This window comes from Kitasatospora sp. NPDC059160, from assembly GCF_042755465.1.
GTDB lineage: Bacteria > Actinomycetota > Actinomycetes > Streptomycetales > Streptomycetaceae > Kitasatospora.
In genome coordinates this window covers 23,580-64,958 of record NZ_JBHZCN010000052.1, presented here as the reverse complement: position 1 = coordinate 64,958, position 41,379 = coordinate 23,580, and the positions used below count along the sequence as shown (strand labels likewise).

General features: G+C 72.4%; 42 protein-coding genes and 1 rRNA gene. 30 read left to right on the top strand and 13 right to left on the bottom strand.

Annotation, left to right across the window (positions count from 1 at the left end; translation table 11 throughout):
* The 9 genes from rrf to pstB form a co-directional block, all read left to right on the top strand.
* Positions 1-84: ribosomal RNA gene (gene rrf, locus ACFXOZ_RS22850) — 5S ribosomal RNA — on the top strand; the annotation flags it as partial.
* A 72-nt stretch (positions 85-156) separates the two neighbouring features.
* Positions 157-1,185, top strand: coding sequence for a mycothiol synthase (mshD, locus tag ACFXOZ_RS22845; RefSeq protein ID WP_380592327.1), 1,029 nt, complete (start codon positions 157-159; stop codon positions 1,183-1,185).
* A gap of 330 nt (positions 1,186-1,515) precedes the next feature.
* On the top strand, positions 1,516-3,693 hold the full coding sequence (locus ACFXOZ_RS22840; RefSeq protein ID WP_380525379.1) for an RNA degradosome polyphosphate kinase: 2,178 nt from the start codon (positions 1,516-1,518) through the stop codon (positions 3,691-3,693).
* A gap of 121 nt (positions 3,694-3,814) precedes the next feature.
* On the top strand, positions 3,815-4,903 hold the full coding sequence (locus ACFXOZ_RS22835; RefSeq protein WP_380407387.1) for a CHAD domain-containing protein: 1,089 nt from the start codon (positions 3,815-3,817) through the stop codon (positions 4,901-4,903).
* A gap of 43 nt (positions 4,904-4,946) precedes the next feature.
* On the top strand, positions 4,947-5,477 hold the full coding sequence (locus ACFXOZ_RS22830; RefSeq protein WP_375888838.1) for an NUDIX hydrolase: 531 nt from the start codon (positions 4,947-4,949) through the stop codon (positions 5,475-5,477).
* 227 nt (positions 5,478-5,704) lie between these two features.
* A complete protein-coding gene (pstS, locus tag ACFXOZ_RS22825; protein ID WP_375888835.1) occupies positions 5,705-6,838 on the top strand; it encodes a phosphate ABC transporter substrate-binding protein PstS in 1,134 nt (377 codons plus the stop codon).
* 150 nt (positions 6,839-6,988) lie between these two features.
* A complete protein-coding gene (gene pstC / locus ACFXOZ_RS22820) occupies positions 6,989-7,966 on the top strand; it encodes a phosphate ABC transporter permease subunit PstC (protein WP_375888832.1) in 978 nt (325 codons plus the stop codon).
* Positions 7,963-9,036, top strand: coding sequence for a phosphate ABC transporter permease PstA (pstA, locus tag ACFXOZ_RS22815; RefSeq protein ID WP_380525378.1), 1,074 nt, complete (start codon positions 7,963-7,965; stop codon positions 9,034-9,036). Before pstC ends, pstA begins: the two co-directional genes overlap by 4 nt.
* A gap of 68 nt (positions 9,037-9,104) precedes the next feature.
* Positions 9,105-9,881, top strand: coding sequence for a phosphate ABC transporter ATP-binding protein PstB (gene pstB, locus ACFXOZ_RS22810; protein WP_375888826.1), 777 nt, complete (start codon positions 9,105-9,107; stop codon positions 9,879-9,881).
* Between the two features lie 121 nt (positions 9,882-10,002).
* Here the strand turns inward: pstB and ACFXOZ_RS22805 are convergent, their stop codons facing one another.
* Both ACFXOZ_RS22805 and ACFXOZ_RS22800 read right to left on the bottom strand, forming a co-directional pair.
* Positions 10,003-10,998: an anion permease gene (locus ACFXOZ_RS22805; RefSeq protein ID WP_375888824.1), complete on the bottom strand. Its 996-nt coding sequence runs from the start codon at positions 10,996-10,998 to the stop codon at positions 10,003-10,005.
* A gap of 5 nt (positions 10,999-11,003) precedes the next feature.
* Complete coding sequence (locus ACFXOZ_RS22800; RefSeq protein ID WP_359914173.1) at positions 11,004-11,624, bottom strand: DUF47 family protein; 621 nt, start codon at positions 11,622-11,624, stop codon at positions 11,004-11,006.
* A 358-nt stretch (positions 11,625-11,982) separates the two neighbouring features.
* On the opposite strand from ACFXOZ_RS22800, the gene ACFXOZ_RS22795 reads away from it, so the two are divergent.
* Positions 11,983-12,384, top strand: coding sequence for a metal-sensitive transcriptional regulator (locus ACFXOZ_RS22795; RefSeq protein ID WP_380592325.1), 402 nt, complete (start codon positions 11,983-11,985; stop codon positions 12,382-12,384).
* Positions 12,385-12,397: 13 nt separating this feature from the next.
* On the opposite strand, the gene ACFXOZ_RS22790 is transcribed toward ACFXOZ_RS22795, so the two are convergent.
* Complete coding sequence (locus tag ACFXOZ_RS22790) at positions 12,398-12,586, bottom strand: hypothetical protein (protein ID WP_375888817.1); 189 nt, start codon at positions 12,584-12,586, stop codon at positions 12,398-12,400.
* Positions 12,587-12,769: 183 nt separating this feature from the next.
* Positions 12,770-13,669, bottom strand: a complete 900-nt coding sequence (locus ACFXOZ_RS22785) for a hypothetical protein (RefSeq protein WP_380592323.1) — start codon at positions 13,667-13,669, stop codon at positions 12,770-12,772.
* 177 nt (positions 13,670-13,846) lie between these two features.
* On the opposite strand from ACFXOZ_RS22785, the gene ACFXOZ_RS22780 reads away from it, so the two are divergent.
* Positions 13,847-14,038 carry a hypothetical protein gene (locus tag ACFXOZ_RS22780; protein ID WP_375888811.1) on the top strand — a complete coding sequence of 64 codons (192 nt, stop codon included), beginning with the start codon at positions 13,847-13,849 and terminating at the stop codon, positions 14,036-14,038.
* A gap of 60 nt (positions 14,039-14,098) precedes the next feature.
* On the opposite strand, the gene ACFXOZ_RS22775 is transcribed toward ACFXOZ_RS22780, so the two are convergent.
* A complete protein-coding gene (locus tag ACFXOZ_RS22775) occupies positions 14,099-14,821 on the bottom strand; it encodes a phosphatase PAP2 family protein (RefSeq protein ID WP_375888808.1) in 723 nt (240 codons plus the stop codon).
* A gap of 179 nt (positions 14,822-15,000) precedes the next feature.
* A complete protein-coding gene (locus ACFXOZ_RS22770; RefSeq protein WP_380592333.1) occupies positions 15,001-16,158 on the bottom strand; it encodes an NlpC/P60 family protein in 1,158 nt (385 codons plus the stop codon).
* Positions 16,159-16,406: 248 nt separating this feature from the next.
* Between ACFXOZ_RS22770 and ACFXOZ_RS22765 the strand changes: the two genes are divergently transcribed.
* From ACFXOZ_RS22765 to ACFXOZ_RS22740, 6 genes are all read left to right on the top strand, one after another.
* Positions 16,407-16,757, top strand: coding sequence for a hypothetical protein (locus ACFXOZ_RS22765; protein WP_375888806.1), 351 nt, complete (start codon positions 16,407-16,409; stop codon positions 16,755-16,757).
* A 167-nt stretch (positions 16,758-16,924) separates the two neighbouring features.
* Positions 16,925-17,740 (top strand): hypothetical protein, encoded by an 816-nt coding sequence (locus tag ACFXOZ_RS22760; protein ID WP_380592321.1) that lies wholly within the window; start codon positions 16,925-16,927, stop codon positions 17,738-17,740.
* Positions 17,730-19,007: a hypothetical protein gene (locus ACFXOZ_RS22755; RefSeq protein ID WP_380592319.1), complete on the top strand. Its 1,278-nt coding sequence runs from the start codon at positions 17,730-17,732 to the stop codon at positions 19,005-19,007. Before ACFXOZ_RS22760 ends, ACFXOZ_RS22755 begins: the two co-directional genes overlap by 11 nt.
* A 7-nt stretch (positions 19,008-19,014) precedes the next feature.
* Positions 19,015-20,589 carry an SCO6880 family protein gene (locus ACFXOZ_RS22750; protein ID WP_375888799.1) on the top strand — a complete coding sequence of 525 codons (1,575 nt, stop codon included), beginning with the start codon at positions 19,015-19,017 and terminating at the stop codon, positions 20,587-20,589.
* Positions 20,590-20,706: 117 nt separating this feature from the next.
* A complete protein-coding gene (locus ACFXOZ_RS22745) occupies positions 20,707-22,056 on the top strand; it encodes an ATP-binding protein (protein ID WP_375888796.1) in 1,350 nt (449 codons plus the stop codon).
* 245 nt (positions 22,057-22,301) lie between these two features.
* Positions 22,302-24,101 (top strand): bifunctional metallophosphatase/5'-nucleotidase, encoded by a 1,800-nt coding sequence (locus tag ACFXOZ_RS22740; RefSeq protein WP_375888793.1) that lies wholly within the window; start codon positions 22,302-22,304, stop codon positions 24,099-24,101.
* 88 nt (positions 24,102-24,189) lie between these two features.
* Here the strand turns inward: ACFXOZ_RS22740 and ACFXOZ_RS22735 are convergent, their stop codons facing one another.
* From ACFXOZ_RS22735 to ACFXOZ_RS22715, 5 genes are all read right to left on the bottom strand, one after another.
* Positions 24,190-25,611 (bottom strand): ATP-binding protein, encoded by a 1,422-nt coding sequence (locus tag ACFXOZ_RS22735; RefSeq protein ID WP_375888791.1) that lies wholly within the window; start codon positions 25,609-25,611, stop codon positions 24,190-24,192.
* Positions 25,612-25,670: 59 nt separating this feature from the next.
* Positions 25,671-26,441, bottom strand: coding sequence for a response regulator transcription factor (locus ACFXOZ_RS22730; protein WP_375888789.1), 771 nt, complete (start codon positions 26,439-26,441; stop codon positions 25,671-25,673).
* 112 nt (positions 26,442-26,553) lie between these two features.
* Positions 26,554-27,759, bottom strand: a complete 1,206-nt coding sequence (locus ACFXOZ_RS22725; RefSeq protein WP_380592317.1) for a S1C family serine protease — start codon at positions 27,757-27,759, stop codon at positions 26,554-26,556.
* Positions 27,760-27,888: 129 nt separating this feature from the next.
* Complete coding sequence (locus ACFXOZ_RS22720) at positions 27,889-28,947, bottom strand: LacI family DNA-binding transcriptional regulator (protein ID WP_360241551.1); 1,059 nt, start codon at positions 28,945-28,947, stop codon at positions 27,889-27,891.
* Between the two features lie 137 nt (positions 28,948-29,084).
* The gene (locus tag ACFXOZ_RS22715; protein WP_375888784.1) at positions 29,085-29,816 is read right to left on the bottom strand and encodes a winged-helix domain-containing protein; all 732 of its coding nucleotides are present in this window, start codon (positions 29,814-29,816) and stop codon (positions 29,085-29,087) included.
* Positions 29,817-30,471: 655 nt separating this feature from the next.
* Here ACFXOZ_RS22715 and ACFXOZ_RS22710 point away from each other — a divergent pair.
* The 7 genes from ACFXOZ_RS22710 (at position 30,472) to ACFXOZ_RS22680 (ending at position 35,196) form a co-directional block, all read left to right on the top strand.
* Positions 30,472-30,765 (top strand): MoaD/ThiS family protein, encoded by a 294-nt coding sequence (locus ACFXOZ_RS22710; RefSeq protein WP_375888782.1) that lies wholly within the window; start codon positions 30,472-30,474, stop codon positions 30,763-30,765.
* Positions 30,766-30,770: 5 nt separating this feature from the next.
* A complete protein-coding gene (locus ACFXOZ_RS22705) occupies positions 30,771-32,231 on the top strand; it encodes a hypothetical protein (RefSeq protein WP_380592315.1) in 1,461 nt (486 codons plus the stop codon).
* 132 nt (positions 32,232-32,363) lie between these two features.
* Entirely contained in the window at positions 32,364-33,086 is a 723-nt protein-coding gene (locus ACFXOZ_RS22700) for a DUF2993 domain-containing protein (RefSeq protein ID WP_375888778.1), read from the top strand.
* Positions 33,087-33,343: 257 nt separating this feature from the next.
* Positions 33,344-33,424, top strand: a complete 81-nt coding sequence (locus ACFXOZ_RS22695; RefSeq protein WP_350517234.1) for an Ms5788A family Cys-rich leader peptide — start codon at positions 33,344-33,346, stop codon at positions 33,422-33,424.
* A gap of 253 nt (positions 33,425-33,677) precedes the next feature.
* On the top strand, positions 33,678-34,514 hold the full coding sequence (locus ACFXOZ_RS22690) for a sulfurtransferase (protein ID WP_375888776.1): 837 nt from the start codon (positions 33,678-33,680) through the stop codon (positions 34,512-34,514).
* Positions 34,515-34,552: 38 nt separating this feature from the next.
* Positions 34,553-34,843, top strand: coding sequence for a DUF1416 domain-containing protein (locus ACFXOZ_RS22685; protein WP_030288989.1), 291 nt, complete (start codon positions 34,553-34,555; stop codon positions 34,841-34,843).
* 101 nt (positions 34,844-34,944) lie between these two features.
* Positions 34,945-35,196, top strand: a complete 252-nt coding sequence (locus tag ACFXOZ_RS22680; RefSeq protein ID WP_380592331.1) for a hypothetical protein — start codon at positions 34,945-34,947, stop codon at positions 35,194-35,196.
* A gap of 4 nt (positions 35,197-35,200) precedes the next feature.
* Here the strand turns inward: ACFXOZ_RS22680 and ACFXOZ_RS22675 are convergent, their stop codons facing one another.
* Entirely contained in the window at positions 35,201-35,563 is a 363-nt protein-coding gene (locus tag ACFXOZ_RS22675) for a DsrE family protein (RefSeq protein WP_375888771.1), read from the bottom strand.
* 370 nt (positions 35,564-35,933) lie between these two features.
* Here ACFXOZ_RS22675 and ACFXOZ_RS22670 point away from each other — a divergent pair, with 370 nt between their 5' ends.
* The 3 genes from ACFXOZ_RS22670 (at position 35,934) to ACFXOZ_RS22660 (ending at position 38,062) form a co-directional block, all read left to right on the top strand.
* Positions 35,934-36,518: an FABP family protein gene (locus tag ACFXOZ_RS22670; protein ID WP_380525370.1), complete on the top strand. Its 585-nt coding sequence runs from the start codon at positions 35,934-35,936 to the stop codon at positions 36,516-36,518.
* A 79-nt stretch (positions 36,519-36,597) separates the two neighbouring features.
* On the top strand, positions 36,598-37,080 hold the full coding sequence (locus ACFXOZ_RS22665; RefSeq protein ID WP_375888768.1) for a Fur family transcriptional regulator: 483 nt from the start codon (positions 36,598-36,600) through the stop codon (positions 37,078-37,080).
* A 19-nt stretch (positions 37,081-37,099) separates the two neighbouring features.
* Entirely contained in the window at positions 37,100-38,062 is a 963-nt protein-coding gene (locus ACFXOZ_RS22660) for a YgfZ/GcvT domain-containing protein (protein ID WP_380592329.1), read from the top strand.
* 87 nt (positions 38,063-38,149) lie between these two features.
* On the opposite strand, the gene dtd is transcribed toward ACFXOZ_RS22660, so the two are convergent.
* On the bottom strand, positions 38,150-38,590 hold the full coding sequence (dtd, locus tag ACFXOZ_RS22655; protein WP_375888765.1) for a D-aminoacyl-tRNA deacylase: 441 nt from the start codon (positions 38,588-38,590) through the stop codon (positions 38,150-38,152).
* A gap of 482 nt (positions 38,591-39,072) precedes the next feature.
* Between dtd and ACFXOZ_RS22650 the strand changes: the two genes are divergently transcribed.
* The 3 genes from ACFXOZ_RS22650 to ACFXOZ_RS22640 all read left to right on the top strand — a co-directional run bounded on the left by ACFXOZ_RS22650 (position 39,073) and on the right by ACFXOZ_RS22640 (position 41,226).
* On the top strand, positions 39,073-39,690 hold the full coding sequence (locus ACFXOZ_RS22650) for an ABC transporter substrate-binding protein (protein WP_375888762.1): 618 nt from the start codon (positions 39,073-39,075) through the stop codon (positions 39,688-39,690).
* 74 nt (positions 39,691-39,764) lie between these two features.
* Positions 39,765-40,724 (top strand): asparaginase, encoded by a 960-nt coding sequence (locus tag ACFXOZ_RS22645; RefSeq protein WP_375888760.1) that lies wholly within the window; start codon positions 39,765-39,767, stop codon positions 40,722-40,724.
* Positions 40,725-41,016: 292 nt separating this feature from the next.
* On the top strand, positions 41,017-41,226 hold the full coding sequence (locus tag ACFXOZ_RS22640) for a dodecin (RefSeq protein WP_375888757.1): 210 nt from the start codon (positions 41,017-41,019) through the stop codon (positions 41,224-41,226).
* The last annotated feature ends 153 nt before the right edge of the window (positions 41,227-41,379 follow it).

The window sequence follows — 41,379 nt, the reverse complement described above, 5'->3', positions numbered from 1 at the left end:
TACATTCCGAACCCGGAAGCTAAGCCTCACAGCGCCGATGGTACTGCAGGGGGGACCCTGTGGGAGAGTAGGACGCCGCCGAACAATCATTCAGAAAAGCCCCTGATCCCTTCGGATCAGGGGCTTTTCGCATTTCCGTTGACGTATCGTCAGGGCATGGACGATCAGACAGCGGTCATTGCGAGCAACGTGCTCCGCCCCGAGCAGCGCGACGGCGCCCTGCGTGTTCTGGCGGAGGCCCAGGCGGTCGACGGCCGAGCCGCGGTCTCCGAGCAGGGCCGGCTGCGGCTGCGGAACGCCGAGACTCCCCGGCCGGGCGTCACCCACCTCATCGTGACCGAGGCCGAGACCACGAGTGCGAGTGCGAGCGCCACCGTGGTCGGCTACGGCCAGGTGGAGGTGCCGGAGGCCGTGACGGCGAACCCGGCGGCCGAGCTGCTGGTCGACCCGGCCGCCCGCGGCCGCGGCCTGGCCCGCCCGCTGGTGGACGCCGTCCTGGAGCAGGCCCACCTGGTCGGCCGGGACGCGGTGGACTTCTGGGTGCACGGCGGTCACCCGGCGGCCCGGCACCTGGCCGGGGCCTACGGCGCCGAGCTGGTCCGGGAGCTGCGGCAGATGCGCCGCACCGGTCCGCAGACCGAGGCCGTGGCCGTCCCCGAGGGGATCGAGCTCCGCACCTTCCGTCCGGGTGAGGACGACGCCGAGTGGCTGCGGCTGAACGCCCTGGCCTTCTCCCACCACCCGGAGCAAGGCTCCTGGACGCAGCAGGACCTGGCGGAGCGGATCGCCGAGCCCTGGTTCGACCCGGCCGGCTTCTTCCTCGCGACCCGGGGCGGCAAGGTCGTCGGTTTCCACTGGACCAAGGTGCACCCGGCCACCGCCACCGAGCCGGAGCTCGGCGAGGTGTACGTCGTCGGGGTGGACCCGGCCGAGCAGGGCAGCGGCCTCGGCCGCGCGCTGACCGCCGCCGGCCTACGTCACCTGACCGGGTCAGGGGCCGGTGAGCGTGGACTGGAGACGGTCCTCCTCTACGTCGACGCCGACAACCCGGCGGCCGTCCGGGTCTACGAGCGACTGGGATTCACCGTCCACGAGGTGGATCTGATGTACCGCGCCCGGTACCAGGCGGACCGAGCAGCAGACCGTGCAGCAGACCGGGCGACGGACCGAGCAGCAGACCACTAGACCCACGCCCGGTCCCGCGCCGCAGGCGGCCCGACGGTAACGGAGCGGTCGCGGGCAGGGGGCGGCGAGGCCCGCCACCCCTTGCTCCGACCGACTCAGCTTTCCTCCTGGCCATGCGGTGTTTACCGTGGATTCAATTGCTGCCGCGAAGATCACAGGATGAAGTCCGTAGTGTCTCGCTCGTGCAGAGTCGACCGCCATTCCCCGGCCGGTCCTGTACGGACCGCGCCCGGTGGGTGGGTGCTGTCCCCGGGGGCGACCCGGGGCGAGGACGACGGCCCGCAGAGCCATTCGTGTCCGGACGCCGTCCTGCTGGAGGAGCTGGAACCCATGAGCATCCCCCGCCCCGTCCCTGCCCCGCTGCCGCCCACGGCGCGGATGTCCAGTGCGCTGGGCGTCCCGCCGGAGCTGCCAGCCACGGACGAGCAGGAGTTCGAAGCACTGCCGCAGGGCCGCTTCCTGGACCGTGAGCGGAGTTGGCTCGCGTTCAACGAACGCGTCCTGGAGCTGGCCGAGGACCCGGGGATCCCGCTGCTGGAGCGGGCGAAGTTCCTGGCGATCTTCGCGAGCAACCTGGACGAGTTCTTCATGGTCCGGGTCGCCGGCCTCAAGCGCCGGATCGCCACCGGGGTGGCCCAGCGCAGCGCGTCCGGCCTCCAGCCGCGCGAGGTGCTGGACCTGATCTGGACCCGCTCCCGTGAGCTGATGGCCCGTCATGCCGCGGCCTTCCAGCAGGAGGTGCTGCCGGACCTCGCCGCCGAGGGCATCGAGGTGGTCCGCTGGCCGGAGCTGGCCGAGAAGGAGCAGGCCCGGCTGCACACCCTGTTCCGGCAGAGGATCTTCCCGGTGCTGACCCCGCTGGCGGTCGACCCGGCGCACCCCTTCCCCTACATATCGGGGCTGTCGCTCAACCTCGCCGTGGTGGTCCGCAACCCGGTGTCCGGCCACAAGCACTTCGCCCGGGTGAAGGTGCCGCAGTCGCTGGCCCGCTTCCTGGAGGCCTCGCCCCAGCGGTACGTCCCGCTGGAGGACGTCATGGGCGCGCACCTGGAGGAGCTCTTCCCGGGGATGGAGGTGCTGGCCCACCACGCCTTCCGGGTCACTCGCAACGAGGACCTGGAGGTGGAGGAGGACGACACCGAGAACATCCTCAAGGCCCTGGAGAAGGAGCTGATGCGGCGGCGCTTCGGCCCGCCGGTCCGGCTGGAGGTCGAGGAGTCGATCGACCCCTACATCCTGGACCTGCTGGTGCGGGAGCTGAACATCACCGAGGCGGAGGTCTTCCCGCTGCCCGGTCCGCTGGACCTGACCGGTCTGTTCGGCATCGCCGAGCTGGACCGGCCGGAGCTCAAGTACCCGAAGTTCGTGGCCGGTACGGCCCGCGGGCTGACCGACGTCGAGTCCGCCTCGCAGCCGGACATCTTCGTCGCGATGCGCGAGCGCGACGTGCTGCTGCACCACCCGTACGACAGCTTCTCCACCTCGGTGCAGGCCTTCCTGGAGCAGGCCGCCGCCGACCCGGACGTGCTGGCGATCAAGCAGACCCTGTACCGCACCTCCGGCGACTCGCCGATCGTGGACGCGCTGATCGACGCCGCCGAGTCCGGCAAGCAGGTGCTGGTGCTGGTCGAGATCAAGGCGCGCTTCGACGAGCAGGCCAACATCAAGTGGGCGCGCAAGCTGGAGGAGGCCGGCTGCCACGTGGTCTACGGCCTGGTCGGGCTCAAGACCCACTGCAAGCTGTCGCTGGTGGTCCGCGAGGAGGGCGACACCCTGCGCCGCTACTCGCACGTCGGTACCGGCAACTACCACCCGAAGACCGCCCGGCTGTACGAGGACCTCGGCCTGCTCACCTCCGACCCGCAGGTCGGCGCGGACCTCTCGGACCTCTTCAACCGGCTGTCCGGCTACTCGCGCCGGGAGTCCTACCGCCGGCTGCTGACCGCCCCGCGCGGCCTGCGCGACGGGCTGGTCTCCCGGATCCACAACGAGATCGCCCACCACCGGGCCGGCCGGCCCGCGTACGTGAAGATCAAGGTCAACTCGATCGTCGACGAGGCCCTGATCGACGCGCTCTACCGGGCCTCGCAGGCCGGGGTGCCGGTGGACGTCTGGGTCCGCGGCATCTGCGCGATCCGGCCGGGGGTGCCGGGGCTGAGCGAGAACATCCGGGTGCGCAGCATCCTGGGGCGCTTCCTGGAGCACTCCCGGGTCTTCGTGTTCGGCAACAACGGCGATCCCGAAGTGTGGATCGGCAGCGCCGACATGATGCACCGCAACCTGGACCGCCGGATCGAGGCGCTGCTCAGGATCACCGATCCGGCGCACCGTGCCGAGCTGTCCGGGCTGATCGACCTCGGGGTGTCGGACGAGACCGAGTCCTGGCACCTGGGCCCGGACGGTGCCTGGGAGCGCCGTTCGCAGGACGCCGAGGGCAAGCCGTTGCGGCACGTCCAGGACCTGCTCATCGATTCGCGCCAGCGCCGCCGGGCCGCCACCTCGCGCTGACGCGTCCACTGATGCGAGCCGCCGGAGCAGTCGGGGCCCCCGGGGCCCCGGGGGGAGCTGCTCCGGCGGTCGGCCACCAGCCCCGGGGAAGGGCCCCGGGGGAACGGGGATCTACCACGCCATGACCGAAGCGCCGATGACGGCCCAGGCGGCCTCCACAGCGACCGCCGGGGACATCCTTTCCCGCCAACTCACCGCCCAGGCGGGCGCGTTCCTGCGCGCCCTGCCGCTCGCGGTGGGCGAGGTCGGCGCCAGACCGGGGTCGGCCGCGGCCGTTCCGGCGAGCGGCACCGCCGACCTGCTGCGGGCCGTGCGGCGGGTCGGCGGGCTGCTGCACACCTTCGGGGCCGTGTTCGAGCAGTCCTGGGCGCAGGAGTCGCGCACCGAACTGCGCTGGCTGCTGAACCTGTTGGCGCTGGAGCCCGGTTACGTCCGCCGCTCGGCCCGGCTGCTGGGCGCGGTGGACTCGCTGAGCGGCACCGACCCCGAGGGGACGGGCATGCTGGCCGGGCACGCGGGCGCCCCCAAGGCGCGGGCGCTGCTGGACCGGCAGCTGACCCTGGCCCGGACCAGGGCGCACTCCACGGTGCTCCAGGAGCTCCGCTCGGCCCGGCTGCACGCGCTGGCGGACCGGATGACCCTGCTGGTCGGCGAGGCGCCGCTGCTGGAGGCGGCCGGCGGCCGGGCGTCGGCGGTGCTGCGGCCGCAGGCGGCGGCCGCGTTCACCGCGCTGTCGGTGAGCGCCCAGCAGCTGCCGCTCCACCGGGCCGCGACCCCGTACGGCGGGGACGGGCTGCGCCGGCTGGGCGCGGTGCCGGCGGCGCGCGGGGCGGCGGACGCGGACTCCGCGCTGGCGGCCGACGACGCGCCCTGGTCGCGGCTGCGGATCCTGGTGAAGCGGGCCCGGTACGCGCTGGAGGTGTGCGCCCGGCCGTCCGCCGAGCTGGACGAGCTGGACGCGGTGCTGGCCCGGCACCAGGAGGCCGCGGACGCCGCGGTGACCGCCGCGACGGCGGCGCGCACCCCGCGGATCACCCCCGCGACCGCCTACGTGCTGGGCGTGGTGCATGCTGATCAACGACTGGAGGTCGAGGCGGCGCGGTACGCCTTCGGCCGCCGGTGGCCCGAGCTCCCGCCGTCCCCGGACGGCTGGCTGGAGCTCCCCCCTGCCGAGGGCCGGGGGCATTCCCCCGCACCACGGACGGCTTGAATTGCACGATCGCCTGCGCACCGGGCGGGCAGCGGACCCGACGGTGGGACCGGCCGTGAACCCGGCGGCGGCCCGGGCCGCGGGCCCGGCGGCCGCACCGGCCCGCGGCCCGGTGGTCCTGGCGGCGGGCGCGGTGCTCTGGCTGCCCGGCCGGCCGAAGCCCAGCGGTCGGCTGGGGCGGCCGCGGATCGCGGTGATCCACCGCCCGAAGTACGACGACTGGAGCCTGCCGAAGGGCAAGCTCGACCCGGGGGAGGGCGTGGTCGAGGCGGCGCTGCGCGAGGTGCGGGAGGAGACCGGCTTCGACTGCCTGCTCGGTCCGGAGCTGCCCGTCCAGCACTACCTGGCCCAGGGCCGTCCGAAGGAGGTCCGGTACTGGGCCGCGGTGCCGACCGTCGGGGCCTTCCGGCCCAACCGTGAGGTCGACCGCCTGGACTGGCTGCCCGCGGGCAAGGCCCGGGCGCGGCTGACCCATGACCGCGACCGGTTGCTGATCGATGCGCTGCTGGTGATCCTGGGTGCGAAGCCCGTACGGACGGGCGGGTCGGGGCCGGTGGAGGAACGGCGGAAGTGATCTCCCCGCGCCCGCGCCGTGACGCAACCGTTACTACGTGACGTAGTTTCCTGTCATCCGTTCGAGGTTCACTTTCCGTTCACTTGCGACCGGCTGTCGTGTCACTTACCCGGCCTAACTTCGGGACTACCGGCGGGCCGAACGGGCCCCGGACCACAGCAAAACCCATGCTCAGCCGTACTCCTGCGGCCTGCGCAGCGGGCAATGCCACAGAAAGGGACACCCCTGTGAAGCTCCAGCGGAACGGCCGCTCCAAGGCCCTCGCCATCGGTGCCATGGCGCTCGTCAGCTCGCTGTCGCTCGCTGCCTGCGGGTCGGACGACAACAACAAGACGGCGTCCAGCGGTTCCAGCGGCTCCTCCGCGGCCGGTGCCGCGGTCAACTGTGGCAAGGCCGGCACGCTCCTGGGCGCCGGTTCGACCGCGCAGGCCCCGGCGATCGACGTGTGGAAGACCAACTTCGGCGCCGCCTGCTCCGGCACCACGGTGAACTACAGCGGCGGCGGCTCCGGTGCCGGTGTCCAGCAGTTCACCCAGGGCAAGGTCGCCTTCGCCGGCACCGACTTCGCCCTCAAGCCGGCCGACGTCGACGCCTCCAAGGCCGTCTGCACCGGCGGCAAGGCGATCGACCTGCCGATGGTGGCCGGCCTGGTCTCGCTGGTCTACAACGTCGAGAACGTCGACAACCTGGTCCTGGACGGCCCGACCGCCGCCAAGATCTTCGACTCGCAGATCACCAAGTGGAACGACCCGGCCATCGCCGCCCTGAACCCGGGCGCCAAGCTGCCGGACGCCGAGATCCAGAGCTTCCACCGCTCCGACGACTCCGGCACCACCTTCAACCTGACCTCCTACTTCGCCAAGACCGGTGGCGGCGCCTGGAGCGCCGAGCCGAACAAGGCGTGGAAGGGCAAGGGCGGCCAGTCCGCGAACGGCAGCGCCGGTGTGTCGGCCCAGATCAAGCAGGTCAAGAACTCGATCGGCTACGCCGAGCTGTCCTACGCCCAGACCAACAACCTGAAGAGCGCCCAGATCGCCACCGGTGCCGCCAAGCCGGTCGAGGCGACCGCCGCCAACGCCGCGCTCACCATCGCCTCCTCCACCGTCACGGGCACCGACGGCGACCTCGCCCTCTCCCTGGACTACGGCACCAAGGCCGACAACGCCTACCCGATCGTCCTGGTGACCTACGAGATCGCCTGCGACAAGGGCAACAAGGCCGAGACGCTGGACACCCTCAAGTCCTTCCTGAACTACACCATCAGCGACGCCGCCCAGAAGTCGATCGGCGACAAGGGCTACGTCCCGATGCCGGCCGCGATCGGCGACAAGGTGAAGGCCGCGGTCGGCACCCTCGCCTGACCCGACAGGACCCCCGGTGGGACGGCCCCGTGAGCGAGGGGGGCCGGGGCCGTCCCGCCGGAACGCACCAACCCAGCACCAACGTCCGGGGCACCGCCGCCATGGTGCCGACCCCCTACCGGGGCGGCACCACCAGACCGGAGTAGACCAATGACTTCATCCTCCCCTGCCGCCCCGCGAGGCAGGGAACGCCGACAGCGCGACAGCCGCGTCGGCGACAAGATCTTCATGAACCTCGCCCGCGGTGCGGGCATCCTGCTGCTGGTCATCATGGCCGCGATCGCCGGCTTCCTGGCCTGGCGCTCGGTCGTGGCCCTCGGCAACAACGACGGCAACTTCCTCACCACCTTCGAGTGGACGCCGGACGCCCCGAAGCCGGTCTTCGGCATCGCCGTCCTGGCCTTCGGCACGATCGTCAGCGCCGTGATCGCGATGGCGATCGCCGTCCCGGTGGCCATCGGGATCGCGCTGTTCATCTCGCACTACGCGCCGCGCCGGATCGCCCAGCCGTTCGCCTACCTGGTCGACCTGCTCGCCGCCGTCCCCAGCATCGTCTACGGCCTCTGGGGCGCGCTGTTCCTCGTCCCGCACATGGACGGGCTGACCAGCTGGCTCAACCAGTACCTGGGCTGGACGTACATCTTCGACCAGACCAGGACCGGCACCCCGCGCAACCTGTTCACCGTCGGCATCCTGCTGGCGATCATGATCCTGCCGATCATCACCGCGGTCTCCCGCGAGGTGTTCCGCCAGGTGCCGCGGATGCACGAGGAGGCGGCGCTCGCCCTCGGCGCGACCCGCTGGGAGATGATCCGCACCGCGGTGCTGCCGTTCGGCCGCCCCGGCATCATCTCGGCCTCGATGCTCGGCCTCGGCCGGGCGCTCGGCGAGACCATCGCGGTCGCGGTGGTGCTCTCCGCCAACAGCGTCCTGTCGCTGCACATCCTGGACGCCGGCGGCGGCACCTTCGCGCAGAACATCGCGCTGAAGTTCGCCGAGGCCGGCAACAACGGCCGCGACGCCCTGATGGCCTCCGGTCTCGTCCTGTTCGTGATCACCCTGCTGGTGAACGGTGCCGCGCGACTGATCATCGCCCGCCGCAAGGAGTACTCGGGGGCCAACGCATGACCACCGTCACCGTCCCCGAGGACGCCCGGCCGCAGGTCGGCCCGAAGCTCACCGCCAACCGGCTGCCCAAGTGGACCCCGCCCGTCGTCGCCGTCGGCTCGATCGCGGTCGGCTGCGGGATCGGCGCCGCCGCGGGCCTGGAGAGCCACCTCCAGTGGGGCCTGATCTCGGCCCTGCTGTTCCTGGCCGGCAGCTACCTGATCTCGGCCCAGGTCGAGGGCCGCCGGCAGGCCAAGGACCGCTTCGCCACCTCGGTGGTCTGGGTCGCCTTCATCCTGGCCGTCGTCCCGCTGGCCTCGCTGACCGTCTACACGGTCCAGCAGGGCATCGGCGTGGTGAACGGGAACTTCCTGAGCCACTCGATGAAGGGCGTGATCCAGAGCGGCCCCGGCGGCGGCATCTACCACGCGCTGCTCGGCACCCTCCAGCAGGTCGGCCTGGCCACCGTGATGGCCGCCCCGCTCGGTCTGCTGACCGCCGTCTACCTGGTGGAGTACGGCCGCGGCCGGCTCGCCAAGGCGGTCACCTTCTTCGTCGACGTCATGACGGGCGTCCCGTCGATCGTCGCCGGTCTGTTCATCCTCTCGCTCTGGAACCTCGCCCTGGGGTTCAGCTACTCCGGCTTCTCGGGCAGCCTCGCGCTGGCGATCCTGATGATCCCGGTCGTGGTCCGGTCGACCGAGGAGATGCTCAAGCTCGTCCCGAACGAGCTGCGCGAGGCCTCGTACGCCCTCGGTGTGCCGAAGTGGAAGACCGTCCTGCGGATCGTCCTCCCCACCGCGATCGGCGGCATCACCACCGGTGTGATGCTCGCGGTCGCCCGCATCACGGGCGAGACCGCCCCGGTGATGATGCTGGTGTTCGGCGCCGACTACATCAACAGCAACCCGTTCGACGGACCGCAGCAGTCCCTGCCGATGTACATCTGGCAGCAGTACTCGGTGGTCAACAACGACTTCGGCTACGCCCGCGCCTGGGGCGCCGCGCTGGTGCTGATCGCCTTCGTGATGGGGCTCAACCTCATCGCCCGGGGCATCGCACGCTGGCGCTCGCCCAAGGCCGGACACTGAGCGACCACTGACGTACGAAACAGCATTCATTAGCGGCCCTCCGGCCGCGGGCGAGAGAAGCAACGATCATGGCCAAGCGCATCGACGTCAGCGGACTGTCGGCCTACTACGGCACCACCAAGGCCATCGAGGACATCTCGATGAGCATCGAGCCCCGCTCGGTGACCGCCTTCATCGGCCCCTCCGGCTGCGGGAAGTCCACCTTCCTGCGCACCCTCAACCGGATGCACGAGGTGATCCCCGGCGCCCGGGTCGAGGGCAAGGTCCTCCTGGACGACGAGAACCTGTACGCCTCCAACGTCGACCCGGTCGCCGTGCGCCGCTCGATCGGCATGGTCTTCCAGCGCCCGAACCCGTTCCCGACCATGTCGATCTACGACAACGTGGTCGCCGGGCTCAAGCTCGCCGGCGTGCGGAAGAAGGCCGTCCTGGACGAGGTGGTGGAGCGCTCCTTGAAGGGCGCCAACCTCTGGAAGGAGGTCCACACCCGACTGAACAAGCCGGGCGCCGGCCTCTCCGGCGGTCAGCAGCAGCGCCTGTGCATCGCCCGCGCGATCGCGGTCGAGCCGCAGGTCCTGCTGATGGACGAGCCCTGCTCCGCGCTCGACCCGATCTCCACCCTCGCCATCGAGGACCTGATCGGCGAGTTGAAGTCGCAGTTCACCATCGTCATCGTGACCCACAACATGCAGCAGGCGGCCCGCGTCAGCGACCGCACCGCCTTCTTCAACCTGGCCGGCGTCGGCCAGCCGGGCAAGCTGATCGAGCTGGACGACACCCAGCGGATCTTCTCCAACCCGTCGGTGCAGGCGACCGAGGACTACATCTCCGGCCGCTTCGGCTAGACCGACCCCAGCTGTCCCGCGGTGCTGCATGGCGGTGCCGCCGCGGGACATGAAGAAGGGCCCGCCCCCGAGATGTGGGGGCGGGCCCTGTCAGTTGTCGGCCGGGGCGGAGCGTCGGCGGTCAGCCCCAGAAGAGGTGAACGAACCAGTACATCAGCGCTGCGACGACGGCGGCCGCCGGCATCGTGATGAACCAGCCGAGCACGATGTTCTTGGCGACGCCCCAGCGCACCGCGCGGATCCGCTTGGTGGCCCCCGCGCCCATGATCGCCGCGGTGATCACGTGGGTGGTGGAGATCGGCGCCTTGAAGACGAACGAGGTGATGTACATGATCACCGAGGAGGTGGCCTCGGCCGCGAAGCCCTGCGGCGGGTCCAGCTCGATGATCTTCCGGCCGAGGGTCCGCATGATCCGCCAGCCGCCCGCGTAGGTGCCCAGCGAGAGCATGGTCGCGCAGGAGATCTTCACCCAGACCGGGATGTCACCGGTGGTCTGGTGGCCCGAGATGGTGAGCGCCATGACCACGATGCCCATGGTCTTCTGGGCGTCCTGCAGACCGTGGGCCAGCGCCATCGCGGCGGCCGAGGCGGTCTGGGCGACCCGGAAGTTGCGCTTGGCCTTGTGCGGGTTGGCCCGGCGGAAGATCCACAGGATCGCCAGCATCACGATGAAGCCGCCGACCAGGCCGACCACCGGCGAGACGATCATCGGGACGACGATCTTGTCGATCACGCCGCTCCAGATCACCTCGGTGCCGCCGGCCAGGGCCGCACCCACCAGGCCGCCGAACAGCGCGTGCGAGGAGGAGGACGGCAGACCGAAGTACCAGGTGACCAGGTTCCAGGTGATCGCCCCGACCAGGGCCGCGAAGAGGATCGCCATCCCCTGGTTGCCGGTCGGCGTCTCGATGATCCCGCTGGAGACGGTGTGCGCCACCCCGCTGCCCAGGAAGGCACCGGCCAGGTTCATCACGGCGGCCATCGCGAGCGCGGCCCTCGGGGTCAGCGCCCGGGTGGAGACCGACGTGGCGATCGCGTTCGCCGAGTCGTGGAAGCCGTTGGTGTACGTGAAGAAGAACGCAACGCCGATGACGGCGATGAGTGCAGCCATGTCCACGAGGGTCAGGACTCCTTGACGGCGATGGTCTCCACCGTGTTGGCGACGTGCTCGAACGCGTCCGCCGCCTCCTCAAGGACGTCCACGACCTGCTTGAGCTTGAGGACCTCGATGGCGTCGTACTGACCGGAGAACAGGTGGGCGAGCAGCTTGCGGTGGATCTGGTCGGCCTGGTTCTCCAGCCGGTTGACCTCGATCCAGTACTCGGTCAGGTTCGACATGCTGCGCAGGTTGGGCATCGCCTCGGCGGTGAGCTCCGCGGCGCGCGCCAGCACCTCGATCTGCTGCTCGACGCCCTTCGGCAGGGTCTGGATGTCGTAGAGGACGACCAGGTCGACGGCCTCCTCCATGAAGTCCATGATGTCGTCCAGCGACGAGGCGAGGCTGTAGATGTCCTCGCGGTCGAAGGGCGTGATGAAGGAGGAGTTCAGCTGGTGGAAGACGGCATGGGTGGTGTCGTCCCCGGCGTGCTCGGCGGCGCGCATGCGCTCGACGATCTCCGCGCGGGCCGACACGTCTGATCCCAGCAGTTCGAGCAGGAGCTTCGATCCGACGACGAGGTTCTCCGCGGCGGCGGCGAACATGTCGTAGAAACTCGTCTCCTTCGGGGTCAGGCTAAAACGCACGGAATTCTCCGATGTGCGGGGTACGGACTGAACGATGCTAGGTGCAACCGAGCGCGATCGCGCAAACGGGGTGGTGACCTGGGAGGCGGAACCTCCCCTTCCGTTCGGCTGCCGCACGGGCTGTCCCGGACCGCGCCGCCAGGGGCGGACGCAAGGACTCAGTCTGACGGAACCTCGACGCGTTTGCCCCGTCCCGCGTGCGGAAGACCGGGGCGCCGCTCAGACGGGTTAACCCCGCCGCGACCCCGACCAGGCCGTTCGGCACATGCCGGGTGGGCCGTCGGAACACCACGCGGGGCCCCGGTGTTGGACACTGGAGGCCGACGCAGCCACCAGGCACCCAGACGAAGGCGGGCCGATGACCACGACGCAAGCGCGCACCGAGCCGGACCACGCGCCCGGGACCGGCCCCGGGGCCGACACCCCCGCCGCCGAGGGCCACGGCGCCGCGGACCACGGCGGGCACAGCCCGCACGGGCCGCACGGCTACAGCGCGCAGAAGGACGCCCACCTCAAGCGGCTGCGCCGGATCGAGGGCCAGATCCGCGGCCTCCAGCGGATGGTGGACGAGGACGTCTACTGCATCGACGTGCTCACCCAGGTCTCGGCCGGCACCAAGGCCCTGCAGTCCTTCGCGCTCTCCCTGCTGGAGGAGCACCTGCGGCACTGCGTCGCCGCGGCCGCCGAACAGGGCGGCACCGAGCTGGACGCCAAGGTCGCGGAGGCCTCGGCCGCGATCGGCCGACTGCTGCGCAGCTGACCCCCGGGGGCCGTCAGCCCTCGCCCTCCCGCTCGGTCCGGGCCGGGTCCACCCGGTCCAGCAGCACCTCGTCGATCCGCTCGGTCGGCAGCCGGTCACCGGCGCTGGCCGTCGCGGCGATCATCAGCTCGCCGGCCAGCTCGATCTCGTCGAGGGCCGCGTCGTCGTGGCCGCCGCTGCGGCCGCCCGTGGACGACACCACCTGCACCACCCCTTCAGTGCCTCGCCAGCCCGGGCGGCAGCCACCCGACGTCCAGCCTAGGCACTCCGGGGCCCGTCCACATGGCACGGACGGGCCATCTCGGCGCCGCCGAAACGGGTGACCGTCGCTCCCCGGACGGCCACCCGCGCCGGCGGCGCCCCGTTCCGCCCCGGCGCCGGGGCGCTACTTCGGGCTCTCCGTCGGCTTCATCTGGTAGATGTCCGAGGCCGGCGGCTCGGCCGCCTCGACCGGCTTGCCGAAGTCCGACAGGGCGGTGGTCGACGTGACCTTCACCTGGTCCTTGGCCTCCTTCGAGCCGGCCACCCCGGCGAAGGTGAACACCTCCACCACCCTGTGCAGCCGCCCCTGGTCGTCCAGCCAGGCGTCGTACGGGACCTCCTTGACGGTGAAGGTCTGCCCGCCCATCCGCAGGCCGTCCCCGCCCCGGCCGCCGGTGGCGTCGGCCGCCTTGGCCAGGTCCAGGGTGCCGCGGTAGTGGTGCAGCGGGGTGCCGTCCACCGTCTCGGTGCCGACCAGGTCGGCCTTCTGCACCCCGCGCAGCGCCCCCGCCGCCGTGGCCGGATCGGTGGCGCCGCTGCTGACCAGGTTGCCGTCCGGCAGCTGGCGCACGTCCAGCTTCACCCACTTGCCCTCGGGCACCTTGGCACCGCTGTTCTGCAGGTAGACGGTGCCCGGCAGGACCACCTCGACGATCTTCCCGGTGGTCGCCGCCCCCGGCGGCACCTGGACCTCCAGCCGGCCGATCCGCTTCACGTAGTCGTAGCCGCCGGTGCCGGAGAAGGACGCCTTCTTGTCCGTGGACTCCGTGACCAGTTCGGTGGCCGCGTGCGCGGAGCCGGTGCGACCGGTGATGTCCGCCGCGCCGCGCACCGCCGCCACCGGGTCGGCGGCCAGCTGGTCGGGCGCGTTCGACTGCTGGTCGGAGGAGCCGCCACCGGAGTGGGCCGAGCACCCGGCCGCCCCCGCGGCCAGCGCGGCGGCGAGCACGGCGGCGCCGGCCGCCGCGCGCAGGCGCGGCCCCGGACGGCGCGCCGGCCGCCCGGTTCGCTGCTGGTCGGTCATCTTCATCCTCGCGACAACCCCCTCGGGACCGACTGCCCCGCCGACTGCGGCACCGGCTGGGGCGCCGGGAGGGCAGAGCTCTTTCCGGGCAAACGAGTTGGCTCGCGAAGGGTTACGGGTCCGGCGGGAACCGGCGGGTGTCGCGTGAGGGTCGCCCGGCGCGTTACGGTGAATCCCGTGCACAGTGAGCTGCCGGTCGCCCCCGGCACCACCCCGATGCCCGAGCACCGCGTCGCGCTCAGCGAACGCGGTTCCTTCGCCTTCGCGACCTGCAGCTGCGGCTGGTACTCCGCCGCCCGCCGCTCCCGGGACCTGGCCCGCCGCGAGGGGGCCGACCACCTCGCCGAGTACGGGGCCGACGCACCCTAGGGGCGTCCGGACCCGTCCGGACCGTTCGGACCGTTCGGTGCGGCGGGGTACTCCGGGCCCTCAGGCCGCGAGGTCGGACTCCGGCGGCTGCTCCTCCCGGCGCACCGCTCCCCGCCCGCGGCGCCGGCCGCGCCGCTCGGTGCCCCGGCCGGCGGCGGCCCCGCGCTCCGGGGCCCGGACCAGCGGGGCCACCGCCGTCCGGGTCAGCGCGTGGCAGAACGGGACCAGCACCGCCATCGCGATCGGCGCCAGCAGCAGCACCACGGCGACGGCCAGCGCGAAGCCGCCGATCACGTCCGTCGGGTAGTGGACGCCCATGAACATCCGGCAGAAGCCCTGGAGCAGGGCCAGGCCACCGGCGATCCAGCCCAGCTTCCGGTTCACCAGGAACAGCGCCACCGCCACGGCCATCGTCATGGTCGAGTGGTCGCTGACGAAGGAGTGGGTGCCGGCCTTGCCGTCCACCAGCACCAGCAGCCCCGGGTGGTCGACGAAGGGCCGCGGCCGGTCCACGATCGCGGCGATCGGCAGGTTGGCCAGCTCGGCGACGGCCACCGAGAGCGGCACCCAGAGCAGCCCGGCGATCGCCACCGGCGCGTCCGGGCGGCGTCTGGCCTGCAGCCAGCCCACCAGCCCGAGCAGCGCGAGGCCGATCAGGATGCCGTACTCGCCGATCCACGACACCGCGTGGTCCAGCCACTGCGGGGAGCGCTTGGCCAGGCCGTTGACGGCGTAGAGCAGACCGAGGTCGGGGTTGGTCGTGTCGGCAAGCGGCGTCGACACGCCGCACCTCCTTCTGGTCCGCTGCACCTGTTCGATCCCGCCGGGGCCCGCCCGGCGGGCGAAGCTGACGAGGGACCACCGGACCCAACGTCATCGCCGGGACCCAGCGTTCCACGGAAACGCGCGGTTATGGAAACTTGACTCAGCGTCCACAGGCCACACACAGATCGGTGGACGACTCAGCCGGTCCCACCGGTTGCGGTGGCTCCGTTGACCCGCCCCGCGGCCGTCGGGGCGGCCGGTGCGGCGGCCGCGGGCCGGCTGCCGGGGGCGGTCGGGGTCGGGGTCGGGGCCGTCGCGCCCGGGCGGCTCGGGGCGTTGACCGCGCCGCTGGTGTTGTTGCGCGTCGGCAGCGCCTGGGCGCCGTCCGTGGTGACCCGGGTCGCCCCGATGTACTCCTTGGTGTCGATCTTGTCGTAGCGGATCACCGCCCCGGTGTGCGGCGCGTTGATCATGTAGCCGCCGCCGACGTAGATCCCCACGTGGTGGATGCTCCGCGGATCGCTCAGGTCGGTCGCGAAGAACACCAGGTCGCCCGGCCGGAGCTGATCCCGTGACGGGTGCGGTCCGGCGTACCACTGGTCGTTGGCCACCCGGGGCAGGGCGATGCCCACGGTGGCGAACGCGGCCACGGTGAGCCCGGAGCAGTCGAACCGCCCGTTCTGCCAGGCCGCCCCGTCCCCGCCCCACAGGTACGGCGTGCCGAGCTTGGTCTGCGCGAAGTAGATCGCGGCGGCCGACTGCGCGGACACCTCCACCGGCGCGGTCGGCGCGGCGAAGCTCCGGGCCATCGCCTGGATGTTCCGCACGTACCCCTGGGTCTCCCTGTACGGCGGGACGCCCCGGTTCGACGTCACCGCGTACGGGCCGGCGTTGTAGGCGGCCAGCATGTTGGCCTGCGGATCGCCCGGCACGCCGGCCACGTCCTTGGCGAGCGCGCAGTCGTAGACCGCCGCGGTGGCGATCGCGTCGTACGGGTTCCAGACGTCCTTCTTGCCGTCCCCGTCACCGTCCGTGGCGTACATCGGCCAGGTGCCCGGCATGAACTGCGCCATTCCCTGTGCCCCGACGCCGGATTGGGCCTTGGGGTCGAAACCGCTTTCCTGGTACAGCTGCGCCGCGAGCATCGGCGGGGAGATCTCCGGGCAGAGCGAGCCCCACTTCTGGATCGCGTCCTGGTAGGCCGCCGGAACGGTGCCGGGGGAGAGGGCGGAACGATTCGCCGCCAGTTGCGGTGTCCCACCCGCCGCATACGTCCCCATCGTCACCAGACCGAGGAACCCGAACGCGACAACTCCCGCCGCAGCGGCGGCCGTACCGGCCTTCCGGAGTACCATCAGCACCATCCCGACGAATCGTCAGTCGAAGTGTCCCGGAAGGCGTTGCTCACCGCAATCATCAGAGATACAAAGAGTGAGCGCTATCCTTCGTACGGTGGACATCCTCGCGTACGTGTCCGATGCCTCACGACCAATCCGCGAGAAGTAGCCAAGTCGACATCAGATCTGGCCAAGAATAGGCACCGACCCTTCGCGCGGGCGGGGTCCGGGCCCTTGAATTTGCCTGATCGGGCGGTGAGATGGAAATGAACCTGAGCAGCGTGCACACCTATGCGGTCGGCCACCTGGCCGAGGACCCTCCCAAGAAGCCGAATATCGACACCATCATCGGCGGGATCGCCCCGGACTGGGGCCCCTTCGCCAGCCTCGGGTCGGAGGCCCGGGTGATGGTCGAGGTCATCATGGCCGTCGCCATCCTCGTCTGCCTCGGCCTCGCGGTGTGGGGTGCGGCCAAACAGCGGATCGGCGCGACCGCGATGCGGGACAGCTTCGGAGCCGAACAGGGCAAGGGGCTGATCATCGCCGGGCTGACCGGCGTGTTCATCATTGGATCACTCGGCACTCTGTTCACCATTGTCTACGGCATGGCTATCTGACGATCGGACAGCAGTGACCCGGCCCGCCTGACGACAGGTTCCCGCCCGGACCTCCCCAGAGGGCCGACCCGCCAGGAGTCCACCCCCCGTTCCCACCCCCCGTCCGCGCCCGCCCCCGGACGGAGGGCCCCCGGAGCCGCCCGGCTCCCCGCACCAGGAGGGCCGCCGTGCCGTTGTCCGACGACCAGCCGCACACCCGTACGCGGCTGCCGGTCGACGAACAGCCCTCCGCACTGCCGACCAGCCGTCAGTCCAGGCCGCTGCGCACCCTGCTGACCGTCCTCGTCGTCGTCACCCTGCTCGTCGTCGCCATCTCCGTCGCCAACCGCGGCAAACCGGACCCAGGCAGCGGCGGCAGCTCCGCCGACCGGGCGGCCCCCGGCGCCGGCTCCGGCGCCGGCCCCGCGCCCAGCGGCGACCAGCCCGTCGGCACCACCGTCAACGGCATCGCCTCCGGCTACCCGCACAGCGACCAGGGCGCCCAGTCCGCCGCCGCCAACTACGCGGTGGCGATCGGCTCCGCGGACATGTTCCGCGCCGACAGCCGCCACACCATCGTCGCCACCATCGCCGACCCGGGCTCCGCCGCGGCCCTGCAGAGCCGGCTGGACCAGGGCTTCACGCCGGAAACGGCAGCTCGGTTCGGAGTGGACGCCCAGGGCAAGCCGCCTAAGGGCCTGACCTTCGTCAGCCGGACGATCCCGGTCGGGACCAGGAGCATTGGTTACAGCTCGGACAGCGTGAAGGTCGATGTCTGGTGCACGGGCCTGTTCGGACTGGCCGGCGAGCGGTCGACCAAGCCGGTTTCCGATGAGTGGTTCACGCTCAACCTCAGTCTGCGCTGGACCGGGACCGACTGGAAGCTCACCGACTTCAGCCGAGCGTCGGGCCCGGCTCCGGTTCCGCAGGACCAGCAAGCCGCGACCGCGGAGGAGATCACTGGTGCCGTCGAGCAGTTCGGAGGCTTCCGCTATGCCCGCTGACGGCAGCTCGGGTCTTGCCCGGCGGATAGTCGGCCGGTTGGCCGGGGCAGCGCTGTTCGGAGCCTCCTCGGTCGTTCTGGCGGCCGGTCACGCGATGGCCGAGCCATCGCCCACCCCCAGTACCGGGGCGACCAACTCCGCTTGCCCCGGAGTTCCGCTCCCGGGCAACGACGTCTACTGTGCGCCACCCGGCGGCGCCCTTCCCGGCGGCGGCGTCAGCAACGTGACCGATCCGCTCGGGTCGCTCGCCAAGGGGTGTGCGCAGGCGGCGGCGTGGGTGGTGCGGAACCTGTCGGGGGCGATCGACGGGACGACGTCGGTGGACTTCACCAACCAGTCGTTCCTGCAGCAGTACGCCGTGGTGTTCGCCGTGTCGACGGTGATCACGCTGGTGCTGTGGCTGCTGGCGGTGACCAAGCGGGCGGTGCGCGGGGCGTCGTTGACGACGGCGATCTCGGAGGCGGTCGGCTTCCTGTGGCTGACAGTGGTGGCCTCGGCGTTCACGCCGTTGATCCTGTTCACCGTGGTGAGCGTGACGGACGGGCTGACGAAGGCGATCGCGGTCGGGACGAAGTCGGACACCGGGACGTACCTGGGCGGGTTCGCCGACACCCTGGAGAAGGGGAACGTCGGCGGCGGCCCGCTGATCCTGGTGCTGGTGTCGCTGGTCGCGGTGCTGGCGGCGGCGGTGCTCTGGATCGAGCTGGTGATCCGGGCGGCGATGCTGTACGTGGGGGCGCTGCTGGGGACGGCGGTGTACGCGGGGCTGGTGGACCGGCAGTTGTGGAAGCACGTGCGCCGGTGGGCCGGGATGATGCTGGCGGTGGACCTGGCGAAGCCGATCATCGTGATCATCCTGGGTCTGGCGGGCGCGGTGGCGACCGGGGCCGGGGCCAACGACGACTTCGCCCGGGTGCTGTCCGGGTTGGCGATCCTGTTCCTGTCGATCTTCGCGAGCGCCGCGGTGTACCGCTTCGTCCCGACCTTCGGCGACGAGATGCTGAACATGCGCGGGGCCCGGGCCAGTGCGGTGCAGGCCGGTTCGGCGATGATCAACGGGACCGCGAACCTGATGAAGCAGGGCATCTCCACCCACGGCGACCGCGGTCCGCAGGGGGCCGGGGGCGGCGGGGGTGCGGGCGGCGGCTCGGTCGCGCCCGGCATCGCCGCGCACGCCGGCCGGACGCCGTCCCCGCCGCCGCAGGCCGGGCCGCCGCCGCAGGCCTCGGTTCCGAACCGCGACAGCAATCCAGCGAAGGGAGGGTGACGGGTAAGTGAGCAGCGAACCGCTCGGCCAGTACGGGGCCCAGTACGCCCAGCCGTACGTGCACCAGCGCCGCACCTACCTGATCGGCAAGGCCCGCCCGAACGCGGTGATCGGCCGCAACCGGGAGTCCGGGGAGATCATCCTGATCATCTTCGGGGCGTTCCTCGGGATGCTCTGGGGCCTGCTGATGCCGGTCCTGGCGCTGCGGATCGCCGGTCTGATCGGCCTGCCGCTGCTGGCCATCGCGGCGGTCTACGTGCCGTACCGCAAGCGGACGTTCTACCGGTGGGTGGAGATCAACCGCACCTACCGCCGGACGGTCCGCAGCGGGCGCGGGCTGTGGCGTTCGGACGCGATGGACGCGGGCACCCGGATGGACGGCCGGGAGGTGGAGGTCGGTCCGCCGCCCGGGGTGGGGCGGCTGCGCTGGCTGACCGCGCCGTTCGGGCCGGACGAGGTCGGGGTGCTGATGCACCTGGAGCGGCGGACGGTGACGGCCGCGATCGAGATCGAGGGCCCGGGCGTCGGGCTGCGCGACTCGGAGGACCAGGAGGCGCTGGTCGACCGGTTCGGCACGCTGTTGAAGCACGTCGCCAACGGGGACGGCTTCGTGACCCGGCTGCAGATCCTGGCCCGCACCCTGCCGGCCGACCCGGACGCCCACGCCAAGGACGTCGAGCGCCGCGGCGACCACGACGCGCCGCGCTGGCTGCAGGACTCGTACGACCAGCTGCAGTCGATGGTGTCGACCTCCTCGGAGCAGCACCGGGCGTACCTGGTGGCGTGCATGCACTACACCCGGGACCTGGCCGCCGAGGCGCACGCGATGGGCCGCACCGCGACCGGCGGGCGGGCCCGGGACGACGACGGGCTGGCGGCCGTGATGGCCCGCGAGCTGACCGACATCTGCGCCCGGCTGGCCGAGGCGGACATCCGGGTGCGCCAGCCGCTGGGCCAGGCCCGGCTGTCCTCGCTGCTGCACTCGATGTACGACCCGGACCACCCGATCGACCACATCCAGGCGATGTCCCGGCGCAACGCCTGGCCGGCCGAGCTGGACGCGACCCACCCCCAGTACCTGACGGCGAAGACCCGGGAGTCGGTGACCCGGGAGCCGTGGTGCCACGCCACCGCCTGGGTCAAGGAGTGGCCGCTCACCCCGGTGGGCGTCAACTTCCTGGCGCCGCTGCTGGTGCACACCCCGGACGTGATCCGGACGGTGGCGGTGACGATGGACCTGGAGCCCACCGACGTCGCGATCGAGCGGATGCTGACCGAGAAGACCAACGACGAGGCGGAGGCCAGTCGCGCGGCCAAGATGAACCGCACGGTCGACCCGCGCGACCTGGCCCACACCGGCCGGGTGGACCAGCGCGGTGACGACCTGGCCTCCGGCGCGGCCGGGGTGAACCTGGTCGGCTACATCACGGTCTCCTCGCGCAACCCCGACGCGCTGGCCCGCGACAAGCGGACCATCCGGGCCTCGGCGGGCAAGAGCTACCTCAAGCTGGAGTGGTGCGACCGCGAGCACCACCGGGCCTTCGTCAACACCCTGCCGTTCGCCACCGGCATCCGCCGCTGACCCCCGCGCCGGTCCTCCGGGACCGGGCCCGTCCACCCACCGCGCCCGTCCATCCACCGCGCCACCCCGTCCACCCACCGCGCCCGTCCACCCCTCGCCGGCACCAGGAGGCCACCCATGGCGATCGGCAACCTCACCGACGCGTTCACCAGCCTGATGTTCGGCAAGGTGGAGACCACCCGGCTGCCGGTGCGTACCTCCACCGGTCAGGCGCAGGCGGTCTACCTGCCCACCGCCGCACCGGGGTTGGGCGACTCGGGCGTGATCATCGGGCGTGAGGTGTACAGCGGCAAGGGGTACGTCTACGACCCCTTCCAGCTGTACGGGCAGCAGCTGCCCGCCCCGCACTGGCTGGTGCTGGGGGAGTCCGGCAACGGCAAGTCGGCGCTGGAGAAGACGTACGTGCTGCGGCAGTTGAGGTTCCGCGACCGGCAGGTCGTGGTGCTGGACGCGCAGGGCGAGGACGGCGTCGGCGAGTGGAACCTGATCGCCAACGCGCTGGGCATAAAGTCGATCCGGCTGGACCCGATGGCGGCCAGGGACGGCGGGGTGAAGCTCAACCCGCTGGATCCGGCGATCACCCAGACCGGCCAGCTGTCGCTGCTGCGCACCATCATCGAGGTGGCGATGGGGCGCGGCCTGGAGGAGCGGGCGGGCTTCGCGTTGAAGGCCGCGCACGCCCATGTGGTCGCCTCGGTGACGGACCGCCAGCCGGTGCTGGACGACATCATCGACACCCTGCGCAGCCCCGAGCTGTCCTCGGTGGAGTCGCTGGGCGTGGCGGTGGACGAGGTGCAGTCCTGGGGCCTGGACGTGGCGCTGGTGCTGGACCGGCTGGTCGACGGCGACCTGCGCGGCATGTTCGACGGCCCGACCACGGACGGCATCGACCTGGACGCGCCGCTGATCGTCTTCGACCTCTCGCACATCGACCGCAACTCGATCGCGATGCCGATCCTGATGGCGATCGTCGGGGTGTGGCTGGAGCACACCTGGATCCGGCCGGACCGGAAGAAGCGCATCTTCCTGGTCGAGGAGGCCTGGCACATCATCAACAGCCCGTTCGTGGCCCAGCTGTTCCAGCGGCTGTTGAAGTTCGGCCGCCGGCTCGGGCTCTCCTTCGTGGCGGTGGTGCACCACCTGTCGGACGTGGTGGACGGCGCGGCGGCCAAGGAGGCGTCGGCGATCCTGAAGATGGCCTCCACCCGGACGATCTACATGCAGAAGGCCGAGGAGGCGCGGGCCACCGGCCGGGTGCTGGGCCTGCCGCGCTGGGCGGTGGAGATCATCCCGACCCTGTCGCCGGGCATCGCGGTCTGGGACGTCAACGGCAACGTGCAGGTGGTGAAGCACATCATCACCGACACCGAGCGGCCGCTGGTGTACACCGACCGCGCGATGACCGAGGACGCGGTGGCCGAACGGGTGCGGGCCGAGCGGCACTTGGCGGCCGAGCCGGGGGTCTGAGCAGGCGCCGCCGCCGGGGGCGGGCCGGGGACCGGGCCGCGGGCGTCGGGCGGGGTCGGGGGGATCGTGTGCAGGCGGTCCGTCCCGGTCTGACGGCGGTGGTTCGTCAGCAGGTAATCCTCTCGTTACGTTCGACATCCTGACAGCTACGCGCGTTGACCCTAGGCTGCACTCGCGCAACACATTGCCCACGCGCCGGCGCGCTCCGCCGCCCGCGTGCTCCTCCGAGGTGCAGGGGATCCCTCATGCTCACCGTCAGATCCCGACGGGCGGCGTTCGCCGTCGTCGCCGCCGCAGGTCTGTTCGGCACGGTGGTCGTGCCGACGGCCGCTCAGGCCGCCGACGCCAACGCCAAGCGTCACAAGACCGTCAACCTCCAGCTGCTGGCGATCAACGACTTCCACGGGAACCTGGAGCCCCCGGCGGGCTCCTCCGGCACGATCAAGGAGATCGACCCGGCCACCGGCAAGGAGGTCTCGACCCCGGCCGGCGGCATCGAGTACCTGGCCACCGAGCTGCGCAAGGCGCGGATCCCGGCCGACGACTCGATCACCGTCGCGGCCGGCGACATCGTCGGTGCCAGCCCGCTCACCTCGGCGCTGTTCCACGACGAGCCGACCATCGAGGCGATGGACAAGCTCGGACTGGACGTCACCTCGGTCGGCAACCACGAGTTCGACCAGGGCGCGACGGAGCTGCTGCGCAAGCAGGAGGGCGGCTGCCACCCGACCGACGGCTGCTACGAGCCCGGCCGGACCTTCAAGGGCGCCAATTTCAACTACCTGTCGGCCAACGTCACCGACGAGCAGTCCGGCAAGCCGCTGCTGCCGCCGTACTGGGTGACCAAGTCGCAGGGCGTCAAGATCGGCTTCATCGGCGTCACCCTGGAGGGCACGCCGAACATCGTCACCGCCGAGGGCGTCAAGGGCCTCAAGTTCGCCAACGAGGTCACCACGATCAACAAGTACGCCGCGGAGCTCAAGGCCAAGGGCGTCAACTCGATCGTCGCGCTGATCCACGAGGGCGGCTACCCGGCCAGCGGCGTCTACAACTACGACTGCGGCGCGGCCGGTCAGGGCATCTCCGGCCCGATCGTCGACATCGCGAAGAAGATCGACCCGGCGGTCGGCGCCATCGTCACCGGCCACACCCACAACGCGTACGCCTGCAGCATCCCCGACCCCAACGGCGTGCCGCGCTCGGTGACCAGTGCCGCCTCCTTCGGCAGGCTGTTCACCGAGATCGACATGAAGCTGGACAAGACCACCGGCGAGATCGTCCGCCCGTCGGTCAAGGCCGAGAACCACGTGGTGCGGCGTACGGTCGAGAAGGCCCCGGACATGACGGCGCTGATCGACCACTACTCCAAGCTGGCCGCCCCGAAGGCCAACCGGCCGATCGGCTACATCGCCTCGGACATCAACGGCCGGGGCAGCAGCGACCTGGAGAAGCCGCTCGGCGACGTGATCGCCGACGCGCAGCTGGAGGGGCTCGCCCCGGCCGACAAGGGCGGCGCCCAGGTGGCCTTCATGAACCCGGGAGGGCTGCGCTCCGACCTGGTCTACAAGGCCTCGGGCAGTGAGGGCGACGGCGTGGTGACCTACGGCGAGGCGTTCACCGTCCAGCCGTTCACCAACATGATGCAGGTCAAGACGCTGACCGGCGCTCAGCTGGTCCAGCTGCTGCAGCAGCAGGTGAGCGGTCTCAACGACGCGGCGCCGAAGATCCTCCAGGCCTCCTCGAACCTCCACTACACCCTGGACATGCGCAGGACCGGCGCGGCCCGGGTGGTCCTGGACTCGATCCGGCTGAACGGCGCACCGGTCGACCCGGCCGCCAAGTACCGGGTCGCCGCCAACGAGTTCCTGGCCGGCGGCGGCGACGGCTTCCCGGCCTTCGCGGCCGGCACCGACAAGCTCGTCGGGGCCTCCGACCTGGACGTCTTCACGGCCTACCTGACGGCCCACAGCTCGGCGGCCTCGCCGTTGAAGCCGCCGGCGCAGGACCGGGTCAAGGTCCTCGGCCCGGGCAGCGACATCGACTGACCGAGAGCCGGACACCGGCCCCGGTGACGGGGCCCGGGACGGGCGGGGCGCTGTCGGGGCGCCCCGCCCGTCCTGCCGTTCCCGGCGGCTACTCGGGGGCGGGGCCGCCGGGAAGTCGTACGGTCGCCAGCGCGCCGGGGCCGCCGTCCTGGGCCGGGCCCAGCGTGACCTCGCCGCCCGCCTCCCGGACGCTCTGCGCGACGATCGACAACCCCAGGCCGGAGCCGGGGAGTTGACGCGAGGACGGGGAGCGCCAGAACCGGTCGAAGACGTACTGGAGCTCGTCCGGTGGAATGCCGGGACCGTGGTCGCGGACGGTCAGCACGCCCTGCTGGAGCCGGACCTCGATGGTGCCGGCGGGCGGGCTGTACTTCACCGCGTTGTCCAGCAGGTTGATCACGGCCCGCTCCAGGCCCGCCGCGTCGCCGTGCGCGTACCAGGGCTCGACGGTCGTCTCGAAGACCAGCCCGGGGCCGCGGAGCTTCGCCCGCTCGACCGCGCGCCCGGCGATCTCGTGCAGGGCGACCACGGTCAGGTTCGGGCCGGCCTTCGGGGTGTCGGGGCGGGAGAGCTGGAGCAGGTCGCCGATCAGCACGGTGAGTTCCTGCATCTGGGCCTTCATGTTGCCCAGCAGCTTGGTCTTGGTCGCCGGGGGCAGCGGGCGGCCGGTGTCGTTGCTGCGGATCAGCAGGTCGACGTTGGTGCGCAGGGAGGTGAGCGGCGTGCGCAGCTCGTGGCCCGCGTCGGCGATCAGCCGGGTCTGGCGCTCGCGGGAGTTGGCGAGGGCGGTGCTCATCGAGTTGAAGGACGTGGAGAGTCGGGCGATCTCGTCGTCCCCGTTCACGGGGATGGTGCTGCCGACCTCCTCGGTGCGGGCGATGTGCTCGACGGCGTCGGTGAGTTGGTCGACCGGCTTGAGGGAGGAGTGGGCGACCAGGCGGCCCGCGACGGCGGCGAGCAGGATGCCGCCGAGGGAGACGGCGCCGAGGAGGATGGCGAGGCCCTGGAGGGATTCCTCGATGGGCTGGGTCGGGGTCGCGACCATGGCGACGGTGGGCTGCGAGACGTGCTGCACGGAGCTGAGCCGGACGAGCGCCGGGTCGCCGTTCGTGTAGTGCCCGTCCCGGACGATGTACTGGCCGGGCTTGAGCTGGAACGCGGCGGCGTCCTCCGGCTTGATCACGATCGCCCGGTTCGAGCCGGGGGGCAGGCCCACGCCGTTCGGGGTCACGAACTGGGTGTCGCGGGGTGCCGCACCGCTGAACTCCGGTGTGCCAGGGCGGGGTTGGTTGGCGGCGAGCGCGGCTTCCGGGTTCGCGTACAGGTTGAGGTTCTTCCCGACCATGGCGGGGGGTGCGCTGACCAGGTCGGTCTTGACCTGGCTGTACAGCTGCTTGTCCACGATGAACCAGCAGGCCAGCGCCGACAGCGCGATGGCCACGGCCACGGCGGCCGCGCTCATGAAGGTGAGGCGGCCGCGCAGCGAGCGGGAGCGGTACCACTGGACCACGCGCTGGCGTCTGCCGGGCACCACCCGCGGCGGGGCCAGCGGCGGGGGCGGAACAGCGTTCACGCGCTGGTGCCGGCGGCCGGGCGGAGGGCGTAGCCGACGCCGCGGACGGTCTGGATGAGGCGCGGCATGCCGCCCTGCTCGGTCTTGCGGCGCAGGTACATGACGTACACGTCCAGGGAGTTGGAGGAGGGCTCGAAGTCGAAGCCCCAGACCGCCTTGAGGATCTGTTCGCGGGTGAGGACCTGCCGGGGGTGGGAGAGGAACATCTCCAGCAGCATGAACTCGGTGCGGGTGAGTTCGACGGGCTTGCCGCCGCGGGTGACCTCGCGGGTGGCGGTGTTCATCCGCAGGTCGGCGAAGGCGAGGACCTCGCTGTCGTCCTCGGCGGCGGCGCGGGCGGCGGCCTCGGTGGCGAGGGCGTTGCGGCGCAGCAGGGCGCGGACGCGGGCGAGGAGTTCGTCGAGTTCGAAGGGCTTGGCGAGGTAGTCGTCGGCGCCGACGTCGAGCCCGGTGACGCGGTCGCCGACGGCGTCGCGGGCGGTGAGCATCAGGACGGGGACGGTGTCGCCGCGGGAGCGCATCCGGCGGACGGCGGTGAGGCCGTCCATCCGGGGCATCATGATGTCCAGCAGGACGAGATCGGGCTTGTCGCGCTCGACGGACTCCAGGGCCTCGTAGCCGTCGGTGGCGGTGGCGACCTCGTAGCCCTCGAAGGCGAGGCTGCTCTCCAGGGCGTCCCGGAGGGCGGGTTCGTCGTCGACCACGAGGAGCCGGGCGGAGGGGTGGCCGGCCTCGGCGGGGGTGCGGTCGTCGGCGGACGGGGTCATGGGCTGCTGCCCTTTCTCGTCGGGTGGAGGGCCCGCTGTCGGGTCTGCTGGGTCTGCTGCTGGTGGCAATTGTCCGCCTCGCGGACGTTCACCGGTTCCTACGGATTGTGGCTCACAGGCTCTGGCCGGATTCGAGCTTCGGGAGGACCTGCTTGATGTCGTTCATCGGGATGGCGAAGCCGAGGCCGACGCTGCCGGCGCCGCTGCTGCCCGAGGAGCCGGAGCCGCTGGGCGCGTACATCGCCGAGTTGATGGCGATGACCTGGCCGTTGGCGTTGATCAGCGGGCCGCCGGAGTTGCCGGGGTTGAGGGCGGCGTCGGTCTGGAAGGCCTTGTAGGTGGTGCTGCTGCCGCTGTTCTGCTGCTGCTGGGCGCCGCCGCCGCGCAGGCCGGGCACGCCGGGCAGGAACGGGAGGCCGAAGCCGCCGTTGCCACTGGTGGAGCCCTCGTCGAGCTGGACGGTGACGTCGCGGTTCTCGGCGCTGATGATGCCGGAGGTGACGGTGCCGGTGAGGCCGTCGGGGTTGCCGATGGCGACGACCGGGTCGCCGATGGCGACGGTGGAGGAGTCGCCGAGGACGGCGGGGGTGAGGTTCTTGGCTCCGCCGGCGGTGATCACGGCGACGTCGAGGTTCTTGTCGGTGCCGGTCACGGTGGCGGGGGCGGTGGAGCCGTCCTTGAAGGTGACGGTGATCCGGCCGCCGGCCGACGCGCCGTCGATCACGTGGAAGTTGGTGAGGATCTGGCCGTCGGCGTTGAGGACGACGCCGGTGCCGGTGGCGGTGCCGTTGCTCTCCTTGACGGTGATCTGGACGACGCTGGGCGAGACGGCGGCGGCGATGGCGGGCACGTTGGCGGTGCCGTCGGTGCGGGCGGAGACGGGGCTGGCGATCGTTCCGACCCGGTTGTCGGAGGACTGCCGGTCGGCGGCGATGACCCCGCCGGTGACCCCGCCGATGACGGCGGCGATCGCGGCGACGGCGGTCACCAGGGCGAGCCGCCCGCGCAGCAGTCCGCGCCGGGCCCGGCCGCCGTGGCGGCCGGGGCCCTCGGAGTCGGAGGGGTGGCCGAGCAGCGTCGGGGGCTCGGGCGGCATCGGCGGCGGCGGGGGCGTCGCGCCGAAGGCGGCACCGGAGTGGTCCTGGTGCTGGCCGTACCCGGAGTACGGGTCGGTGCCGTCCTGGTGGTGGCCGTACCCGGTGCGCGGGTCGGTGCGCGGGTCGGTGCCGTCGGTGTCGGAGCCCAGCACGGTGCCCTCGATGACGCGGGGCTCGTACGGACCGTACTGCTCGCTGGGGTTGTGCCGCTGTTCGCTCATGCCGACCAAGTTCCGCCCGGTGGATGAGGACGGGATGAGAAGCGGCTCAGAACGCGGCGAGAAGCCCGTTGACTTCTCATAAAGCCTGGTCAGGCAGCTCTTGGAGCGGAACCGGCGGTTCCGCTCCGGCTAGTCCAGCGGGGCCCGGTCGGGTGCGGCCCCGTCGCAGCCGCAGGAACGGCGGATGACCAGGCGGGACGGGAACTTGCGGACCCGCTCGGTGTCCGAACCGGGCACCATCAGCGAGTCGTCCAGCACCAGGTCCACGGCGGCCCGGGCCATCGCGTCGCGGTCGGAGGCGACGGTGGTCAGCGGCGGGTCGGCGAGCGCGGCCTCGGGCACGTCGTCGAAGCCGGCCACCGCGAGGTCCTCGGGGACGCGCAGGCCGACCTCGCGGGCGGCCCGCAGCACGCCGATCGCCTGGTCGTCGGTGGAGCAGAAGACGGCCCGCGGCCGGTCGGGCGAGCGCAGCAGCCGCAGCGCGACGTCGTACGCGCCGTAGCGGTGGAAGGGGGCGTCGATCAGGTGCGGCTCGGTGGGGATGCCGTGGGCGTCCATGGCGCGCTGCCAGCCCTCGACGTGGTCGATGACCGGGTCGCCGGGGGCGGGGGACTCCACCGGGCCGCCGAAGCAGGCCACGTACGGGTGCCCGTGCACCTCCAGCAGGTGGCGCACGACGGCCTCGGCGCCGCCCACGTCGTCGGTGACCACCGCGACGTCGTCGATCGCCTCGGGGCGGCGGTGCAGCAGCACCACCTTCGCGCCCTCCATCGCGGCGAACTCCTCGGCGGCGCGCTGGGAGGGGCCCTGGCTGACCAGGATCAGCCCGGAGACCCGCATGCCGAGGAAGGCGCGGACGTAGTGGACCTCGCGGTCGTCGACGTAGTCGGAGTTGCCGATCAGGACGAGCTTGCCGCGCTCGGAGGCGGCCCGTTCGACGGCGTGGGCCATCTCGGCGAAGAAGGGCTGGCGGGCGTCCGGGACGACCATGCCGATCAGGTTGGTCCGGCGGGAGGCCATCGCCTGGGCGACGCTGTTCGGCCGGTAGCCGAGCTGTTCGATCGCCGCGAGGACCTTCTCCCGGGTCGCGGGCGCGACCGGGCGCGGCCCGTTGTTGATCACGTAGCTGACGACCGCGGTCGAGGTCCCAGCCAGTCGGGCTACATCGTCGCGCGTCACCTTGGCCACGGGGGGAGTCTACGCGTGTGGTCCCCGGGGCGGCAGTGGGAGCTGGGGCCGTTCCGGGGCGGGACCGGGAGCAATCCGGACGAGCCGGACGGGCCGACGGCCCGCCCGGCCCGCCCGGCTCCCCGGGCCGGTCCCCGTCAGGCCTCCAGTGGGGCCGAGGGGCGCTGGGCGAGGTCCGGACGCTCGCTCTTGTCGGCCTTCTCGGGGACGACGAAGCGGTAGCCGACGTTGCGCACGGTGCCGATCAGCTGTTCGTTCTCCACGCCGAGCTTGGCGCGCAGCCGCCGGACGTGCACGTCCACCGTGCGGGTGCCGCCGAAGTAGTCGTAGCCCCAGACCTCCTGGAGCAGCTGGGCCCGGGTGAAGACCCGGCCGGGGTGCTGGGCGAGGTACTTGAGCAGCTCGAACTCCTTGAAGGTGAGGTCGAGCGCCCGGCCCTTGAGCTTGGCGGAGTAGGTGGCCTCGTCGACCGAGAGGTCGCCGTTGCGGATCTCCATCGGGCTGTCGTCGGCGGCGACCTGGAGGCGGCCCAGTGCGAGCCGCAGCCGGGCCTCGACCTCGGCCGGGCCGGCGGTGTCCAGCAGGACGTCGTCGATGCCCCACTCGGCGGTCACGGCGGCCAGGCCGCCCTCGGTGACCACCAGGATCAGCGGGGAGCCGATGCCGGTGGAGCGCAGCAGCTGGCACAGGCTGCGGATCTGCGGCAGGTCGCGCCGGCCGTCGACCAGGATGACGTCCGCGCTGGGGGTGTCGACCAGGGCGGATCCCTCGGCGGGGGCCACCCGGACGTTGTGCAGCAGCAGGCCGAGGGCCGGTAGCACTTCGGCGGACGGCTGCAGTGCGTTGGTGAGGAGGAGGAGTGAACTCATACCCGGGGGTCCCCTTTCCGGGTCGTCGCGGTCGCGCCCAGGCTGCCGCCGCAGCCGGTGGGCGCAGGTGCTGAGGGGAGGGGGAAGGACGCCCCGGGGGTCTCGTGGGAGCACTCGGCGCACCGGGGGTCCCGCAACCCGCGGCGCACCGTTTCTGCCCTGTTCATCCCGCGAACCCTCCGGTCTGGTCCGGTCCCGGGTGGCGGCCCGGTGCCGGGTGGCGACACCCCGGCAGGCCCGGCACGTCCTTGTGCCGCGAGAGCGGGGCGGTTCCCGCGACGCGCCGGGGGTGGGCCGACGAATCGCACGAACGTCCGTACTGGCGTCCTGAAAGCACAAAAGGACCCGGGGGCGACTCTGCCCGGATCCCTCTTGGAGGTCGAGGATAGCCGACCGCTCCGCGTGCCGGGAGTGCGCGAATCCGACGGTTCGCCCAATCCGGGCGTGCGCCGGGTGAGCCTGGCCACAGCTTCGAGCGCCGCTGCGGGCCGGTCGGGCCAGGGCGATTGCCGCTCGCACCGGCGGACACGCCATCATGGGACGCACATCGGCGGCGCTGCCCGGGTCCATCGTTCGGGTGGTCGGGGCACGCTCCGGTGGCGAGCCGGACCGGGTCACCGGGGCCGGGCGAGGACGAACGGAATGGGGTGGCCCGATGGGCGCGACCACCGAGCCCGCGAGCGGCGCCCGGGCGCGCGGGACGATCCGCTACTGGGCGGCGGCGAAGTCCGAGGCCGGGCTGGCCGAGGAGCCGTACGAGGCGGCGACCCTGGCGGAGGCGCTGGCCGCGGCCCGGCAGCGGCACGCCGACCGGCCGAAGCTCGTCCAGCTGCTCGGGCACTGCTCGTACCTGGTCGACGGCGCGCAGGTCGGCGGCCGGGACCACGCGACGGTGGCCCTGACCGAGGGCGGGACGGTCGAGATCCTCCCGCCGTTCGCGGGAGGCTGAGCGGCGTGACGGACATGAACGACCCGAACCACGGCGGCGGCCACGGCAACTGGCAGCAGCAGCCGCAGCAGCCCTATCCGCATCCGCAGCAGTACCAGCAGCAGCACGCGCCGCGGCACCCGCAGCACCCGTACGGCTATCCGGTGGACGACGCCGACGCCACCACCGTGCTGCCGCCGGTGCCCGCCCTGGACGACGCGGCCGCGACCACCCTGCTGCCGCCGGTGCCCCCGCTGGACGACGCGGCGACCACGCTGCTCCCGCCCGTCCCGCCGCTGGACGACGCGGCGGCCACCACGCTGCTGCCGCCGGTGACGGTCTCCGGCGCGATGCCGGTCGCCCCGCCGCCGCAGTACGGCCGGCCGCCGGTGCAGCAGCCCCCGGCCGCGCAGCCGTACCCGCAGTCGTACCCGCCGCAGGCCCCGCCGCCGCCCTCCCGGGCGCGGCACGCGGCCCCGGCCGGGGCGCCCGCCCCGGCGCCGCGGACCGCCCCGCAGCAGGGTTTCCCGCAGCACGGTACCCCGCAGGGCGCGCCGGTCGGGCATCCCGCGGCCGCGGTGCCGCCCGGCGGCATGCCGCCCGCGCCGCCCGTCGGGGCGCCCGGCGCCGGGCCGGGCTTCGACCCGCCTACCATGACGCTCAAGCGCCCGGACCTGCCCGCCGTCCCGGCGTACGGCGCCGTCCCGGCGCAGCCGGTGCCGGGCCTCCCGTTCCCGGGGGCCCAGCCCCCGGCGGCGGCCGCGACCCCGGGCGGTCGGACCGGTTCGCCGATCATCGACCCGGGCCTCCAGCCCGCCCTGATCACCGCCGCCGTGGCCGCGCTGCTGGCCGGCGGTGCCGCGCTGGGGCAGGTGGCGCTGGCCCTGGTGGTGGCGGCGCTGCAGCTGCTCACGGCGGCCGGCTGGTTCCGGCTGAACGGCATGTGGCCGGCCCGGCAGGGCATCCTGCTGGCCGTGCTGTCCGGGCTCACCGCCGACGTGGCGGTGCTGCTGGCGGACGCCGACAGCGGTGCGGCGGCCGTGGTGGGCGCCCTGGGCGGGTTCTTCCTGCTGGTGCTGGTGCTCCAGACGTTCCGCCCTTCGGACCCGAAGGAGCGGTTCTACGCGCTGACCGTGCTGGGTTCGGCCACCGTGGTGACGGCGCTGTGCACCACGCTGCTGCTGGCCGACTGGGTGCCGGCGGGGGTGGGCGCGGTCGCGCTGGCCACCGTGCTGGCGGCGGCTCCGCTGCCCGGGCCGAAGCAGCTGGGCCCGGTGCTGGGTGTGGTCGCCGCGGTGCTGCTGGGCCTGCTGGTGGGTGCGCCGCCGGCGCTGGGCGTGCTCGCCGGCCTGGGGGCGCTGGTCGGCCGCCGGGTCGCGGCGTACGACTTCCCGTCCCGCTTCGTGCACATGACGGCGGGCGTGGCGCTGCCGCTGGCGGTGGCCGCGCCGCTGATCTGGATGGCCACCGGGCTGCTGGCCGGCTGAGTCGGGTACGTCACGACCGCGTCCCGCCCCGGAACCACCGTCCGGGGCGGGACGTCGTACGGTCGTGCGGGAGGGTCGCGCCCGGCGCGGCTCCGGGACGGACGACGGCGACCGGCGACGACGGGGGACACGATGCGCGGATGGCTGAAGGCGACGATCGGCCTGGTGGTGCTCTCCGGGCTGCTGGTGGGCGCGGACCGGATCGCGGTCGGCGTGGCCGAGGACGAGGCCGCCGACCAGCTGGTGAAGAACGGCCGGATGAGCCAGCGGCCGGACGTCACGATCGAGGGCTTCCCGTTCCTCACCCAGGTGGTCTCGAAGAAGCTGGACGACGTCCGGATCTCCTCGGACGGGCTGACCGTCCGGAACAACGGGCAGCAGGTGGCGCTGCACTCCTTCAAGGCGAAGCTGTCCGGGGTCGAGGTGAGCGACAGCCTGAACAGCGCCACCGTGGACAGCGGCGCCGGCAGCGGAGTGATCAGCTACCAGGACCTCGCCCAGCTGCTGCCCCCGGCCTCCCAGCTGATGGGCGGCGCCTCGCTGCCGGTCGGCGGCAACGCCCGGTTGAGCCTGTCCTACGGCGGCCCGGGCAAGGTCAAGGCCTCGCTGGGTCCGGTCTCGGTGGGTGAGGCCACCGTGCACAACACGGGCAACACCATCACCGTGGACGGTCTCAAGCTGAGCTCGCTGGCCGAGATGGTCGCCGGGCTGGGCAACCGGAAGATCGAGCCGGCGAGCTTCACCCTGGACTCGATGCCGGCCGGCCTCCAGCTGGCCGCGAAGGACGGCGTGGCGCCGCTGCCGGAGGGCCTCCAGCTGTCCTTCGAGGGCAAGGACGTCAAGCTGCTGGGCTGACCCGCCGCCCGTCCGCTGCCCGCCCGCCGGCCGCCGCCGGCCGTTCCGAAGGGGCACCCCCCGTTCCGCTCCGCGAGACGCGCTGTCCAGCGCGGACCGCGGGGCGGTGTCGTTTCCGCCCGTTGTGGGCCGTCGGCGGGGGCCCGCCCGGCGCCCGGCGGGCCGCGCCCAGGGCGAATCCCAGTATCCGGTCGTTCTGGTCTCGGCATTCGATACGCTGATGACAGCGGGCCTCTGGTGTCCTTAGCATCGTCGGCATGAAGCGACAGACGGATCTCACGAAGCGGCGGGCGGTCGACCTGTGCCGCGTGGCCGCCTGTCTGTGTCGAATGCGCTGAGTCGGCATCCTGGCAGGGCAGTTCGTGCCCGCCGCCGACCTTCCGGTGACCTCGTCCGGCCCTCGGGGCCGATGGTCCCCGCCGTGCTCCGCAGTCCTCCGCCCGGTCGTCCCGGTTCTCCTCCTCCGTCCCATCATTCGGACAGGATTTCGGACCGCCTCCGTTCGGGCACCCCGGCAGTACCCCGGCAGCACCCCCGCTGAGCAGCTGAGCAGCACCTTCCGCAAACCGCCCTCGGATGGAGAACACCACCATGAGCCGCAGCGACGTCCTGGTCGACGCCGACTGGGTCCAGGCCCGCCTGGACGACCCGAAGGTCGTCATCGTCGAGGTCGACGAGGACACCTCCGCGTACGACAAGAACCACATCCGCAACGCCGTCCGGATCGACTGGAAGCAGGACCTCCAGGACCCGGTCCGCCGCGACTTCATCGACCAGGCCGGCTTCGAGGCGCTGCTCAGCGCCAAGGGCATCGCCAACGACGACACCGTCGTCCTGTACGGCGGCAACAACAACTGGTTCGCCTCGTACGCCTACTGGTACTTCAAGCTGTACGGCCACGGCGACGTCCGCCTGCTGGACGGCGGCCGCAAGAAGTGGGAGCTGGACTCCCGCGACCTGGTCGCCGAGGTCCCGGCCCGCCCGGCCACCGCGTACCAGGCGCAGGCCGTGGACTCCTCGATCCGCGCCTTCCGCGACGACGTGATCGCCGCCATCGGCACCCTCAACCTGGTCGACGTCCGCTCGCCCGACGAGTTCTCCGGCAAGCTGCTCGCCCCGGCCCACCTCCCGCAGGAGCAGTCGCAGCGCCCCGGCCACGTGCCGAGCGCCCGCAACATCCCGTGGGCGAAGAACGCCAACGACGACGGCACCTTCAAGAGCGACGACGAGCTCAAGGCCCTCTACGAGGCCGAGGGCATCGACCTGGCGAAGGACACCATCGCCTACTGCCGGATCGGCGAGCGCTCCGCGCTCACCTGGTTCGTGCTGCACGAGCTGCTCGGCCAGGAGAACGTGAAGAACTACGACGGCTCGTGGACCGAGTACGGCAGCCTGGTCGGCGTGCCGATCGAGCTCGGCAGCAACTGAGCCCCCCGGCTCGACCCGTAAGTCAGAAGGAGACAGACATGTGCGGTGCGAAGGCCGGCGGGCCGGACCTGGCAGGAGTTGACGTGGCGAACGAGACGATCATCCAGGGTTCGGTGACCCGCGACGGCGAGCCGGTCAACGGCTACGTCCGGCTGCTGGACGAGAACAACGAGTTCACGGCCGAGGTGCCCACCTCGGCGACCGGCCAGTTCCGGTTCTTCGCCCGCCCGGGCAAGTGGACCCTGCGGGCGCTGGTCCCGGGCCAGACCGTGGACCGTCAGGTGGTGGCCTCCCAGGGCACCGCCGTCGAGGTCGCGATCGCGGTCTGACCGGCACGGACGATCACGCCGAGGGCCCCTGCCGCGCGGGGGCCCTCGGTCGTACCGTGGAAGACGTGCAGACGAGGCGCCGGCGGCGCTACTACTACGCCATGATGGGCGTGTGCCTGGGCCTGTTCGTCCTGGCCTGGGGCGTGGTGCGGTTCTTCTCGGTGGGAGCCGCGGTGGGACTGTGCGTGGTCGCGATGGTCATCCCGCCGGCCGCCGCGGTGTTCGCCAACAAGCGGGACCCGGACGACGACTGGTGGAACGACCCGCGCTGGGAGGACCCGAAGTGGGACGAGCCCGGCCACGACCGGGACCGCCCCGACCGGGACCGCCCCGACCGCGAGGAACGCCCGTAGGGCGTCAGTAGACGAGCGCCTGGACGTTGTCCGCCATGATCTCGCTGACGAAGACCTGCGCCCCCGCGATCCGGACGCCCTCGACGGTGTCCTTCTGGGTGATCCCGCGCCGGGCCGCGCACTGGGTGCACAGCGTCACCGAGCCGGAGGCCAGGATCGACTCCAGCAGGTCCGGCAGCGGTGCGGCGTGCGGCAGCTCGAACTCGGCGGCCCTCCCCGGCACCGCGAACCAGGAGGACTCCCCGGTCAGCCACAGCGAGACGTCGATCCCGCTGGCGACGGCCACGGCCGCCACCGTGAAGGCCTGTGAGCACCGCTCGGGCGCGTCCGCACCGGCGGTCACCTTGATGACGAGCTTCTTCGACATGGCGCCACCTTAGAGGTCCCGCCGCCCCCGTCCGCCGTCATCGTGGAATCCCGTGGGCAAACCTTGAACGGCGCCCCGGGGGAGGCGGCGCGGCGGCTACGCTGCGGCGCGGAAGCCGCCGTGGTGGGGCTCACCGCGACCGACCGTAGCCCTCCGGATAGAGTGGGCGCGAGCAAAATCCACCACACTGTCGCCGCCTGGGAGCCCCCCGTGTCCGGTCTGGAAATCTTCTTCGACGGTCTGCTGGCCCTGATGGCCGTGCTGATCACCTGGTTCGCCATCTTCTCGGTGATGAAGCTGTACCAGGGCCAGCGCTGACCCTGCCGTACGGTTGAGGCAGACCGCACCGACCACGACAGCGACCAGGAACATGATCGAGATCCCCTCTGACCTCCACAGGGACGTCGTCCCGCTCGCCTTCCTCCTCGGTACCTGGGAGGGCGCGGGCGTCTATGACTTCCCCGGCACGGAGAAGTGCAACTTCGGCCAGGAGATCGTGATCCGCCACGACGGCCGCCCCTTCCTGGAGTTCCGCTCCCGTACCTGGGTGCTGGACGAGGAGGGCGAGAAGGTCCGTCCGCTGGAGAACGAGCACGCCTTCTGGCGCATCACCAGCAACCACGACGGCACCAGCGGCGTCCGCGGGATCGAGATCTCCTCGGTCCGCGACGACGGCACGGTCGAGATCTGGTACGGCGAGCTGGCCGACGGCAAGCCGCAGGTCGACGTCTCGACCGACGCGGTGGCCCGGATCGAGGGCTCCCCGGAGTACTCCGGCGGCAAGCGGCTGTACGGCTTCGTCAACGGCGAGCTGCTCTGGGTCGGCGAGAAGGCCGCCCCGAACGTGCCGCTGCGCCCGTACATGTCCGCGCAGCTCAAGAAGGTGCTCAGCCCGGCCCAGCTGATCAAGGACATCAACGACCTGCCGGACGACGGCATCGCCTTCTTCAAGTAGGCCCGTCCCGGGACGTTCTGCGCACGAGGTAGGGACCGGCCGCCGGCCGGTCCCTACACTTGTCCCAGGACCCCCGACCTTGGCAGGGACAGAAACCGTGGCGGACACCGGCACCACCGACTGGCAGCTCTCGGGCGACTGGAAGACCGACCTGCGCGAGCGCGGCTACCGCCTCACGCCGCAGCGGCAGCTGGTGCTGGAGGCCGTGGACGCCCTCGACCACGCCACCCCCGACGACATCCTCTGCCACGTCCGCAAGACCGCCAGCGGCATCAACATCTCCACCGTCTACCGGACCCTGGAGCTGCTGGAGGAGCTGGGCCTGGTCTCGCACGCCCACCTCGGCCACGGCGCCCCGACCTACCACCTGGCCGGCCGCCACCACCACCTCCACCTGGTCTGCCGGGACTGCGAGAAGGTCACCGAGACCGACACCGAGATCGCCCAGCCGCTGGTCGACCGGCTGCGCGAGCAGCACGGCTTCGACACCGACCTCAAGCATTTCGCCATCTTCGGCCGCTGCGCCGACTGCGCCGCCGGGCGGGCCGACGAGCGGTCGTAAGCTGGCCGGTATGACCGGTGTGAAGAGCCCGCTGCTTGCCCTGCCCGGAGCCGTCCCCGCCGAGGGGGCCGACGAAGGCGTCGCCGCCCACTACGGCGACATCTTCCGCGAGCAACGGAACCTGTCCCGGGGCACCGGCTTCGTCGACCTCTCGCACCGCGGTGTGCTCACCGTCACCGGTGCGGACCGCCTCGCCTGGCTGCACCTGCTGCTCACCCAGCACGTCAGCGGGCTGGAGCCACAGCACGCCACCGAGGCGCTGGTGCTCTCCCCGAACGGGCACGTCGAGCACGCCCTCTACCTGGTCGACGACGGCACCACCACCTGGGCGCACGTCGAGCCCGGCACCCAGGAGGCGCTGATCGGCTACCTGGAGAGCATGAAGTTCCTCTACCAGGTGGAGGTCGTCGACGCGACCGCCGACTACGCCGTGGTCCACCTGCCGGCCGGCTCCACCGGCTCCGTCGAGGGCGCCGCCGCCGTCCGCGAACTCCCGTACGGCCGCGACCTGTTCGTGCCGCGCGCCGAGCTGGCGGAGCGCACCGCCGGGTACGGCCCGGCGGCCGGTGTCTGGGCCTACGAGGCGCTGCGAATCGAGGGCCACCGGCCCCGGCTCGGCTTCGAGACCGACCACCGGACCATCCCGCACGAGGTGGACTGGCTGCGCACCGCCGTCCACCTGCAGAAGGGCTGCTACCGCGGCCAGGAGACCGTCGCCCGGGTGCACAACCTGGGCCGCCCGCCGCGCCGGCTGGTCTTCCTGCACCTGGACGGCACCGAGGAGACGCTGCCCCCGCACGGCACCGAGGTGCGGCTGGCCTCCGACCCGGACGGCCGGGCGCTGGGCCTCGTGACCTCCTCGGCCCGGCACCACGAGCTGGGGCCGATCGCGCTGGCGGTCGTCAAGCGGAACGTGCCGGTGGACGCGGTGCTGCTGGCCGGCACGGTGCCGGGCACCCAGGACGTGATCGTCCCGCAGTAGGCCGGGCAGGGTCCGGGGCGGAGCCGGGGCGGGGCCGGGGCCTCACGGCACACCGGCCCGGGGCCCGGCCCTCGGGCCCTCCGGGCCTCAGACCTCGACGAGGACGGTGAACGGGCCGTCGTTCACCAGCGCCACCTGCATGTCGGCGCCGAACCGGCCCGTCTCCACCTTGGCGCCCAGCGCGCGCAGTTGGGCCACCACCTCGTCCACCAGCGGCTCGGCGACCGGCCCGGGGGCGGCGGCGGTCCAGGTGGGCCGGCGGCCCTTGCGGGCGTCGCCGTAGAGGGTGAACTGGCTGATCACCAGCAGCGGGCCGCCGATGTCCGAGCAACTCTGCTCCACGCCCTCGCCGTCGACCGGCAGGATCCGCAGCGTCCAGAGTTTGCGGGCCAGTTGGGCCGCCTTGGCCGGGGTGTCCTCGTGGGTCACGCCGACCAGGACGCAGAGCCCTGGCCCCTCGATCGCGCCGACGGTCTCTCCGGCCACGGTCACCCGGGCCTCGGTCACTCGCTGCACCACTGCTCGCATGCCGCCATTGTGCCGGAGCACCGGGGCGCCCCGTGGGGTCTCGGGGGAATCCGGGGGCGTACACCTGGGGCGCGCACAAGGGTGGCGCACGCCGTGCAGTGCGCGCCTGCGCAGGTTCGGGCGCTGCTCCTGCTGCGGAAAGGCCCGGTCATATCAGCCACCCCCGTTCGCCAGGGGGCCGTTCGGGTGCACGGGCGGTGCGCGCGCGCCGGGTGGGGTGGCACGCTGGGGGACCGCACGAAGGCCCGGCGCGCCTGGAGGTCCGCCGCACCGGGCCGGGTTCGGCCGGGCGGTCGAGCCGGTAGGTCAGGCGTTCTGTCGGGGTCGCCCCGGCGGGTGGTCCCGGCCGGGGAGTGGAACCCTTCGGGGCCCCCGGGCGTGCCAACGGACGGGACGCACGAGCCCGTCGGGGGACGGGCCGGGCCGGCGGCAGGGACGGGGTGCCGCGAGCGGGCGGGATCGGACGACGGCAGGTGGGCTGGATGATGGACGCGAGCAGCGCGGCGTGGAGCCGTTCCGGACCGGTGGCGCAGGCCGCCGGGGACCGGTCCTGGACGGCCGTCCGGGACGGCGAGCCGGACCTGGAGGCGCTGGGCCTGGATCAGCTGCGGATCCTGCGCCGGGAGACCCTGGCGCAGGAGGCCGACCTGTCCTACCTGCGGCGGCTGCTGCACGGGCGGATGGACATCCTGCGCGCCGAGCTCGACCGGCGCCCCGGCGGCGGCCCCGCCCACCCGTCCCCGGCGGCCGGCGAGGAGCCCGGCGGCGACCTGCTGGACCGGCTGCCGGCCATCCTGACCGACGCGCCCTCCACGGTGCGGCGCTCGGCCCGGCACGTCACCCTCGGCCCGCCGCGCACCCAGGAGTCCCAGCTGGAGGCGGACGCGCTGATGGGCGACGTCCAGCTCGCCGACCTGGCGGCCCACCCGGCGGAGGAGCTGCTGGCCGCCCTGGAGCGGCTGCGCGCCCACGAGCGCGAGGTGTCCGGCCGCCGCCAGCGGCTGCTGCGGACGGCGGACGGTTGCAACGCCGAGATCACCCGCAGGTACCGTGATGGGGAAGCACGGGTCGACGACCTGCTCTCGGAGAGGCCGCTCTAGACCGGGTGAGTCGTCGCGGGGTGGGTGGGGTCCGGCTTCCTCCCGGCCCACCCTCGCCCCCGGAAGGCTCCGCGATGTCCCAGTCCGCCACCCCGCCCGTGCTCGCCGAGGTCATACGCTCGGGCTTCACCGAGGGCCGGCACCACGGCTCCCTGGTCCTGCTGGCCGCCGACGGTTCGGTGGAGTTCGCGCTCGGCGACCCCGACGCGCCGGTCTTCCCCCGCTCGACGGCCAAGCCGTTCCAGGCGATGGCGACCCTGCGGGCCGGGCTGGCGATCGAGGGCGAGCTGCTGGCCCTGGCGGCCTCCAGCCATTCCGCGGAATCGTTTCACCTCGACGGCGTACGGGCCATCCTGAGCTCCGCCGGCCTCGACGAGTCCGCCCTGCGCACCCCGGCCGACCTGCCCCTGGACGAGACCGAGGCGGAGCTGCTGCTCGCCGCCGGCGGACGGCGCGCCCCGATCCTGATGGACTGCTCCGGCAAGCACGCCGGCTGGCTGGCCGCGTGCGTCGCCAACGGCTGGGACACCGAGACGTACCTCGACCCGGCGCACCCGATCCAGGAGCTGGCCCGCGAGGCCCTCGCCGAGGGCACCGGCGAGACCCCGGCGCACACCGGGGTGGACGGCTGCGGCGCCCCGCTGCTCGCCGTCACGCTGACCGGCCTGGCCCGCGGCTACCGCCGCCTGGTGCTGGCCGGGGAGGGCACCGCGCAGCGGCGGGTGGCCGACGCGATGCGCGCCCACCCCGAGTACGTGGCCGGCACCCGCCGGGCCGACACCCTGCTGATGCGGTCCGTTCCGGGCGCGCTCTCCAAGATGGGCGCCGAGGCCGTCCAGGTGGTCGCGCTGGCGGACGGCCGGGCCCTCGCCTTCAAGATCGACGACGGCTCCGAGCGGGCCCGCGGCCCGGTGCTGGCGGCGGCGCTGCGCCGGCTCGGGGTGACCGGCGCGGACGACGCGGTCGAGCGGATCGGCGCGGCCCCGCTGTTCGGCGGCGGCGCCCCGGTCGGCGAGGTCCGCGCGGCCTTCTAGGGCGTGTCTGACCATTCGCGTCGGATCAGCGCGCGGCGTTGGGGTGCGTGCATCGCAAGGCGGAGGAGGGAGCCCAATGCAGCGCATTGGCGACCGACGACAACGCGGCGAGGTGCGTGCCCCGGCGTCGCACGCCCGGCGGGAATTGTCAGACACGCCCTGGGAAGCGCCTCGGCGGCTCCGGCTTCCGGCCGGCTTCCGGCCGGCCTTCGGTCGGCCGTCGTCGGGGTGCGGGCGGGGCGGGGGCGGTGCACGGTGGACGGGGGCCGTCGCACAGCTGAGGGAGTCCGCCATGACCGACCACGTGTACCGGGTGACCGAGATCGTCGGGTCCTCGACCGAGAGCGTCGCCTCGGCCATCCGCAACGGGGTGGAGCGGGCCTCCCGGACGCTGCGCAACCTCGACTGGTTCGAAGTCACGGAGATCCGCGGCCACATCGAGGAGGGCCAGGTGAAGCACTACCAGGTCGGGTTGAAGGTCGGCTTCCGGCTGGAGGACTGAGCCTCCCCGAACGTCTCCTCGAACGCCTCCCGGAACGGCAGGGGCCGGGGGGGCGCGGGGGGGGGGCGGGGGCCCCCCCCCCCGGGGGGGCGCCCCCAAACGCGTACCCCCCGCGTTGGGGCGCCCAGACGCCCCCCGCGCGTTGACCCACGC

Coding starts and splice junctions, on each gene's coding strand:
- mshD (WP_380592327.1), top strand. CDS start 157: ATGGACGATCAGACAGCGGTCATTGCGAGCAACGTGCTCCGCCCCGAG.
- ACFXOZ_RS22840 (WP_380525379.1), top strand. CDS start 1,516: ATGAGCATCCCCCGCCCCGTCCCTGCCCCGCTGCCGCCCACGGCGCGG.
- ACFXOZ_RS22835 (WP_380407387.1), top strand. CDS start 3,815: ATGACCGAAGCGCCGATGACGGCCCAGGCGGCCTCCACAGCGACCGCC.
- pstC (WP_375888832.1), top strand. CDS start 6,989: ATGACTTCATCCTCCCCTGCCGCCCCGCGAGGCAGGGAACGCCGACAG.
- pstA (WP_380525378.1), top strand. CDS start 7,963: ATGACCACCGTCACCGTCCCCGAGGACGCCCGGCCGCAGGTCGGCCCG.
- pstB (WP_375888826.1), top strand. CDS start 9,105: ATGGCCAAGCGCATCGACGTCAGCGGACTGTCGGCCTACTACGGCACC.
- ACFXOZ_RS22795 (WP_380592325.1), top strand. CDS start 11,983: ATGACCACGACGCAAGCGCGCACCGAGCCGGACCACGCGCCCGGGACC.
- ACFXOZ_RS22785 (WP_380592323.1), bottom strand. CDS start 13,669: ATGACCGACCAGCAGCGAACCGGGCGGCCGGCGCGCCGTCCGGGGCCG.
- ACFXOZ_RS22770 (WP_380592333.1), bottom strand. CDS start 16,158: ATGGTACTCCGGAAGGCCGGTACGGCCGCCGCTGCGGCGGGAGTTGTC.
- ACFXOZ_RS22765 (WP_375888806.1), top strand. CDS start 16,407: ATGAACCTGAGCAGCGTGCACACCTATGCGGTCGGCCACCTGGCCGAG.
- ACFXOZ_RS22755 (WP_380592319.1), top strand. CDS start 17,730: ATGCCCGCTGACGGCAGCTCGGGTCTTGCCCGGCGGATAGTCGGCCGG.
- ACFXOZ_RS22745 (WP_375888796.1), top strand. CDS start 20,707: ATGGCGATCGGCAACCTCACCGACGCGTTCACCAGCCTGATGTTCGGC.
- ACFXOZ_RS22740 (WP_375888793.1), top strand. CDS start 22,302: ATGCTCACCGTCAGATCCCGACGGGCGGCGTTCGCCGTCGTCGCCGCC.
- ACFXOZ_RS22730 (WP_375888789.1), bottom strand. CDS start 26,441: ATGACCCCGTCCGCCGACGACCGCACCCCCGCCGAGGCCGGCCACCCC.
- ACFXOZ_RS22725 (WP_380592317.1), bottom strand. CDS start 27,759: ATGAGCGAACAGCGGCACAACCCCAGCGAGCAGTACGGTCCGTACGAG.
- ACFXOZ_RS22715 (WP_375888784.1), bottom strand. CDS start 29,816: ATGAGTTCACTCCTCCTCCTCACCAACGCACTGCAGCCGTCCGCCGAA.
- ACFXOZ_RS22710 (WP_375888782.1), top strand. CDS start 30,472: ATGGGCGCGACCACCGAGCCCGCGAGCGGCGCCCGGGCGCGCGGGACG.
- ACFXOZ_RS22700 (WP_375888778.1), top strand. CDS start 32,364: ATGCGCGGATGGCTGAAGGCGACGATCGGCCTGGTGGTGCTCTCCGGG.
- ACFXOZ_RS22695 (WP_350517234.1), top strand. CDS start 33,344: ATGAAGCGACAGACGGATCTCACGAAGCGGCGGGCGGTCGACCTGTGC.
- ACFXOZ_RS22690 (WP_375888776.1), top strand. CDS start 33,678: ATGAGCCGCAGCGACGTCCTGGTCGACGCCGACTGGGTCCAGGCCCGC.
- ACFXOZ_RS22685 (WP_030288989.1), top strand. CDS start 34,553: ATGTGCGGTGCGAAGGCCGGCGGGCCGGACCTGGCAGGAGTTGACGTG.
- ACFXOZ_RS22680 (WP_380592331.1), top strand. CDS start 34,945: ATGATGGGCGTGTGCCTGGGCCTGTTCGTCCTGGCCTGGGGCGTGGTG.
- ACFXOZ_RS22675 (WP_375888771.1), bottom strand. CDS start 35,563: ATGTCGAAGAAGCTCGTCATCAAGGTGACCGCCGGTGCGGACGCGCCC.
- ACFXOZ_RS22670 (WP_380525370.1), top strand. CDS start 35,934: ATGATCGAGATCCCCTCTGACCTCCACAGGGACGTCGTCCCGCTCGCC.
- dtd (WP_375888765.1), bottom strand. CDS start 38,590: ATGCGAGCAGTGGTGCAGCGAGTGACCGAGGCCCGGGTGACCGTGGCC.
- ACFXOZ_RS22650 (WP_375888762.1), top strand. CDS start 39,073: ATGATGGACGCGAGCAGCGCGGCGTGGAGCCGTTCCGGACCGGTGGCG.
- ACFXOZ_RS22645 (WP_375888760.1), top strand. CDS start 39,765: ATGTCCCAGTCCGCCACCCCGCCCGTGCTCGCCGAGGTCATACGCTCG.
- ACFXOZ_RS22640 (WP_375888757.1), top strand. CDS start 41,017: ATGACCGACCACGTGTACCGGGTGACCGAGATCGTCGGGTCCTCGACC.